The organism is Candidatus Desulfofervidus auxilii (genome assembly GCA_030262725.1).
In the GTDB taxonomy this organism is placed as follows: Bacteria; Desulfobacterota; Desulfofervidia; order Desulfofervidales; family Desulfofervidaceae; genus JAJSZS01.
The window spans coordinates 1-57671 of sequence record JAJSZS010000001.1 but is presented as its reverse complement, the minus strand read 5'-3'; the positions used below and the strand labels follow the sequence as shown (position 1 = coordinate 57671).

At 31.4% G+C, this 57671-nt stretch carries 65 protein-coding genes and 1 other RNA gene (1 of these 66 running past the window's edge); 24 read left to right on the top strand and 42 right to left on the bottom strand.

Going from position 1 to position 57671, the window contains the following annotated elements; genetic code table 11:
• From LWW95_00330 to LWW95_00305, 6 genes are all read left to right on the top strand, one after another.
• Positions 1-536 carry the 3' portion of a CTP synthase gene (locus LWW95_00330; protein MDL1955488.1) on the top strand. It extends 1117 nt beyond the left edge of the window, so the window shows 536 of its 1653 coding nt (coding positions 1118-1653); the start codon falls outside the window, past its left edge; it ends in the stop codon at positions 534-536.
• Between the two features lie 10 nt (positions 537-546).
• Positions 547-1260 carry a PilZ domain-containing protein gene (locus LWW95_00325; protein ID MDL1955487.1) on the top strand — a complete coding sequence of 238 codons (714 nt, stop codon included), beginning with the start codon at positions 547-549 and terminating at the stop codon, positions 1258-1260.
• A 232-nt stretch (positions 1261-1492) separates the two neighbouring features.
• Positions 1493-2005, top strand: a complete 513-nt coding sequence (locus LWW95_00320; GenBank protein ID MDL1955486.1) for a type 1 glutamine amidotransferase — start codon at positions 1493-1495, stop codon at positions 2003-2005.
• A 2-nt stretch (positions 2006-2007) separates the two neighbouring features.
• On the top strand, positions 2008-2751 hold the full coding sequence (gene thyX, locus LWW95_00315) for an FAD-dependent thymidylate synthase (protein ID MDL1955485.1): 744 nt from the start codon (positions 2008-2010) through the stop codon (positions 2749-2751).
• Complete coding sequence (locus LWW95_00310) at positions 2748-3401, top strand: protein-L-isoaspartate(D-aspartate) O-methyltransferase (GenBank protein MDL1955484.1); 654 nt, start codon at positions 2748-2750, stop codon at positions 3399-3401. The genes thyX and LWW95_00310 overlap by 4 nt, the downstream gene beginning before the upstream one ends.
• A complete protein-coding gene (locus LWW95_00305) occupies positions 3385-3984 on the top strand; it encodes a DedA family protein (protein MDL1955483.1) in 600 nt (199 codons plus the stop codon). Before LWW95_00310 ends, LWW95_00305 begins: the two co-directional genes overlap by 17 nt.
• Here the strand turns inward: LWW95_00305 and LWW95_00300 are convergent.
• From LWW95_00300 to LWW95_00275, 6 genes are read right to left on the bottom strand one after another with little or no spacing between them, the layout of a single operon-like run.
• Positions 3968-4615: a hypothetical protein gene (locus tag LWW95_00300; GenBank protein ID MDL1955482.1), complete on the bottom strand. Its 648-nt coding sequence runs from the start codon at positions 4613-4615 to the stop codon at positions 3968-3970. The genes LWW95_00305 and LWW95_00300 overlap by 17 nt on opposite strands.
• The gene (locus LWW95_00295; GenBank protein MDL1955481.1) at positions 4605-6266 is read right to left on the bottom strand and encodes a tetratricopeptide repeat protein; all 1662 of its coding nucleotides are present in this window, start codon (positions 6264-6266) and stop codon (positions 4605-4607) included. Before LWW95_00295 ends, LWW95_00300 begins: the two co-directional genes overlap by 11 nt.
• Positions 6267-6273: 7 nt before the next feature.
• A complete protein-coding gene (locus LWW95_00290; GenBank protein MDL1955480.1) occupies positions 6274-7200 on the bottom strand; it encodes an RNA polymerase factor sigma-32 in 927 nt (308 codons plus the stop codon).
• Between the two features lie 36 nt (positions 7201-7236).
• Positions 7237-7998 (bottom strand): ABC transporter ATP-binding protein, encoded by a 762-nt coding sequence (locus LWW95_00285; protein ID MDL1955479.1) that lies wholly within the window; start codon positions 7996-7998, stop codon positions 7237-7239.
• A complete protein-coding gene (locus LWW95_00280; GenBank protein ID MDL1955478.1) occupies positions 7982-8932 on the bottom strand; it encodes an iron ABC transporter permease in 951 nt (316 codons plus the stop codon). Before LWW95_00280 ends, LWW95_00285 begins: the two co-directional genes overlap by 17 nt.
• The gene (locus LWW95_00275; GenBank protein ID MDL1955477.1) at positions 8922-9725 is read right to left on the bottom strand and encodes a cobalamin-binding protein; all 804 of its coding nucleotides are present in this window, start codon (positions 9723-9725) and stop codon (positions 8922-8924) included. The genes LWW95_00280 and LWW95_00275 overlap by 11 nt, the downstream gene beginning before the upstream one ends.
• Positions 9726-9782: 57 nt before the next feature.
• Here LWW95_00275 and amrS point away from each other — a divergent pair, with 57 nt between their 5' ends.
• The gene (gene amrS / locus LWW95_00270) at positions 9783-10808 is read left to right on the top strand and encodes an AmmeMemoRadiSam system radical SAM enzyme (GenBank protein MDL1955476.1); all 1026 of its coding nucleotides are present in this window, start codon (positions 9783-9785) and stop codon (positions 10806-10808) included.
• A 7-nt stretch (positions 10809-10815) separates the two neighbouring features.
• Here amrS and LWW95_00265 read toward each other — a convergent pair whose 3' ends face one another.
• The 7 genes from LWW95_00265 to LWW95_00235 all read right to left on the bottom strand — a co-directional run bounded on the left by LWW95_00265 (position 10816) and on the right by LWW95_00235 (position 16300).
• Entirely contained in the window at positions 10816-12612 is a 1797-nt protein-coding gene (locus LWW95_00265; protein MDL1955475.1) for a TonB-dependent receptor, read from the bottom strand.
• A gap of 55 nt (positions 12613-12667) precedes the next feature.
• Positions 12668-13957, bottom strand: a complete 1290-nt coding sequence (gene eno / locus LWW95_00260) for a phosphopyruvate hydratase (GenBank protein MDL1955474.1) — start codon at positions 13955-13957, stop codon at positions 12668-12670.
• 16 nt (positions 13958-13973) lie between these two features.
• Positions 13974-14306 carry a hypothetical protein gene (locus LWW95_00255; protein ID MDL1955473.1) on the bottom strand — a complete coding sequence of 111 codons (333 nt, stop codon included), beginning with the start codon at positions 14304-14306 and terminating at the stop codon, positions 13974-13976.
• Positions 14299-14874 (bottom strand): hypothetical protein, encoded by a 576-nt coding sequence (locus tag LWW95_00250; GenBank protein MDL1955472.1) that lies wholly within the window; start codon positions 14872-14874, stop codon positions 14299-14301. The genes LWW95_00255 and LWW95_00250 overlap by 8 nt, the downstream gene beginning before the upstream one ends.
• Positions 14875-14958: 84 nt before the next feature.
• Complete coding sequence (locus tag LWW95_00245; GenBank protein ID MDL1955471.1) at positions 14959-15510, bottom strand: Uma2 family endonuclease; 552 nt, start codon at positions 15508-15510, stop codon at positions 14959-14961.
• A gap of 123 nt (positions 15511-15633) precedes the next feature.
• Entirely contained in the window at positions 15634-16044 is a 411-nt protein-coding gene (locus LWW95_00240; protein ID MDL1955470.1) for a type II toxin-antitoxin system VapC family toxin, read from the bottom strand.
• A gap of 1 nt (position 16045) precedes the next feature.
• Positions 16046-16300 carry a type II toxin-antitoxin system VapB family antitoxin gene (locus LWW95_00235; protein ID MDL1955469.1) on the bottom strand — a complete coding sequence of 85 codons (255 nt, stop codon included), beginning with the start codon at positions 16298-16300 and terminating at the stop codon, positions 16046-16048.
• A 144-nt stretch (positions 16301-16444) separates the two neighbouring features.
• Here LWW95_00235 and LWW95_00230 point away from each other — a divergent pair, with 144 nt between their 5' ends.
• The 5 genes from LWW95_00230 to LWW95_00210 all read left to right on the top strand — a co-directional run bounded on the left by LWW95_00230 (position 16445) and on the right by LWW95_00210 (position 19365).
• Positions 16445-16867: a hypothetical protein gene (locus tag LWW95_00230; protein MDL1955468.1), complete on the top strand. Its 423-nt coding sequence runs from the start codon at positions 16445-16447 to the stop codon at positions 16865-16867.
• A gap of 166 nt (positions 16868-17033) precedes the next feature.
• Entirely contained in the window at positions 17034-17216 is a 183-nt protein-coding gene (locus tag LWW95_00225) for a hypothetical protein (protein MDL1955467.1), read from the top strand.
• Entirely contained in the window at positions 17216-17950 is a 735-nt protein-coding gene (locus LWW95_00220) for an RNA methyltransferase (GenBank protein ID MDL1955466.1), read from the top strand. Before LWW95_00225 ends, LWW95_00220 begins: the two co-directional genes overlap by 1 nt.
• A gap of 1 nt (position 17951) precedes the next feature.
• On the top strand, positions 17952-18323 hold the full coding sequence (locus LWW95_00215; GenBank protein ID MDL1955465.1) for a response regulator: 372 nt from the start codon (positions 17952-17954) through the stop codon (positions 18321-18323).
• 22 nt (positions 18324-18345) lie between these two features.
• The gene (locus LWW95_00210; GenBank protein ID MDL1955464.1) at positions 18346-19365 is read left to right on the top strand and encodes a deoxyguanosinetriphosphate triphosphohydrolase; all 1020 of its coding nucleotides are present in this window, start codon (positions 18346-18348) and stop codon (positions 19363-19365) included.
• Here the strand turns inward: LWW95_00210 and dnaA are convergent.
• The 6 genes from dnaA to LWW95_00180 all read right to left on the bottom strand — a co-directional run bounded on the left by dnaA (position 19362) and on the right by LWW95_00180 (position 25299).
• Complete coding sequence (gene dnaA, locus LWW95_00205) at positions 19362-20684, bottom strand: chromosomal replication initiator protein DnaA (GenBank protein ID MDL1955463.1); 1323 nt, start codon at positions 20682-20684, stop codon at positions 19362-19364. The genes LWW95_00210 and dnaA overlap by 4 nt on opposite strands.
• Positions 20685-20903: 219 nt before the next feature.
• Entirely contained in the window at positions 20904-22121 is a 1218-nt protein-coding gene (gene tyrS, locus LWW95_00200) for a tyrosine--tRNA ligase (protein MDL1955462.1), read from the bottom strand.
• Positions 22111-22914: a TIGR00282 family metallophosphoesterase gene (locus LWW95_00195; protein ID MDL1955461.1), complete on the bottom strand. Its 804-nt coding sequence runs from the start codon at positions 22912-22914 to the stop codon at positions 22111-22113. Before LWW95_00195 ends, tyrS begins: the two co-directional genes overlap by 11 nt.
• A complete protein-coding gene (rny, locus tag LWW95_00190; protein ID MDL1955460.1) occupies positions 22904-24460 on the bottom strand; it encodes a ribonuclease Y in 1557 nt (518 codons plus the stop codon). Before rny ends, LWW95_00195 begins: the two co-directional genes overlap by 11 nt.
• 164 nt (positions 24461-24624) lie before the next feature.
• A non-coding RNA gene (ssrS, locus tag LWW95_00185) (6S RNA) lies at positions 24625-24809 on the bottom strand.
• 268 nt (positions 24810-25077) lie between these two features.
• On the bottom strand, positions 25078-25299 hold the full coding sequence (locus LWW95_00180) for a V-type ATPase subunit a family protein (protein ID MDL1955459.1): 222 nt from the start codon (positions 25297-25299) through the stop codon (positions 25078-25080).
• A 102-nt stretch (positions 25300-25401) separates the two neighbouring features.
• Here LWW95_00180 and trxB point away from each other — a divergent pair, with 102 nt between their 5' ends.
• Genes trxB through LWW95_00155 form a run of 5 tightly spaced genes read left to right on the top strand, consistent with a single transcriptional unit; the run spans position 25402 to position 29100 of the window.
• Positions 25402-26325: a thioredoxin-disulfide reductase gene (gene trxB, locus LWW95_00175; protein ID MDL1955458.1), complete on the top strand. Its 924-nt coding sequence runs from the start codon at positions 25402-25404 to the stop codon at positions 26323-26325.
• Entirely contained in the window at positions 26322-26855 is a 534-nt protein-coding gene (locus LWW95_00170) for a methylated-DNA--[protein]-cysteine S-methyltransferase (protein ID MDL1955457.1), read from the top strand. Before trxB ends, LWW95_00170 begins: the two co-directional genes overlap by 4 nt.
• On the top strand, positions 26848-27018 hold the full coding sequence (locus LWW95_00165) for a hypothetical protein (GenBank protein ID MDL1955456.1): 171 nt from the start codon (positions 26848-26850) through the stop codon (positions 27016-27018). The genes LWW95_00170 and LWW95_00165 overlap by 8 nt, the downstream gene beginning before the upstream one ends.
• Positions 27002-28645: an arginine--tRNA ligase gene (gene argS, locus LWW95_00160; GenBank protein ID MDL1955455.1), complete on the top strand. Its 1644-nt coding sequence runs from the start codon at positions 27002-27004 to the stop codon at positions 28643-28645. The genes LWW95_00165 and argS overlap by 17 nt, the downstream gene beginning before the upstream one ends.
• Positions 28645-29100: an SPOR domain-containing protein gene (locus tag LWW95_00155; GenBank protein MDL1955454.1), complete on the top strand. Its 456-nt coding sequence runs from the start codon at positions 28645-28647 to the stop codon at positions 29098-29100. Before argS ends, LWW95_00155 begins: the two co-directional genes overlap by 1 nt.
• Here LWW95_00155 and LWW95_00150 read toward each other — a convergent pair.
• Genes LWW95_00150 through mfd form a run of 11 tightly spaced genes read right to left on the bottom strand, consistent with a single transcriptional unit; the run spans position 29092 to position 41612 of the window.
• Positions 29092-30024, bottom strand: coding sequence for an inorganic phosphate transporter family protein (locus LWW95_00150; protein MDL1955453.1), 933 nt, complete (start codon positions 30022-30024; stop codon positions 29092-29094). The genes LWW95_00155 and LWW95_00150 overlap by 9 nt on opposite strands.
• 9 nt (positions 30025-30033) lie before the next feature.
• Positions 30034-30660 carry a TIGR00153 family protein gene (locus LWW95_00145; GenBank protein ID MDL1955452.1) on the bottom strand — a complete coding sequence of 209 codons (627 nt, stop codon included), beginning with the start codon at positions 30658-30660 and terminating at the stop codon, positions 30034-30036.
• Positions 30653-31057 (bottom strand): CBS domain-containing protein, encoded by a 405-nt coding sequence (locus LWW95_00140; GenBank protein MDL1955451.1) that lies wholly within the window; start codon positions 31055-31057, stop codon positions 30653-30655. The genes LWW95_00145 and LWW95_00140 overlap by 8 nt, the downstream gene beginning before the upstream one ends.
• 10 nt (positions 31058-31067) lie before the next feature.
• On the bottom strand, positions 31068-32060 hold the full coding sequence (gene dprA, locus LWW95_00135; GenBank protein MDL1955450.1) for a DNA-processing protein DprA: 993 nt from the start codon (positions 32058-32060) through the stop codon (positions 31068-31070).
• Between the two features lie 56 nt (positions 32061-32116).
• Positions 32117-33040, bottom strand: a complete 924-nt coding sequence (locus LWW95_00130) for a LysM peptidoglycan-binding domain-containing protein (GenBank protein MDL1955449.1) — start codon at positions 33038-33040, stop codon at positions 32117-32119.
• 3 nt (positions 33041-33043) lie between these two features.
• Positions 33044-34114: a protein translocase subunit SecF gene (gene secF, locus LWW95_00125; GenBank protein ID MDL1955448.1), complete on the bottom strand. Its 1071-nt coding sequence runs from the start codon at positions 34112-34114 to the stop codon at positions 33044-33046.
• Positions 34115-34125: 11 nt separating this feature from the next.
• Positions 34126-35724, bottom strand: coding sequence for a protein translocase subunit SecD (gene secD / locus LWW95_00120; GenBank protein ID MDL1955447.1), 1599 nt, complete (start codon positions 35722-35724; stop codon positions 34126-34128).
• An 8-nt stretch (positions 35725-35732) separates the two neighbouring features.
• On the bottom strand, positions 35733-36068 hold the full coding sequence (gene yajC / locus LWW95_00115; GenBank protein MDL1955446.1) for a preprotein translocase subunit YajC: 336 nt from the start codon (positions 36066-36068) through the stop codon (positions 35733-35735).
• Positions 36055-37209 (bottom strand): tRNA guanosine(34) transglycosylase Tgt, encoded by a 1155-nt coding sequence (gene tgt / locus LWW95_00110; protein ID MDL1955445.1) that lies wholly within the window; start codon positions 37207-37209, stop codon positions 36055-36057. Before tgt ends, yajC begins: the two co-directional genes overlap by 14 nt.
• Entirely contained in the window at positions 37190-38233 is a 1044-nt protein-coding gene (gene queA / locus LWW95_00105) for a tRNA preQ1(34) S-adenosylmethionine ribosyltransferase-isomerase QueA (protein ID MDL1955444.1), read from the bottom strand. Before queA ends, tgt begins: the two co-directional genes overlap by 20 nt.
• The gene (gene mfd / locus LWW95_00100) at positions 38226-41612 is read right to left on the bottom strand and encodes a transcription-repair coupling factor (GenBank protein ID MDL1955443.1); all 3387 of its coding nucleotides are present in this window, start codon (positions 41610-41612) and stop codon (positions 38226-38228) included. Before mfd ends, queA begins: the two co-directional genes overlap by 8 nt.
• A 96-nt stretch (positions 41613-41708) precedes the next feature.
• Between mfd and LWW95_00095 the strand changes: the two genes are divergently transcribed.
• Genes LWW95_00095 through LWW95_00085 form a run of 3 tightly spaced genes read left to right on the top strand, consistent with a single transcriptional unit; the run spans position 41709 to position 43929 of the window.
• Complete coding sequence (locus LWW95_00095; GenBank protein MDL1955442.1) at positions 41709-42278, top strand: DJ-1/PfpI family protein; 570 nt, start codon at positions 41709-41711, stop codon at positions 42276-42278.
• A 24-nt stretch (positions 42279-42302) separates the two neighbouring features.
• A complete protein-coding gene (locus LWW95_00090) occupies positions 42303-43595 on the top strand; it encodes an adenylosuccinate synthase (protein ID MDL1955441.1) in 1293 nt (430 codons plus the stop codon).
• Position 43596: 1 nt separating this feature from the next.
• The gene (locus LWW95_00085) at positions 43597-43929 is read left to right on the top strand and encodes a hypothetical protein (GenBank protein ID MDL1955440.1); all 333 of its coding nucleotides are present in this window, start codon (positions 43597-43599) and stop codon (positions 43927-43929) included.
• Here LWW95_00085 and LWW95_00080 read toward each other — a convergent pair.
• The 8 genes from LWW95_00080 to LWW95_00045 all read right to left on the bottom strand — a co-directional run bounded on the left by LWW95_00080 (position 43865) and on the right by LWW95_00045 (position 50145).
• Positions 43865-44944, bottom strand: coding sequence for a (Fe-S)-binding protein (locus tag LWW95_00080; GenBank protein MDL1955439.1), 1080 nt, complete (start codon positions 44942-44944; stop codon positions 43865-43867). The genes LWW95_00085 and LWW95_00080 overlap by 65 nt on opposite strands.
• The gene (locus tag LWW95_00075) at positions 44937-46148 is read right to left on the bottom strand and encodes a type II secretion system F family protein (GenBank protein MDL1955438.1); all 1212 of its coding nucleotides are present in this window, start codon (positions 46146-46148) and stop codon (positions 44937-44939) included. The genes LWW95_00080 and LWW95_00075 overlap by 8 nt, the downstream gene beginning before the upstream one ends.
• Positions 46149-46232: 84 nt before the next feature.
• Positions 46233-47300, bottom strand: a complete 1068-nt coding sequence (gene pheA, locus LWW95_00070; protein ID MDL1955437.1) for a prephenate dehydratase — start codon at positions 47298-47300, stop codon at positions 46233-46235.
• 27 nt (positions 47301-47327) lie between these two features.
• Positions 47328-47543 (bottom strand): hypothetical protein, encoded by a 216-nt coding sequence (locus LWW95_00065; protein ID MDL1955436.1) that lies wholly within the window; start codon positions 47541-47543, stop codon positions 47328-47330.
• Positions 47527-48069 carry a 2-oxoacid:acceptor oxidoreductase family protein gene (locus tag LWW95_00060; GenBank protein ID MDL1955435.1) on the bottom strand — a complete coding sequence of 181 codons (543 nt, stop codon included), beginning with the start codon at positions 48067-48069 and terminating at the stop codon, positions 47527-47529. Before LWW95_00060 ends, LWW95_00065 begins: the two co-directional genes overlap by 17 nt.
• Positions 48066-48812, bottom strand: coding sequence for a thiamine pyrophosphate-dependent enzyme (locus tag LWW95_00055; protein MDL1955434.1), 747 nt, complete (start codon positions 48810-48812; stop codon positions 48066-48068). Before LWW95_00055 ends, LWW95_00060 begins: the two co-directional genes overlap by 4 nt.
• Complete coding sequence (vorB, locus tag LWW95_00050) at positions 48812-49903, bottom strand: 3-methyl-2-oxobutanoate dehydrogenase subunit VorB (GenBank protein ID MDL1955433.1); 1092 nt, start codon at positions 49901-49903, stop codon at positions 48812-48814. Before vorB ends, LWW95_00055 begins: the two co-directional genes overlap by 1 nt.
• Positions 49900-50145 carry a ferredoxin family protein gene (locus LWW95_00045; GenBank protein MDL1955432.1) on the bottom strand — a complete coding sequence of 82 codons (246 nt, stop codon included), beginning with the start codon at positions 50143-50145 and terminating at the stop codon, positions 49900-49902. The genes vorB and LWW95_00045 overlap by 4 nt, the downstream gene beginning before the upstream one ends.
• A 79-nt stretch (positions 50146-50224) precedes the next feature.
• On the opposite strand from LWW95_00045, the gene LWW95_00040 reads away from it, so the two are divergent.
• Positions 50225-51580: a DUF429 domain-containing protein gene (locus LWW95_00040; GenBank protein MDL1955431.1), complete on the top strand. Its 1356-nt coding sequence runs from the start codon at positions 50225-50227 to the stop codon at positions 51578-51580.
• Positions 51581-51591: 11 nt separating this feature from the next.
• On the opposite strand, the gene LWW95_00035 is transcribed toward LWW95_00040, so the two are convergent.
• A complete protein-coding gene (locus LWW95_00035) occupies positions 51592-52380 on the bottom strand; it encodes an HDOD domain-containing protein (GenBank protein ID MDL1955430.1) in 789 nt (262 codons plus the stop codon).
• 64 nt (positions 52381-52444) lie between these two features.
• Entirely contained in the window at positions 52445-53467 is a 1023-nt protein-coding gene (locus LWW95_00030; GenBank protein MDL1955429.1) for a putative manganese transporter, read from the bottom strand.
• A gap of 152 nt (positions 53468-53619) precedes the next feature.
• Between LWW95_00030 and ccsB the strand changes: the two genes are divergently transcribed.
• Positions 53620-54414 carry a c-type cytochrome biogenesis protein CcsB gene (gene ccsB, locus LWW95_00025; GenBank protein ID MDL1955428.1) on the top strand — a complete coding sequence of 265 codons (795 nt, stop codon included), beginning with the start codon at positions 53620-53622 and terminating at the stop codon, positions 54412-54414.
• A gap of 5 nt (positions 54415-54419) precedes the next feature.
• Positions 54420-55724, top strand: coding sequence for a glutamyl-tRNA reductase (hemA, locus tag LWW95_00020; GenBank protein MDL1955427.1), 1305 nt, complete (start codon positions 54420-54422; stop codon positions 55722-55724).
• On the opposite strand, the gene LWW95_00015 is transcribed toward hemA, so the two are convergent.
• On the bottom strand, positions 55712-56269 hold the full coding sequence (locus tag LWW95_00015; GenBank protein ID MDL1955426.1) for a hypothetical protein: 558 nt from the start codon (positions 56267-56269) through the stop codon (positions 55712-55714). The genes hemA and LWW95_00015 overlap by 13 nt on opposite strands.
• A gap of 19 nt (positions 56270-56288) precedes the next feature.
• Between LWW95_00015 and LWW95_00010 the strand changes: the two genes are divergently transcribed.
• The gene (locus LWW95_00010; protein ID MDL1955425.1) at positions 56289-57365 is read left to right on the top strand and encodes a hypothetical protein; all 1077 of its coding nucleotides are present in this window, start codon (positions 56289-56291) and stop codon (positions 57363-57365) included.
• Here the strand turns inward: LWW95_00010 and LWW95_00005 are convergent.
• Positions 57351-57671 (bottom strand): sulfite exporter TauE/SafE family protein (locus LWW95_00005; protein MDL1955424.1); only part of this gene is annotated, 321 nt, incomplete at its 5' end. The genes LWW95_00010 and LWW95_00005 overlap by 15 nt on opposite strands.

The window sequence follows — 57671 nt, the reverse complement described above, 5'->3', positions numbered from 1 at the left end:
ATGCTAGAGAAAGAAAAATCCCATTTTTTGGAATCTGTTTGGGTATGCAGCTTGCTGTAATAGAATTTGCTAGAAATGTAGTTGGATTAAAAAATGCAGATAGCACTGAATTCAATCCTAATACACCCTATCCTGTAATTTATCTTATGCGAGAATGGTATGATTTTCGTCTAGGTAGTATTCAAAGAAGAGATGAACATGCTGATAAAGGTGGCACTATGCGTTTAGGTGCCTATCCCTGCCATTTAAAAAGGGATACTTTTGCTTATGCTGCTTACCAAACAGAAGAAATCTTTGAACGACATAGACACCGCTATGAATTTAATAATGAATACCGAGAGATTTTAACAAAAAAGGGAATGATTTTTAGTGGACTTTCTCCTGATGGAGAATTGGTAGAAATTATAGAATTAAAAGAGCATCCTTGGTTTGTTGGTTGCCAATTTCATCCTGAATTTAAATCAAGACCAATGTCTCCCCACCCTCTATTTAAAGCCTTCATTCAGGCTGCCTTAAAGTATAAGAATAGTAAGTAGGGAGAAGTTAATGGCTATTCCTGAAATAGAACGTGTCATCCAACCAGCCAGACATTTAGATCTAGTTTTAGCAGCCTCAGAAAAGGAATATCAAATTGAAGTAAGAAGTACTATAATTTATGAAATATTTCCTGAGAATGATTCATTTATTGCAGCTCAAACACAACCTCCTATTTTAAAATCTATGATAGGAGAAACTATTGAAGCTACATTCCTTTGGTATCCCACCCCTACATCATCACCTGAAAGATATGCATTTTATACAAAGATTTTAGAATTATTAGACTATACACTCTCTCCTGGTCATCAAACACAGGCATTACGATTAAGTTATCCCAAGTATTTTTACAAACGCAATCTTAGATTTTTTTATCGAGTAACCCCTGTAAAAGAATATCCTATTACTCTTTACATAGAAAAAGAAGTATTTCCTATTATTGATATTTCTGAAGGAGGCATTTGTTTTTCTTATCCTAAAAAGACTTATCTTGAAGAATTTAAAGTGGGAGATCGTTTTCGACTTGTATTAGAGTTTGGCAATGAAGAGAAAAAATTAAAACCATTAGTAGAAGTAGTAAGAAAATTTGAAAAGAAAGAATTCCCTAAAATTGCGTTTATGGCTGTAAAATTTATAGGCTTAAATACTTCTGAGCGTGAATTTTTGGCATCTGTGATTAAAAAAATAGAACGTATTCTTTTGAGAAAAAGAGCTGGACTTGGATAAAAACCATATTCCTACCCCTTGCTAGAAAATATTGAAAAAACTCAATTTGAATGTTAAAAAAAGTAAAATTTTTTATTAGGAGGGGGAAATGAGTGGGAAGGCAGCTATCATTACAATAATAGCTGTTTGTCTTTTAGCAGCTGTTCTTTTTGGTGCTTTTAAAAAAGATCGTGTAGTAGATTTTGAAGCAGCTTTTGCAACAAAAACTGTTCATACAGATTAAGGAGTAAATATGACTAAAAGAATAGCTATCCTTGTAGCTGATATTTATCAAGATTTAGAAGTATGGTATCCACTTTTGCGATTAAAAGAAATAGGAATAGAAGTTATAGTTGTTGGGCCAGAAAAGGGAAAAATTTATAAAGGAAAATATGGCTATCCAATTAAAAGTGAAGTGAATGCAAAAGAAGTTAAAACTGAAACATTAGATGGAATTATTATTCCCGGTGGTTATGCACCAGATATTCTTAGGAGGTATCCTGAAATAGTAGATTTAGTTAAAAAAATGTATCAAGAAGGAAAAGTAGTGGCAGCCATTTGCCATGGAGGATGGCTACTGTGTTCGGCTAAAATTTTAAATGGAAAGACTGTTACAGGCTTTTTTGCTATCAAAGATGATTTAGAAAATGCTGGAGCTAAATTTATTGATGCAGAAGTGGTGGTAGATGGCAATTTAATCACCTCTAGGCAACCAGAAGATTTGCCTATGTTTGTCTTAGAAATCATCAGAGCTCTTAAGGTTTAATTGTGCCAGAAACACAATTAAAAGTAGAACTTTTAAGCATGACTCCTAATGCTTTGGCTGTAATCTATACAGCTTGTCGGCAATGCTACAGTAGAGAAGATGCATCTGAAATTTTTAAAAAAGCTATTAAAGGAATCCCTCCTGTAGATGAACAAGAGGCATTTGTTCGAAAAATTGTTGCATCTGGTCATGAATCTGTTATAGAACATGTCTCTTTCACATTTGCTGTTTCTGGTATTTCGCGGGCATTAAGTCATCAATTGGTTAGACATCGTATTGCTTCTTATTCTCAACAAAGTCAACGATATGTAAAAATTGAAGATTTTTTTTATATTGTTCCGCCATCCATTGCTAAAGATCATGAATTAAAGAAAATTTATGAAAATACAATGAAAAATCTTCAAGAAACATATAAAATTATTGTAAATAAATTAGAAAAAATGGGTATTAAAGGCGAAAAGGCACATCAAGATGCCCGTTTTGTTTTACCCAATGCTTGTGAAACAAAGATAGTAATAACTATGAATTGCCGTAGTCTTCTTAATTTTTTTGCTTTACGTTGCTGTGAAAGGGCTCAATGGGAAATTAGAAATTTAGCAAATGCAATGTTAAATATTTGCAAAGAGAAATTGCCAGCTGTTTTTGCTGAAGCTGGAGCAAAATGTGAACGTTTGGGATATTGTCCAGAAGGAAAATTCAGTTGTGGAAAAATGCCTTTAAAAGAAAAAGTTTTAGGAAAAAAATGACAGAAGATATTTACGCACAAACACGAGAACGTATGGTTAAAGAACAGATTGAAGCACGTGGCATAAAAGATGGACGAGTATTAGCAGCTATGCGCAAAATTCCTAGACATTTATTTGTAGATGAAGCCCTTTGGTCTCAGGCTTATAATGATTATCCCCTACCTATTGGAGAAGGACAAACAATTTCACAACCTTATATTGTTGCCCTTATGACAGAGGCTTTGGAGTTAAAAGGCAATGAAAAAGTTTTAGAAATTGGCACAGGTTCTGGTTATCAAACAGCTATTTTGGCTGAGCTTGCTAAAAATGTCTTTACTATTGAACGTGTACCATCTTTGTTAGAAAAAGCAAAAGCAGTTTTAGATGGATTAGGCTATTTTAATATTGCATATAAAACAGGTGATGGTACTTTAGGCTGGCCAGAGGCAGCACCGTTTCAAGCAATTATTGTCACAGCTGCTGCTCCAGACATTCCTCCTCCTTTTTTAGAACAACTTGATGTTTTTGGGAAATTGGTTATTCCCATCGGAGATCGAGCTGCTCAAGTACTTTATAAAATTACAAAACTAGCTGATGGAAGTATTATTAGAGAAAATTTAGGTGGATGTCGCTTTGTTCCTTTAGTAGGTGTCCATGGCTGGTCAGAGTAATTTCTTAAAAAAACTTTACAAATGGGTAATTGCTTGGGCACAAACTCCTTATGCTAACAGTGCATTGTTTGGGATTGCAGTAGCTGAGTCTTCTTTTTTTCCTATCCCCCCTGATCCCTTACTTATTACTATGACAGTAGCACAACCAAAAAAAGGATTTTTCTATGCCCTCCTTTGCACAATTGGTTCAGTTTTAGGAGGCATTTTAGGTTATATTATTGGTTGGCAATTTATGGCTACCATCGGCCAAAAAATTATAAATTTTTATGGACTAACAGAAAAATATATAAAAGTACAAACTCTTTATCAAACTTATGATATTTGGGCTATTAGTATTGCTGGTTTTACTCCTTTACCTTATAAGCTTTTTACTATTTCTGCTGGTGCATTTAAAATTAATTTTTTGCCCTTTGTCATAACTTCCTTTTTTGCACGAGGAGCTAGATTTTTTTTAGTTGGAGGTATACTTTATATTTATGGTAAAAAAATACAAATATTTATTGAACATTATTTTAATTGGTTAGCAACAGGATTTACTATTATGCTCATTTTAGGATATATTTGTATTAAGGCATTTTTCTAAAGCTCTCATAAGTAATTTTAAATTTAGTACCAAACATATCAATTATATTTATCGATTTTATTTTATTTTTTTCATAATGAAAAGAAACTTTACATAAAATTTCTTCCATACTATTTTTCAATATAAATTTTTTTGTTTTTAAATTTATTTTATTTATCCATATTTCTTGTTGTCTGCCTTTTTTATCCATTAGCCAAATATGATATTCATTTTTATTTTCTTTTATGTAATAACGATTAAAAGGAATAAACCAAGATTGATTTCCTAAGATAGCAATAAATGCATCTAAATTTAAACCAGCAGGAAGCAGTTTTTTAATAATTTTTATTGACTCTTCTTCTTTATAAATTGAGCCATTTTGGTATAGAATAAGATTAGAATTATCTTTTTTAACAAAACTTAAAAGTGGAGAATAAAAGGGAGTAAAAATATCCAAACGAATTGAATCTTTTAATTTAATGACCTGAAAATTTCCAAAAAAACCATAATTACTACGTTTAATTTTAAATTTGCCCTCTATAAAAAAAGAATTATTTGTTTTTTTAAAAAATTCTTGAGGTAAAATTTTTTTCTTAAAATATGGTTGACAGGAAACTATGATAAAAAAAATTAAAAAAAAACTAATTCTCAAGGAATCTTCTCTTAAACATATATTTTAATCTTTCAATTTTATAAATAAGATTATCAATATGAGGATGCTTTAACCTCAGTGCCTGCTGATAATATTTTAATGCCTTTTGATAATTACCGTTTTTATAATAAGCATCACCTAAATGCTCAGTAATAATAGGATCATTTGGAGTGAATTTATATGCTTTTTTTAAAAGCTCAAGTGCCTTTTTATAATCACCTTTTTGATAATAAACCCAGCCTAAACTATCAATAATATAACCATCTTTTGGTTTTATTTTTAAAGCCCTTTTTATTAATCGTTCTGCTTCATCAAGATTTTCTCCCATCTCAGCATAAGTATATCCTAAATAATTTAAAGCCTCAGCATGAGAAGGATTTAAAATAATAGTATATCTCATTTCAGCGATGCATCGTTTTTTTTGTTTTAATTTGTCATATAAAACACCTAATCTAAAATGGAGTGATGCATTTTCTGGAAAAAGTTTTACTGCTTCTTTAAGCACTTTCAAAGCTCTTAAATAGTACTCATTACTCTCCCATAATTCTGAAAGAGCAATATAAAGGGTAGATTTTTTAGGATAAAATTTAATAGCCTCTTCCAATTTTCTTGCTGCTTCAAATATTTTCTTTTGTTTTTGTAAAATATATGCATAAAACACTACAGCATCTGCATAAACCGGAGAAGGAAAATTGATTTTTTCTAACAGTTTTAAAGCCTTTTTTATCTCACCCTTGTTCTCATATGCATAGGCTAAATGATATTTAAATTCATCTACTTCAGGTTGAACTTTCATTAAAAATTCAAGAATCTTTATAGCTTGATTATATTTTTTCTGTTTTAGCCAAAAAAGACTTACTTTAAATCTATCTTGATTATCTCTTGTAAAGGAAGAAAACAAATCTTCAGCCTTTTTTACCTTTTTTTGTTTTAAATAAAGCTCAGCTAAAGCAAAAATAGTTTGCCAATTATGAGGATTTTTTTCTAACATCTGCTTATAAATTTTTTCTGCTTTTTTAAAATTTTTTTCTTTTTCCTTTATTTTAGCTAAAATAAAAAAGGCATCTTCTAATAATGGATTTAATTTAATTGCTTTTTTTAAATGTTGTTCTGCTTTTTTATAATCTTTTAAGGAAAAATAAAGATTACCTAAATGATAATATACATATGCTTTAGGCTCTTTTTTAAGCAAGTTTTCAAAAACATTTATTGCCTCTTTATATTTTTTGACTTGAGCATAAAGATTACCTAAATAAAAAGCTGCTTCTTTATTAGAAGGAGAAATTTCAAGAATTTTCTTACATTCTTCTATAGCATGCTGATAATGATGTTCATTAATATAAATCCAAATTAACAAAAACCTTGCTTTAATATTTTTTGGCTTTTCAATCAAAAGTTTATTTAACCATTTTTTAGCCTCCTCAAAATCTTTTTTCTGTAAATATGCCTTTACCAACTCTAACATAACACTTGTTGCCTTGGGATCAAAGGAGATAGACCTTTCATAATAAGAGATAGCTTTATCCAAATCCCCTCTATGAAGCGCTTGTTGAGCTTGAATAAAATAATAATATGAAAGAGAATGGTCTTCTACTGCATATAAAGGAGTACATAATAAAAGTATAATATACAGCCAGAGCCATTTTTTCATTTACCTTCTACTCAACAGATAAGGCTTCTTTATAGTCTGGAAATTCTTTTTTTAAATATTCACGCAATTTCTTTAACAGACGTGCTTCAATCTGCCTAATTCTCTCTCGTGAAATACCGTGTTTTTTACCAATTTCTTTAAGGGTAAGTGGTTTATCTGATAATAAACGCAGTTCTAAAATGTCTCTTTCTTTTGGTGAAAGACTCTCTTTGATAGAATCTATTTTTTTTCTCAATAACTCTTTTATCTCAGCATTAGCCCAAGATTCTTCTGGAGTTTCTGATTGAGCAGGAATAACCTCAACAAGACTATCATCAGTATCAGCACTTAGTGGTGCATCTAAAGAAACTTCACTACTACCCATTCTTTGTTCCATTTCTATCACATCGCTCTCTCGCACTTGTAACCTTTGAGCAATCAGTTGTGGCATTGGCTCATAACCCAACTGAGCAAGTTTCTCTTTTTCTTTATAAAGGTTGTAAAATAATTTTCTTTGTGCTTGAGTTGTGCCTATTTTTACCAGACGCCAATTATCCAAAATGAATTTTAAAATATAAGCCTTAATCCAAAAAGTAGCATAATAAGAGAAACGAATGCCTTTATCTGGGTCATATTTCTTCAAAGCCATCATTAATCCAATATTACCTTCCTGAATCAAATCCATCAGATTGCTTACCCAGAAATGTTGAAATTCAAGAGCAATTTTTACTACCAGTCTTAGATTAGAAGTGATTAATTTAAATGCTGCCTCACGATCATGTTTTTCTTTATAGAGCTTTGCCAAACGAAACTCTTCTTCAGGTGTAAGGATAGGATAACGGTTAATTTCCCAAAGATAACGCTGGACAATAGCTGCACCTGAAGGAGGTACAATTGTTCCACTTTTTTCTTCCTCTGAAACAATAGTTTCAAAATCTTCTTTTTCTGTAATCATAAAATTATGATAGCACAGAGTATCTTTATTGCCAAGTTAAATAACCACATAAGGACAATTACCTTTTGAATGTATTACTTTTACCTTAACATTAAATACAGCTTCTACTACTTCAGGTTTAACAACCTCTAATGGTATTCCTTGACAATAAATCTGCCCTTTTTTGAGAAATACAACAATATCGCTAAATTTTATAGCAAGATTAAGATCATGAGAAACAAAAATGATAGTTAATTCTTTCTTTTTTTGCAATTCTTTGAGAAGAGATAAAAATTTTATTTGGTGTTTTACATCTAAATAAGTAGTAGGCTCATCTAACAGAAGAATTTCAGGTTCCTGAGCCAAAGCCCTAGCTAATAATACCTGTTGTCTTTCCCCACCACTTAAACTACTTATACTTCTTCCTTTTAAATCAGCAATTCCCACAAGTTCCATTGCCTTTTCTATAGCCAATTTATCTTTAGATTTAAATGAGCTAAATGGAGAGATGTATGGCAATCTACCTAATCGCACCACCTCTTCTACTTTAAGTGGAAAAATAAAATGATTTAATTGAGGTAAAAGAGCAATTTTTTTAGCACGTTCCTGAGGAGGAATTTTTCTTAGAGGAATTGTCTCAAACAATATTTCACCTCTTTGAGGCAATAAAATACCAGCCATTAAATATAAGAGCGTAGTTTTTCCAACTCCATTTGGGCCTAATATTCCAACAAAATGACCTTTTTTACAGATTAAATTTATCCCTTTTAAAACCCAATCCTCTTTATAACGATACCAAACATTAATTAGTCTTAACATGGCATTTTAAAAGGTAAAGGAAAAAAGGCGCTCCTAAAATGGAAGTTATTACACCTACTGGCATTTCTAAAGGAGTAAAAAGCTGTCTAGCCAAAGTATCACTTAATATAAGAAATCCACTACCACATAAAAAAGAAAAAGGAAGAACTTGCCGATGTCCACTTCCTACCCACATACGAACAACATGAGGAGTAATAAGACCAACAAAACCGATCATTCCCGTCACTGCTACTGTTGCTCCAACTAAAAGAGAAACAATTATAAGTAGCTGTCTTTTTATTTTTTCTACAGAAAAGCCTAAAGTATAAGCTATTATCTCACTTTGAGCAAAGGCATCAAGAGCATATGCATAATAAAAACAACCTAAACTACAAAAAAAGACAAAAAAAATAAGCCATCCAACTTCATTAAGACCTACTGTAGATAAGTCACCTAGAAGCCAAAAATATATGGAACGCAAAACCTCTGACTTCACTAAAGCAAATATAAAAAGGATTATTGATGAAAAAAGTGCATTTAAAACTACACCTGCTAAAAGCAAAAAATAAGTACTTATTTCTCCTTTTAAACCTATCCATCCTAATAAAAGAAAAAGAGCAAATATAGCACCAGCAAAAGCACCTAAAGTGATTCCTAAACCAAAAAGATTTATACCTAATAACAAAGCTAAAGCTCCTCCAAGAGCAGCGCCACCTGAAATGCCCAAAATATATGGTTCAGCTAAAGGGTTTAGGAAAAGAGTTTGCAACACTGCCCCTGAAATTCCTAATGCCCCACCTGCTAAACCAGCAAGAATAACTCTTGGTAAACGCAATTGCCACAAAATTATCTTTGTAGCTGATGAAAATGGCCATTCTAAGGGAAGACCCCAAAATAAAGAAAGATTAACAATAATAAAAAGAACAAAAATGCAAATATAAAACTTACGAATCAATGGCAACCTCAGGATGTAAAATTTGAATAAGAATTTTAAGAGCTTGTATTATTCTTGGAGAAGGTCTATCAAAAATATCTGAATTTACTGTATAAATCCGATTTGTTATTTGAAATTTTTGCCAAAATGTTTTTGCTACTTTATTTTCCATATTAGAAACAATAATTATATCAGGTTGTGCTTTAATCACCTCTTCTAAATTATATACAGGATAAGCAGTATTTTCCTTTACAATATTTATACCTCCAGCCAAATTGATTAATTCATGATGATATGAAGAGCGTCCACATGTAATTAAAGGACGTATACCTATTTGCCAAAAAACTTTTGGTTTTGGCAATCCTTTTACCTGTTTAGAAAGGATTTTAATTTCATTTTGCAATTTTTTTACAAGTCTTTTAGCTATTGTTTCTCTATCAAGTATCTTTCCTAATAAAAGCAAATTTTCCCAAATACTGTTTAATCCTTTATTTTTTAAAACTAATACTTTTATATTTATTTTTTTAAGACGACTTATTATATGAAAAGGTGTAGCCTTTTCTAAGGCAATAACTAAATCAGGCTCTAAATTTACAATTGCTTCAAAAGAGGGATGAATAAAAGTACCTATTTTAGGCTTTTTCTTAGCCTCTGGAGGATAATCACAGTGTTTTGTCACACCAACTAATTTATCTCCTGCGCCTAAAGCATAAACCATCTCAGTAATGCTTGGTGCTAATGAAATAATACGTTCACCTGCATGAACAAAGGAAATGAAGTATGTAATTAAAAGAAAAATAATAGCTATCCTCATCAAATAAATGATATGCCTTATCTTTATGCACTTGTCTAGATATGTTACTAAAAAATTATGGAGATTTTAAATTATCCAAATGTACGTAAAGCTATCCTTCAAGAGAAAAAAGGTGAAAAAGTAAGATGCCTTTTATGTGAAAGAAAATGTCTTATATCTGAGGGGAAAAGTGGATTTTGCAAAACAAGAAAAAACATAAATGGTGTGCTTTATACTTTAGTTTATGGAGATATTAGTGCTTTAGAGGCTAGACCTATTGAAATAAAACCTTTTTTCCATTTTTATCCTGGTTCAAGTGCACTTACCTTTTCTACTTGGTCTTGTAATCTTAGCTGTCCTTGGTGTCAAAATTGGCATCTTTCTAAGACATTACCAAAAATTGAATCTGCTCACTTTATCCCACCTGAAGTGATGATAAAAATTGCAAAGGATAAAAAAATGGATGGATTATGTATTAGTTTCCAAGAACCTACACTTTTATTTGAATACGCCATAGATGTTTTTAAATTAGCTAAAAAAGAAGGAATTTATAATACATTTGTCTCAAATGGTTATATGACACTTGATGCCTTAAAATTGCTTAAAGAAGCAGGACTTGATGCCATAAATATAGATATAAAAGGAGATGAAGAAGTTTATAAACATTATTTGGGAGGAACAAAAGAGGAAATAATTTGGCGCAATGCAAAGGCAGCAAAGGAGATGGGAATACATGTTGAGATGATCCATCTGATTGTCACTGGATTAAATGATGATTTAATAAAGATTAATAGATTGATTAAAAAACACCTAAAATATTTAGGTCCTGAAGTGCCTCTTCATTTTACTCGTTATTTTCCCGCTTATCGGTATCAATTGCCTCCTACATCTATTGAAATACTTGAAGCAGCTTATAATTTGGCTAAAAAAGAAGGAATTTTTTATCCATATATTGGAAATGTCACAGGACATAAAGGAGAAAATACATATTGTCCAAATTGTGGAAGATTGCTTATTGAAAGATTAGGATGGCGAGTGATAAAGAACAACTTAAAAAACAAAAACTGTCCTTTTTGTGGTCATTTAATTGATATAGTTGTTTGAATCCAATTTACCAAATTATTTCTGCTCCACCATAGGCAGAAATACCTGGAGTGTTATAGCCATAAGTTTCTTCATAGTCTCTATCAAAAAGGTTATTTACTCTTACATGAAAAGAGATATGGCGATTTATTTTATATCTTAAAGCAGCATGCATAACAAAGTAGCTTTTTACTTGAGTATTTAAATAATCTGAATAATGACCTACATAATTTCCATAAATTCCCAAATAACATTTATCTAACGATAAAACAGTACTAAAACCAAATCTATGATGTGGTCTTTTTAAAAGCCAACTATCATTTGTCAAATCTTTTGCATTTAACCATGTATAATGCAATCCCAATTGCCACCAAGAGAAAGGTAATATATCAAAAGAAACCTCAACCCCATGTGTATATGCCTCTTTTACATTAAAATACTTACCATCATACCATCCAGGACCGATCCAAACCCACTCAATCAAATCATCAATATCATTGTAAAAATAAGTTATATCAAAAGATAATTTTTTATTTAAAAACCATTGAGTTATACCTACATCAAATCCTTCTGAATATTCTGGTTTAAGATTAGGATTGCCATAAATAGTATCATACAACTGATAAAGTGAAGGAGCTCTAAATCCCGTGCCATAGCTTATGTGTATTTTAGTCTGTGTTGGAAATGTATATGCTCCAGCAAAACGATATGTAGTTTTATTTCCTACATCCTGAACATCTGTATAACGCACACCTAAGCTGATATAAAGATTTTTATAATTAAAAATCCCTTCACCAAACCATGCCTTTTCATCCAAATCTTTTTCTTCTATATAACTTGTATTTGCTCTTTCATAACGATAATCAAACCCTGTTATAACCTTAAAAAATTTAAATAAATTAAAATTATGCTGCCAAGAAAAATCAGTTAAGGTCCCTTCATAAAAGCTATAAGGCTCATATTTGCGATTAGTGCTTGTGTAACTAAATCTCAAATTATGTTTCCATATAGGAAATAAATCTTGTTCATAATATAATTGAGTAAAAAATAGACGATCATTTTCAAAATCATTCCAACCATCAAGTTCTTGTTCTGCATTTATGTATCTCAATGAAAAACCAAATCTTACTTTATCTGAAAATTTTAAATCTGCCCTACCTCCTAAATAATGTTCACGATATGCATCTTTATCTGGATTAAAATAAGACGATTTAGAATTTGTTTTAGAAATACCATCAGAGTCAAACCTAGTATAATTTAAAAAATAACTGATATTTTCTTCCCCTCCACTTAAGGTCAAAGATTCTCTAGAAGTATTAAAAGAACCACCTTCTGTTAATAGTTTTATTTTTGGTTTACCTATCCCCTTTTTTGTAATAATATTTATTACACCTGTCATTGCATTTGAACCATATAATATACTTTGAGGACCTCGTACAATCTCAATCCTATCAATATCTTCTATTTGAATATGAGATAAAAATGCACCTAAATCACCTTTATCAATCCCTGCTGGATCATATATGGGTACACCATCAATTAAAATAGCTGCCTGTCCATTTTTACCTCCCCTAATATATACAGAAGTTACACCACCAAAACCATTTTGTGTAATAGAGATACCTGGTATTTGATGCAATGCTTCGGTTACATTAATTATACCTTGTTTTTTTAATTCCTCTCCATCAAGAATAGTTATTGAACTTGCTGTTTCTTTTTCTTCAATACGTGAGGCAGTTACAACTACCTTTGGCAAAGTAATAGTTTGTGCTTCAATAGTAAGAGGTAATAGTAAAAAAAATAAAATTTTAAATAATTTTTTCATCATTTATTTTTTATTCATTTTTTTATTAATTGTCAAGTCTTTGGCAAGTTATTTTTTAACAATATCTTTTTGCTTTAAATCCTTTTATCCCAATAAATTCAGCTATTTCTCCTAATTCAGCCTCTATTTCTAATAGACGATTATATTTTGCCAATCTTTCACTTCGGCAAGGGGCACCTGTCTTTATTATACCTGTCCTTCTAGCTACAGCTAAATCCGCAATAGTAATGTCTGAAGTTTCACCAGAGCGATGTGAAATACAAGCAGCCATCCCTGCTTTATGAGTCAACTCAATTGCCTTCAGTGTTTCTGTAACAGTGCCAATTTGATTTAACTTGATAAGCACAGCATTAAATGCCTTTTCTTTTATACCTTTTTCAATAATAGCTGGATTTGTCACTGTGAGATCATCTGCAACAATTTGTATTTTATCACCTAATATTTCGCAAAGCTTTTTCCAACCTTCCCAATCCTCCTCTGCTAGACCATCTTCTATTGAAATAATAGGATATTTTTCTACTAAATTTGAAAGCAAATCTATCATTTCCTCTGTATTAAGCACTTTCCCTTCACCTGTTAAATAATATTTCCCATCCCTATAAAAACTACTTGCTGCTAAATCCATAGCTAAAAATACTTCCTCTCCTAGCTTATAACCTGCTTTTTCTATGGCTTCTATTAATAGTTCTAAAGGCTCCTCATTGTTTTTTAAATCAGGGGCAAATCCCCCTTCATCTCCTACAGCTGTAGATAGTCCTTTTTCTTTTAAAATCTTTTTTAAAACATGATAAATTTCTACACCTGCCTGTAATGCTTTTTTATAAGTAGAAAAACCTGCTGGTACTAGCATATATTCTTGAAAATCTACTTTGTTGTCTGCATGCACACCTCCATTTAAGACATTAAACATAGGCACAGGTAATAAAGTTGCATCTACACCACCACAATATTTATATAATGGCATATCTAAATAGATAGATGCAGCATGAAGACAGGCTAAAGAAACACCTAAAATAGCATTAGCACCAAGATTTGATTTGTTTGGTGTTCCATCTAATTCTAGCATAATATTATCAATTAAAGCTTGTTCTCTCACATCAATACCGATTAACTTAGGAGCAATCTTTTCCTTTACATTATTTATCGCTTTAAGCACACCTTTCCCATTATAACGATTTTTATCATTATCTCTTAATTCTAACGCTTCTCTTTTTCCAGTAGATGCACCTGAAGGCACTATTGCTTTACCTATAACACCACTTTCTAAAAATACATAAACAGCTATAGTAGGATTCCCACGAGAATCTAAAACTTCTAATGCATTAATCTCTGAAATAAATGGCATTTTAAACCTCCTTTGTTTATTCTAATACTATTAAACAAAGATAAAATTCTATAACCAAAACTAAAATACCAATACCTATTAAAAACCACCAATTAACAAAGGGCACATTTCCTGGAGAACCATAAGGAGCAATTAAAAAAGACCAAGCAAAAAGAAATACTAATACTCCTATATAAATAGCTAAGATACGAAACAAACGCAACATAAGTAAAACAAAAGCAATAAAAAATATTCCAATTACAAATAAAGGATTTTTTAATAAAGGTAATATGGTAAAATCAAAATTTCCAAATCTGCTTAAATAAATAGAAATTTCTTTCCAATAAGTTTTTAACCATTCTTTAATCATAAATATTATTCCGATAAATGGGGATAAGAAAAATTTTAAAAACATTAAAATTTGCCTGACCAACCAAAGAATCAGTTTTTTTTCTAAAATTACCAGATTTAGTAGAATAAAAAACAATCTCAATTTCACTATATCCTTTTTGTTTATCCATTGCCAAAATATCTACATGAGGGGTCATAATACCAGTAAAGGGAATAGGTAAAGAGGGTACTCCAAATGTCGCTTCCAATCTATCTGTTCCTATACATTTTACTAAAATGGATGCTATTAAATCAGCTTCTTTTTTATTTTCTACTATTATTGCTCCTTTTTTTAAAAACCAATGAGATAGCGCTTTCTTAAGATAAATTTCTTCTTTTGGTGCTAAAGAAGCAATATCAATATAAATTTTGATGTTTTTAACTGGAAATTCATTTATTTTTTCTATTGCCCTATCTATTGATTTAGATATAAGAAGTTGCTCAACCCCACTTCTTTCTGTTTCAGTAACATATCGAGTTATAGTACATGAGGAAAAAATAAAAATAAATATTAATATGTAAGACTTAAACATAACTATTTTTAACATACTCGTTGTTTAAAAATTGTCAATAAAAAAAGAAGGATAAAGATAATGTAGGCATCGGACTTTCGAATCATGTATTAGAATATTTTAAAAGATATCATCTAATTTTATTTTTATCCCTTTAAGGACTAAAGATTCTAAAATATCTGTTTTTTTATAAATTTTTACTGTTTCAAGACCACCTTCTTTTAAACTCATAACTTCAACTTCTTTCTTCTCAAGATCTACTAACCAATACTCCTTTACTCCATATTTGCTATAAAGCTTTCTCTTTATGACTCTATCTTTATATTCAGAAGAAGGTGAGATGATTTCAACAATAAGGTCAGGAGCACCTTGAATATTTCTCTCTGTTATAATATTTAATCTTTCTTTGGAGATAAATATAATATCTGGCTGAACTACATCTATATCTGAAAACACTACATCTAAAGGGGCAAAATAAACTTCTCCTATGCCTTTTTCCTCAACAATTTCACACAATCTTAAATATAAATTCCCTAAAACCATTTGATGGTATGGCACTGGCGATGGAACCATATAAATCTCCCCATCAATAATCTCATACCTCTTGTCCTCAGGAAAATGAAGATAATCTTCATATGTAAACTTTATTGACCTTTTTACTGCTGTATCCATTTTGGCCCCCTTATAAATCTTGAAAAACTAAAACATAAGTTATCATGAAATATTATCACTAGCAAGAATACCACAGATTTGTATTCTTTTACCTTGTACAAAGAAGCACAAGCTTTTCTTGCATTAGCTGCTGGTTTCCTGCATCCAGTTAACCTTGGGAATATCTGTCTTTGCAAAATTATCACCTTTAAAAAGAAGAGGCTCTCCTGAATAACGGGCTAAGGCATAAGAACAACAATCCCCGATATTGAGCCCTGCAGGATGCCGCCCTTTTCCATATTTTCTCCAAGCAGAGAGAGCAATTTCATACTGCTCAGCATTAAAAGGCACGATCTCTATCTTTGCCCGATGAAGGAGAAGCTCAAACTCTCTACTACCTGCTTCTCCCTTCTTGGCTTCTATTACGATTCCGCTCTCAAGAACCGAAAAAGCACTCATAAGCCTTTTGGGATCACGAACTATCGCTCTTACCAAAGCCTCTGCCTCTGGCTCTCCAAGAAGAATAGCTATCAAAGCTGAACTATCAATTACCATTTTACTTCAAAAAACCTTTTTCATTATAGCCTAGGATCTCTTCAGGAGAACGAGAATCAAAATCTGGAAGGGCACTACACCTTTTAGAAATCCTCATTATCTCTTCAAAAAGATCGCTAGCTCGTTTACTACCTTTAATTCTCTCAAGCCGTTCTTCTAAGGCATGGATTATAGCCTGAGTCAAGCTTTCCCCTGTTCTTTCAGCAACCTCCCTGGCTAACCTCTCTGCCTTTGGATTCCTGATACTAAGAGCCATTTTTCCTCCTTTGTATTGAATCATTACAATAATATATAATCTGTATATTAATGTCAACCCTCTGATAACAAAAATAAAGCAGCCTTCAGTTGATTTTTTTCTTTCTTTTAAGTATATTTTAGAAAGAGAAATTTGGAGAAAAAAATGGAGTTAAAAGAGATTATCACTAATACATTTAAGGAATTGATTTTGCCTGAATTGGGGAGGATTAAGGAGGAAAATAAGGAGATAAAAAATTATCTTGCCTTTATTAATAATCGGCTTGATGATATAAATAAAAGGCTTGATGATGTAAATATTCACTTAGCAGATCAAAGCAGGCGAATTGATGAAACAAATAAAAGGATTGATTCAGTAAGAGAGGAATTAAATGCAAGGATCGACTCAGTAAGAGAAGAGTTGAATAAAAGAATTGATGAAACAAATAAAAGGATTGATGAAACCAATAAAAGACTAGATAGACTCTATGAGGTTATAGTAAGAAGGGATGAGCATGTAAGGCTTGAAGAACGTGTTACTCGGTTAGAGTATGAGATGCAAGAAATAAAAAGAAAAATAGCAGCTTAATAAATAAAAATCCCATGCTTCTCTTATTACCAAGTTAATCAAAGACTTGACTTATATTATTTTACTTTATATGTTTTTTTAGAAGGGGTGCTGGAAACGGTATCTCTTCGCGGCCTCTGCTGAAACTAAGAACGGCCTTCTTCCGCTCTTTTCAGCAGAGGCCAAAATGGGGAAATTTATGACTCAGGATGAAGAAAAAATTTTAAAAATAACAAAAGAAATTGTAATAAAATTTATAGAAATAGGAAGACTCTCACCAACAGGATTTGCTCAATGTTTTAAAGATATCTTCTATACTATTAAGGAAGTTTTGGAAAAAAAAGATAGTAAACCTTCAAAAAGTGATTGATGTATTTTCTTCGATTATCTAAATTTCATGTTATCTTAGTAAATCCAGCTATTTCAGGAAATGTTGGTAGTGTAGCTAGAATTTTAAAAAATTTTGGTATAGATAAATTAATTCTTGTTAATCCGGTTTTTTATCTTCGTTCTGAGGCTTTAGCAAGGGCTACTAATGCAAAGGATATTCTTTATAAAGCAATCCTCTATTCATCCTTAGAGGAAGCTTTAGCATCTTTTTCTTATGTTGTAGGTACAACTGCTAGAGTAAGATATAAAAGAACTGTGTTTTCTCCTAGAGAAATTGCTCCTTTTTTAACTGCTATTTCTCAGGAAAATGATATTGCTCTTGTCTTTGGGCCTGAAAGAACAGGTCTTAAAAATACTGATTTAGACTTGTGTCAAGCTATTATTACTATACCTACATCCTCTAAGCATCCTTCCTTAAACTTAGCACTGGCAGTAGGAATTGTCCTTTATGAACTTTTCTGTCATGCTTTAGGAAATGGAATTTCTTATAAATTACCTCGCTTAGCTACATCTAAAGAAGTTGAAGCTATGTATGCTCATCTAATAAACTCTCTTAGTAAAATAGGGTTTGTTTTAGGTGGAGAGAAAGGACATACTTATCGAGTGCTTAAAAGAATATTTAGTAAAATTCCTTTAACTAGTAGTGATATAAAGGTTATAAGAGGTATTTGTCGCCAAATAGATTGGTATGTAGAAAAAACTAAAGGAGGATAAGATGGCAAAAATTTTAGTAATAGATGATGAAAAACATATTCGGATGCTCTATGAGGAGGAGTTGAAAGAAGAAGGATATGAAGTGGCAACAGCAGCTACTGGTCGTAATATTGAAGAGTTAATTGAAAAAGAAAGACCTGATTTAATCATACTAGATATTAAACTAACAGATTGTAATGGTTTAGATGTCCTTCAAAAAATCCGCAATAAACATCCTGATCTTCCAGTAATTCTTTCTACTGCTTATGAAACATATAAAAGTGATATTAAATCCTTAGCAGCAGATGCTTATGTTGTTAAGTCTTTTGATTTAACCGAACTTAAAACAAAGATCAAACAGTGCTTAGAAACAAGGGTAATAACAGGTAAATAAATTGCGGTGTATAAGAGAAATTTTGGAAGAAAAGGAAGCAAAAATTCTTTCTCCATACGCTGCTTTAAGTGCCAAATCAAAAGGAAGAATTCATCCAGAACCTGAATGTCCATTAAGAACAGCCTTTCAAAGGGATAGAGATAGGATTATTCATTCTAAAGCATTTCGAAGATTAAAACATAAAACTCAAGTCTTTCTTTCTCCTACAGGAGATCATTATCGCACACGACTCACTCATACTTTAGAAGTATCTCAAATTGCTCGCACTATTGCCCGTTGTTTAGCTTTAAATGAAGATTTAACTGAAGCCATTGCTTTAGGTCATGATTTGGGTCATACCCCATTTGGTCATGCTGGTGAAGAGGCATTAAATGAAATTGTTCCAGGTGGTTTTGCTCATAATGAACAGAGTTTACGTATTGTAGATAAAATAGAATATGGAGGTAAAGGTTTAAATCTTACTTATGAAGTAAGAGATGGAATATTAAAACACTCAAAAGGAAGAGGTGAAATTATCCCTACTTCTGAAGAAAACAAAGCTATTACTCTTGAAGGGCAAGTAGTAAGAATAGCAGATATTATTGCTTATATTAGCCATGATGTAGAAGATGCTATTAGGGCAGGTATTATTAAAGAAAATGATATACCTATTTTTTGCCAAAAAATATTAGGAAATACTCATGCCAAAAGGATAAATACTATGGTTTCAAGTCTTGTTACTGAAACTTTAAAAAAAGAAAATCAACTTACTCTTTCTGAAGATGTATTAGAAGCTATGTTAATTTTAAGAGATTTTTTATTTGAAAGAGTCTATCTTAATCCTAAGGTACGAAAAGATTTTGAAAAGGCAAAACGAGTAATAAAAGACCTTTATTTTAAATTATTGGAGGATAAAAAACTTTTTATTGAAATAGCAAAAATAAATAATTTTTTTGAAAAAAAAGAACGTATTGTTTGCGATTTTATCGCTGGTATGACTGATAGATATGCCCTTAATCTCTATAAACAACTTTTTTTACCAAAACCTTGGATGATTTTTTAATCTTCTTCAAGTTTTTGGCACAAATATTCAATTTCATGAGCAAGTTGTCCTTGTTTTTTTATCTCTTTTTCAATCGTGTGTAGGGCATTGAGGATAGTAGCATGATGACGATGAAAAATTTTACCTAATTCTGAAAGAGAGAGATTTAGATATTGTTTAGCTAAATAAATAGCTATTTTCCGTGGTAAAGCTACTTGTTTTTTGCGAGAAGAAGAAAGCAATTCTTCTAAATTTAGATGATAATACTGACAAACCAAAAACTGAATCTTTTTGATATTAATTTTTGGTTTAGTTTCTGCAAATATACCTACTACTTCTTTAGCTAAATCTAAATTAAGAGGACGTTTTTGAAGTAAAGCACGAGCGGTAAGATTACTTAAAGCACTTTCAAGTCGTCTAATATCTCCTTCTATTCTTTGGGCTAAAAAAGCCAAAATATCTTCTGGCACTGATAATGGCTGTTTTTTGGCTTTTTTCTTTAATATTTTAAATCTTGTTTCTTGATCCGGTGGATCAATAGGAACAATTAAACCACTTTCCATACGAGATTTTAATTCTTTTTTTAGAGCTGGGATCTTTTGAGGATAAGTAATGCCTGTAAATACGATTTTTTTCTTCATTTCCCATAAAACATCCAAAGTGTAAGCTAACTCTGATTGTATTTTTTCCTTACCAGCCAAAAAATGGATATTTTCTAAAATAAATACATCACATTCTTGACGATATTTTTCTTTAAATTCATTAATACTATGCTCTTTTAAAGCTTTCACCATCTGATTAGTAAAATCTTCTGCAGTGAGATAAAATACCCTTGTTTCTTTCTTTTCATTAAGAATATAATGAGCAATAGCCTGTGCAATGTGAGTCTTACCCAATCCTATATCAGAATAAAAAAAGATTGGATGATCTAAATGACCATTTACCAAATTACATGCAGTAGCATAAGCATATTGATTACATTTGCCTACTACAAATTCATCAAATGTAAATTCTTTACAGAGACGCGGACGAGGAAGCACTAGAGGAAGAGATTGAATTATAAGGGTTTTATTTTCTGTTTTTTCATTCTTTATAATTTTTAAGACTACTTCTTTACATTCAGGTAAATATTGTCGCCATGCCTCCTCTAAATGATGTAAAAAATGCGTTTTTACCCATTGTAGAAAAAATTGATTAGGACAACCTAATAATATTTTCCCCCCTTCTTTCCCTAAAAGCTGAAGAGGATTAATCCAAATTTGAAAAAGGTTAGAAGGTAAAACTTCACTTAAATGTAACTTTACTTGTTCCCAAATTTTTTTCAAACCCTTCACATACATGCCTGTTTCTTTTAACGGGTTGTGACAAAGAAGTCAAAGTAGAAAAAAATTGTTTGACACATTTCAAACTTTCTGAATAAAGCTTGTATAATTAAGCCTCCTTTCATTTTTACTTTATGGTAATGAAAAAAATTTCTATTTGTTTATAAAAAATATTGGAGACTTATGTTCAATAAGCTATTTATTTTATTGTAAAGTGATAGGGATGTTTCATTTTTTTCATTTTTCTTTTAATTTTATTTTTTTATATCTAATTTTCCCCACCTGAATAATATAGACATTTCCTGTTGAAATTGTTGTCTCTGCTGACTTTATCCTCTCACCATTAATCCTCACACCTCCTTGTTGAATCAAACGTTTGGCAGATGATGTGCTTTCTGTAAAACCTGCCAATTGAAGAAGTTTTGGAAGCCATATTTTTTCTTCAGGCCAATAAACAGTAACTTCTTCAATATCTTTTGGTAATTTTTTATATTTAAAAACCCTTTCAAATTCATTAGCTGCTTCTTCTGCTGCTTTCTGACCATGAAAACGAGCAACAATCTCTATTGCCAATTGTTTTTTTGCCTCTTTTGGGTGAAGCTCCCCTTTTTTTACTTTTTCTTGCATTTTTAAAATCTCATCCAAAGGACGATTGCTTAATAATTCATAATATCGCCACATAAGCTCATCAGAAATAGACATAATTTTCCCAAACATGGTATTAGGAGGTTCAGTAATACCAATATAATTACCCAAGCTTTTACTCATTTTTTGTATACCATCTATACCTTCTAACAATGGTACCATCATTATTACTTGTGGAATTTGACCAAAATCTTTTTGAAGTTCTCGTCCTACTAAAAGATTAAATTTTTGGTCTGTTCCTCCTAATTCCACATCTGCTTTCAAAGCGACAGAATCATATCCTTGAAGAAGCGGATAGATAAATTCATGAATACTAATAGGTTTTCCCGTATTAAATCGCTTTTGAAAATCATCCCTTTCTAACATACGAGCAACTGTATAATGAGCACAGAGTTTAATTAAGTCAATGGCAGAAAGTTTATTTAACCAAGTGCTATTAAATACAATTTTTGTCTTTTCTGGATCTAAAATTTTAAAGATCTGTTCTTTATAAGTTTCAGCATTGGCAAGCACTTGTTCTTTTGTAAGAGGAGGTCTTGTCTCTATCTTGCCTGAAGGGTCTCCAATCATACCTGTGAAATCACCAATGAGGAAATATACTTCATGTCCCAATTCTTGAAAATGTTTCAATTTTTGAATAAGAACAGTATGACCTAAATGGAGATCAGGAGCTGTTGGATCAAAGCCTGCCTTAATACGTAAAGGCCTTTTTTCTTTATAAGCTTGTTTTAATTTTTCTTCCAATTCCTTTTCAGAGATTACTTCTACTACTCCTCTTAAAAGAAATTTTATTTCTTCTTTAACTTCCATTGCTCACCTCTCTAATTCGCATTATTGCTTCTGCTTTACCAGAAACAACATTTATAGTTACTATCACTCCTTGTAAAGAAACAGGGCCTTTTGCTGGCTTAAATTTTTGAGGTAATTGTGTCAAAAAACCTCTTAAGGCATGTTCTTTTTCCATACCAATAATAGAAAAAATAGGACCTGTCATACCAACATCAGTAATATAAGCAGTGCCTTGCGGTAAAATAGTTTCATCAGCTGTTTGTACATGTGTATGTGTACCCAATACAGCGCTTACCTTACCATCTAAAAACCAACCTAAAGCCATTTTTTCTGAAGTAGCTTCTGCATGAAAATCAACTATAATAATTGAGGTTATTTTTTTCATTTCTTTCAAAATATCTTCAGCTTTACGAAAAGGACAATCTAAACTGCGCATAAAGACTCGTCCTTCTAAATTAATTACTCCCAATTTTGTCCCACAAGATAAAGTAAGTACAGTCCAACCTCTGCCTGGTACTTGTGGTGGATAATTAGCAGGTCTTAAAAGTCTATCTGTTTGATCAAGATAAGGAAAAATCTCTTTTTTTCTCCAAATATGATTACCAGAAGTAATAACTGCTATACCATTTTTAAATAATTCATTAGCTACAGCTGGTGTGAGACCTAAACCACCAGCTGCATTTTCTCCATTAACAATAACACAATCAAGCTTATATTTTTCATATAATTGAGGCAATTTCTGATAAACTATCTTTCGACCAGGACGGCCAATAATGTCTCCAATAAGAAGCACATTGACTATCTCATTTGGCATAAGCAATTGCCCTCTTTTCGCGAATAACAGAAACCTTAATCTGACCTGGATAAGTCATTTCCTTTTCTATCCGCTTAGCTACATCATGGGCAAGCAATGTAATATCTTCATCGCTTAAGAGATCACTCTCTACAATAATACGCAGCTCTCTTCCTGCTTGAATAGCATATGCCTTGCATACTCCTTTAAAACTCTGAGCAATCTTTTCTAGATTTTCTAATCTTTTGATATAAGATTCAAATGTTTCTTTCCTCACACCTGGTCTAGCACCAGAAAGTGTATCTGCCGCAGAGACAAGAATAGCAAGGACACTTTCAGGTGGAATATCTTCATGATGGGCTGCAATTGCATGGATAATCTCTTCTTGTTCTCCATATTTCCTTGCCAAATCAGCACCAATTAAAGCATGTGGCCCTTCTATCTCATGATCAACAGCTTTACCAATATCATGTAAAAGACCTGCTCTTTTAGCCAATTTTGGGTCAAGACCTAATTCTGAAGCCATAATACCACATAGAAAAGCTACTTCTATTGAATGTTGAAGAACATTCTGGGCATAGCTTGTACGATATTTAAGTTTTCCTAAAAGCTTTACAAGCTCTGGATGAAGACCGTGAACCCCTACATCAAAACATGCTTGTTCTCCAGCTTCACGAATTGCCATCTCCACCTCTTGTGTAACTTTTTGCACTACTTCTTCTATTCGAGCTGGATGAATACGACCATCAGCAATCAAGCGTTCTAAAGAAAGTCTGGCAATTTCTCGACGAATAGGATTAAATGCAGAAAGGATAACAACTTCTGGTGTATCATCAATAATTACATCCACACCTGTAGCTGCCTCTATTGCCCTAATATTTCTACCTTCCCGACCAATAATACGCCCTTTCATTTCTTCATTAGGCAATGGTACTACAGAAACTGTTTTCTCTGCTACAAATTCTCCTGCATAACGATTAATAGCTAAAGCCAAAATTTCTTTAGCTTTTTTATTTGCCTTTTCCTTTGCTTCTTCTTCAATCTGGCGTATCAATCTTGCTGCCTCATGGCGAGTTTCCTCTTCTACTTCTTTTAAAAGAGCTTGTTTAGCTTCTTCTGCTGTCATATGAGCCACTTCTTCTAATTTTTTTCGAACATCTTGCAGCAAAGATTCATAATTTGCCTTTTTTTCTTCTAAAATTCTTTCTTGCTCCCTTAATTCTCTCTCTCTAAAAGCAAGTGTTTCCTCCTTTTTCTCTAAAGTTGCTAACTTCTTGTCCACTTGCTCTTCCTTATGTAAAAGCCGATTCTCTAATCGCTGTAGATCTTTTCTTTTCTCTTTTATCTCTCGATCAAAATCAGATCTCATCTGATATAGAATCTCTTTAGCATGACTAGAAGCATCTCGCTTAATTTGCCTAGCTTCTTGTTTCGCCTCCTCTATAATACGTTCAGCCTCTTTTTTCGCTGAGACTAAATGTTTTTTATAAAGAAAATGTTGAACAAACCAAAAAACACCAATACCTAACAAAGCACCAATTAATCCTGAAAGAAGGTGTTCTACCATTTTTTTACCCCTAAAACGCCAAGTAGGGCTTAAAGTAAACCCAAGGAAGGAAAAAAGAAAACAAATCTTGAAATAATTATATATCAAGCCCTTATGGGCCTTTTTTAAATCCTATTAATAAATGATTATTATATATCAATTTACCTTTGCCCCACTTGGACAAAAATTAACCCGCGGTGCCGTGTTAGCAGAATCTTTTGAACCTCTTTTATACAAGTGGGCACTCCATAGTTCCTTCTGACTCTTTGCCCAAAAAGGGCAAATATGCCATCCAGAACCAGAGGGAGTTCCCAAGAAAAAAGATGTCGGCCCAAAATCATCTGCTCAATCACGCACACCGCAGGTATCCTTTTCTAAAAAATTATCAATTAATCTTACTAAATAAGCTACTCTCCCGTTTATATTTTGATATTTTTCCTTCATTTCTTCATATTCAAGTGCTATATTTAAAAGGGCTAACAAATTAATAGATACCCTATCCCTAAAAAGCTTTTGTTTTTTAATATGTTCTAAATATTCATTTACAAAATTAACTATTTTTTCAATCTTTTCTGGAGGTTCTTCTGTTTTTATAGTTAATTCTCGATCAAAAAGTCTAACTGTAATAAAATTTTGTTTCATAATTCTTCAATTTGTTCAAGTTTCTCAATCACATCTTGAATTTTCCCAGCAATGAAATCCCTTTCTTCTCTTAACTGTTTTAATTCTTCTTCTAAAGAATTTATCTTTCCCTTCGCTTCTTCTAATTGGCGTGATATCTGTGCATAATTTTCCTTTAGTGCCTTAAACCGCTCTAATAATAATTTAACCTTTTCCTCTAAAATATCCAACGCCTCCATCTTCACCTCCTTTTTCATATTAACCTGTTAATCTAAAAAAAGTCAAGCTAATCTAGACCAAACCACCAGAAAGGGTTATAATTTGTTTAAAAAGGAGGAAGTATGTCTTATGAGGTAATTGTTATTGGTGCTGGTCCTGCAGGACTTACTGCAGGTATTTACTTGGCACGTGCAAAACTTAAAGCAATCATACTAGAAAAACTTGCACCTGGTGGTCAAGTAATCATTACTACCAAAGTAGAAAACTATCCAGGTTTTCCTAAAGGAATAAATGGGCCAGAGCTTATGCTTTTATTTGAACAGCAGGTGAGAAATTTGGGAATAGAAATTAGGACAGCATTTGCGGTAAACGAAATTCGATTGGAAGGAGAAAAAAAATTAGTTGTAGGAGAAGGAGAAACACTAGAAACAAAGGCTATTATTTTAGCTACTGGAGCTCGTTTTAAAAAACTGGGTGTTCCAGGTGAAGAAAGATTGACTGGAAGAGGTGTCTCATATTGTGCTACTTGTGATGCCCCATTTTTTCAGGGAATGGATGTAGCTGTTATTGGGGGAGGAAATACTGCCATTGTAGAAGCACTTCATTTAACAAAATTTGCTAAAAAAGTATTTATCATCCATCGGAGGGATGAACTAAGGGCAGCAAAAGCCCTTCAAGAAGAAGCCTTTAAAAATGAAAAAATTGAATTCATTTGGAATACAATAGTCAAAGAAATTAAAGGGGAAAATAAAGTAGAAGGATTAGTTTTAGAAAATGTAAAAACAGGAGAAAAAGAGGAATTAAAAGTAAATGGGTGTTTCATTTTTATTGGATTTCAACCAAATTCAGAATTAGTAAAGGATTTAGTCAGTTTAGATGAAAATGGATATATTATTACTGATAATTTTTGCCAAACTTCTATTCCAGGTATATTTGCTGCTGGTGATGTGAGAAATGGCCCTTTAAAGCAGATTGCTACAGCAGTAGGTGATGGAGCAATAGCAGCAGTAGGAGCTGAAAAGTATTTATCTGGTTGGAAAAAATGAGAAACATTTTAATTTATAACTATTTTATTTGTGAACAAGGAGAATTTATTTTATTAGCATTTGATAATCAATTATGTGGTATGATTTTACCTGATTTTAAAACAAAAAAAGCACCTTTAATAAAAGAAACCCCTACTTTTAAACATTTAAAGCGCCATTTGGGAAATATAAAATTGGAGAAAAAAAGAGAATCAATCTTTAAAAAAGCAGAAAAAGCTTTAATTAACTATTTTTCTTCAAAATTTTATTTTCATCTTCCTATTCTTTTTATTGGTACATTATTCCAAAAAATGGTTTGGCAAAATATCTTAAAAGTACCTTATGGACAAACTATTACTTATCAAGATTTAGCTATTAAATCAGGTTTCCCAAAAGGAATAAGAGCAGTAGCCCAAGCATGTCGTGCAAATCCTTTACCTATTTTTATTCCTTGCCACCGTATTGTAGGAAAAAACGGAATCAGTGGTTATTCTGCTGGACTTGATTGGAAAATTTTTTTATTAAAACATGAGGGAGGATATAATGGTTGAAGAACAAATAAAATTATGTGCAGTTTGTGCTTGGCGAGAATTTTGTCAAAAAAAATTTACCATCCAACAAGAAGCAGGTAGTTTTCGTTGTCCGGATTTTGTAAGAGATGTTTCTATAAAATCAGAAGAGGAAGAAGAAAAGAAAAATGAAGAAAAAGATTAGGGAGATTCTTCTTTTTGCTTCAAAAAAAGCATTTTCTGATTTAGAAATTTCTAATTTTAATGTAGAAGTCCCAAAAATAGAAAGCTATGGAGATTTTGCTACAAATATTGCCTTTTTACTAGCAGAACACCTCAAACAACCACCTCGTCGTATAGCAGAATTAATTGTTTCTCATTTACCTACTTGTGAATGGTTAGAAAAAGTAGAAGTAGCTGGTCCTGGTTTTATTAATTTTTTTTTAAAACCGAAAGCATGGCAGAAAGTACTCAAAGAAATAATTACTAAAGCAGAAAGTTATGGACGAAGTTCAAAAAAGGGAATAAAAGTAATTTTAGAATTTGTCAGTGCTAATCCTACAGGTCCTTTACACATAGGTCATGGAAGAGGCGCTGCTGTTGGTGATACATTAGCCAATATCCTTGATTTTGCTGGATATGAAGTTTTTCGTGAATATTATATTAATGATGTAGGAAATCAAATGTATATTTTAGGAAAATCTGTATATTTGCGTTATTTAGAATTGTTAGGAGAAAAAAATGAATTTCCTCAGGATTGTTACAAAGGAGAATATATTAAAGAAATAGCTAGGGAAATTTATGAAAAAGATGGTTTGAAGTATAAAGAAATGGAAGAAAAAAAAGCAATAGCTGATTTAGCAGAATTTGCTAGCAAAAAAATCTTAAAAGAAATAAAAAAAGATTTAAATAATTTTGGTGTTTCTTTTGATTGTTGGTTTAGTGAAAAACAACTTGTTAATACAGGAAAAATAAGCAAACTTTTGCAATGGTTTAAAGAAAAAAAACTTGTTTATAGTAAAGATGGTGCTTTATGGTTTGTTTCTTCTAAATATGGAGATGAAAAGGATCGAGTATTAGTAAAAGCTAATGGAAATACAACTTATTTTGCTTCTGATTTAGCTTATCATAAAGATAAATTGGAACGTGGTTTTGATTTAATTGTAAATATTTGGGGAGCTGATCACCATGGATATGTACCCAGGATTAAAGCAGGTATTCAAGCTATGGGTTATGATCCAACAATCTTAAAAATCCTATTAGTACAATTAGTACATTTAAAAAGAGGTGGAAAACCAGTAGCTATGTCTACTAGAGCTGGAGAATTTATTACTTTAAGAGAAGTTTTAGAAGAGGTTGGAAAGGATGCCGCTCGTTTTATCTTTCTTACTCGTTCTTGTGATAGCCATCTTGAATTTGATTTAGAAGTAGCAAAACAGCAAACAATGGAAAATCCAGTATTCTATGTCCAATATGCTCATGCACGGGTATGTAGTATTGAAGAGATGGCAAAGGAAAAAGGTATTGTTTTCCCACCTTTAGATCAAATTGACTTAACACCTCTTGAAACTCAAGATGAGATTAATTTAATTAAACTTTTGGCTAAATTTCCTGAAGTAATAGAAGATGCAGCTAGAACTTTAGAGCCTCATCAAATTCCATATTATTTAACAGAATTAGCTGGGGAATTTCACCGTTATTATAATCATTATCGTATCTTAGGAACACCAAAAGAAATCTGTGAAGCTCGTTTTGCATTAGCACAAGCAGTAAAAAAAGTAATTAAAACAGGTCTTAATCTTTTAGGTGTCTCTGCTCCAGAAAAAATGTAATGGCTGAAAAGAAAAAGGTTTATATTATAAAATTAAGTCGTACAGGAATTTTTTGGGGAATTATTTTTGTTATTTTTTCTCTGTTATGGATGTTTATATTAGGTATATTTGTAGGTCAGGAATTAATTTATTTCCCTCCTTTATTTCATATTAAAAGCTCTGAAAATTTCCCACCTTCTCCTAAACAAATAGTTAAGGAAATAAAGGCAAAAAAAATCTCTCAACAGACATATGGCATCCAAGTGGGCTCTTTTAGAAAAAAAGAAAATGCATTAACATTTGAGGAAAAATTAAAAAAACAAGGTTATAAAACATTTCTTAAGACAGTAAAAATAAATAATGTAACTTATTATCGCGTCTATGTTGGACCTTATTCATTAAAACAAATTTTATCTATCCATACCAACCTTATTTCTCAGAAATACTCTCCTACTAAACCTATTCCATTACCTTAAAATTTTTATAATTAAAAAACAAATTAAAAATGCCAAAATAGGAGTTAAAATTAAACTTAAGATTATCTTTTTAATTAATTCAATTTTTACTGTTTCTATCCCTTTTAATATCCCAACTCCTATAATTCCTCCAATAATACAATAAGTTGTAGAAATAGGCATTCCAAAAGATGTAAAAAGCAATAAACAGCTCCCTGCACCAAATTGAGCAGCAAATCCAGAATAAGGATCTAAAGCAGTTATTTTTTTTCCTACAGTCTCAATTACTCGATGACTTAAAAAAAATGCTCCTAATAAAACAAAAAAAGAGCCAAGTAATGATGCTTGTATCTTTTTGATTAAATCTATATAAACAACCCCTCCCAAAACAGTAGCAAGCTCATTAGCTCCGGTATTATAAGCAATAAGTAAGCTACTCATAAGTAATAAGATTTTAAGTACTCTTTCAATATAAAATAAAGGCAATTTAGAAATTGTCTTTTCCATTATTCTATACAATATCATAGCCAGTAAAAATGCGCCTAAAGGAGATATAACCCATGAAATAGCAATCTTTAAAAAAGAAAAAAAGTTAACATCTATATCAAAAGCAACACCAGAACCTACTAAGCTACCAATTATCACTTGATGAGTAGAAAGTGGTAGTTTTTTCCAATTAAAAATGACAATCAAAAAGGCAGACACAAATAAAGATACGGTTAAAATAAAAAAATTTATTTCTAAAATATCTCGACCAACTGTCTTCATTACTTTTTGTCCTTGTAATAAAATGCCAATTAAAACAAAGCACCCAAACCAAAAAATAGCTTTTTTAAAATTTATTATTCCACATCCTATACATATGCTAAGCGCATTTGATGTATCATTTGAACCAATACCAAAGGCAATAAAACAACAGGCAATAATTGGGAAAATTTCTTTCATAAAAATATGTTATCTCATACTTACATTTATTATTTGAAGATAATCACTAGCATCTTCAATAATATCACTAACATTTGCTAGATATGTTATAAAATCTGAAATTATTTTACCTTCCCAAAAATTTTTTATATCTTTTTCTCTCAATTTTCTCATCAAATCATGCTTTATCTCATCAATTTTCTTTTCATAAATTCTTATTACCAAATTTTTTTCTCTTAAATCCTTACCAGTAAGCAATGTTTCAAAAGCAATTGAGAGTATTTCACACATCTTAAAATTTATATTTGCAATTTTTATACAATCACTTCTGATCTCCCCATCTAATTCCAAATCCAAATATTCAAATGCTGCATCTTCTACTGCATCAAGTGCATTATCTACTATCTCAACAAATTTACATATATTTGGACGTAAAAATGGCAAAAAAGCACCTATAAAAATATCTGAAACAATCTCTCTCCTAACTATATCTCCTTCTCTTTCCAATTCAAAAACATTAGATATTAAATTTTTATCTTGCTTTTCAAGTGCTATTCTAAAAGTTTCACAGGCAGAACAAAGTATTTCTATGTGTTTTTTTATCTTTTCAATAACTTTTTGTTCTATTTTACCACCAAAAAATAGTTTCTTAAGCAATACATCCCCCTCTTACTCTTTTAATTAATGAGCCAGACATCACATCTAATAGAGCAACTACTCCTAAAAGGTTTCCTTTCTCACATACAAAAACCCTTGCAATATTAAATTTTTCCATCAATTTTATTACATGCTCTATATCTATATCTTTATCAACACATACTAGAGGTTTTGATGCAATTTCTTCTATTTTTACTTTATTTGGATCAAGATTTTTATTTAAAACTCTAAAAACTATGTCTCTTACTGTTATCACTCCATAAACATCATTTTCATCTCTAGGCTTCACAACCAAAGATCTGATCCTTTTATCAACCATTTTTTCTATAGCATCATATACAGTAGCATTGGCCTCTATAAATTCTATCTTTGTATTCATTATTTCTTCTACTTTCATATTTCACCCCTTAAATTTTTATATATTGCTTTCCTGGCAATTGTTTTATTAATCCTTGAACCTCAAGCAAAGTCAAAGTAGCAGAAAGATTAGTAATATTTTCATTTAAAATAATGGCTATTTCTTCTAAAGTCTTAGGTGTATCTAAAAGAGAAAGGATTTTTTCTTGTAAAGGATCTAAATTTAAAGTAACTGTTTTTGAATAAAAATGAAATTCCTCTAAGATATCTGAGACATCCTCTACTAGTTTTGCTCCTTGTTTAAGCAAATTATGAGTCCCTTTACGGGATTCATCTATTGGGCCTGGTACAGCAAATACTTCTTTCCCTTGTTCTAACGCAAGATTAGCAGTAATCAAAGAACCACTTTTTAAAGCAGCTTCTACAACAACCACTCCTAATGAAAGACCACTTATAATCCGATTACGTATAGGGAAATTATGTGCTAAAGGTGGTGTGCCTGGCAAAAATTCAGAAATAAGAGCTCCTTTTTCAGCAATTTCATTAAAGAGTTTTTCATTTTCTTTTGGATAAATTACATCTAAGCCACAACCTAAAACAGCTATAGTTTTCCCTTTGGCTTGAAGAGCTCCTTTATGAGCAGCTGCATCAATTCCACGGGCAAGACCACTAACAACTGTTATACCAGATTCAGCCAAGCCAATAGCCAATTTTGTAGCCATTTTTATCCCATAAAAACTAGCTCTCCTTGTACCAACAATTGCTATACAAGTAGTATTTAATAAATCTTTATTCCCTTTAATATATAATATAAGAGGTGGATCAAAAATTTCTTTCAATAATTTTGGATATTTATCATCATTATAAGTAATAATTTCTAATCCCAAATTTTTTATTTTTTTAAAAAGAGCTTCAGCTTTTTTCTTCCATTGTCCAGAGATAATGATTTTAATTGTCTCCTCATGTAATCCAAAAAATTTAAGTTCTTTAGCAGGAACAGAAAAGATCTCCTTTGGAGAGCCAAAGTGGTTTAATAATTTCATCCAAGTCTGATTTCCTATCCTTGGCAGAAATGGTAATGCCAGCCAATAAAGATCCATTATTTTAAGGCTGTTACTAAGTCACCACTGTGAAATGGATATTTTGATTTTAGTATAATAGCAGTGGCTGTTTTTGGAGTAACATGGATAATAAGAACTTGGCCAAGAGGTAAAGGAGGAAAATTTTTCTTTTCACGAAAGATATCTAAAATTTGACCTGGCTTTAATCCCTGTTCTTCTCCCGCATCAATATAAACTACTTCAGGCCAACCAATTTCAGTAATTTTTGCTCTACTTGCTACAATATAAGCCTTAATATTTTTAGGCTTTTCATTGGAAATGGAAAATAGCTTAAAAGCTTCATAAGGTTTTAAATAATCTCCAACATAAATAACATCATAAGAACGAACAATTTGTGCTTTTACCATATCTTGATAAATATGAGTCAATTTAACCGTGCCAAGTATTTCATGAATATAACCAACATTTTTTCCAGTAACAGGATGCTTTATTACTGGTGAAATGCGAAATATAGTCCAAATAGTACCTAATTTTGGCTTAACATTTTCTTTAAATCTTATAAATACTTTATCTCCTTGACCTAAAATAACTTTGTCCTCACCCACTGCCTTTATAATTTCACCCATTGATTTTTCCTTATAAGGTAATAAATAACCTACTGCTTCTAAATAACGCCAATCAAAAGAAATTTCTTTTTTCTTTTGCCCTTCTATCTTTTTAGTTGCTTCAATAAGTGCTTCTGGTGTTTCTTTAAGACATAAAACATCACCTGGATAAATCCAATGAGGATTCGTTATTTGAGGATTAATTTGCCAGAGTTTTGGCCATAAAAATGGATCTTGATAATACTTCTCACATATATCCCACAGTGTATCTCCCCTCTTAACAACATAAAGCTCATCTGCTGATAAAGAGAAAACAAAACATCCTAAAAAAATAAAAAAAATAATAAACTTTCTCATAGCTTACCTCGCTTTTTTAGTTTTTAATAAAAATAATTGTCTTCCCTCCAATAAACTAAGAACAGGGCTAGCAATAAATATAGAAGAATATGTACCTGCTATAACACCGATTAAAAGAGCAAAAGCAAAATTATGAATTACACCACCACCAAAAAGATATAAAGCAAGTAAAGCCATTAAAGTGGTACCTGAAGTAAGAACTGTACGGCTAAGCGTTTCATTAATACTACGGTTGATTATTGAAGTAAACCTTTCCTTTGTTGCTTTTCGCATATTTTCACGAATACGATCAAAAACAACAATAGTATCATTTAAAGAATAACCAATAATGGTAAGAAATGCAGCTACAATTAAAAGGTCTATTTCTTTATTTAAAAGGGAAAATATACCTAATGTAATAAGAACATCATGAACAAGTGCCAAAATGGCACCTAAAGCAAAACGCAAATTAAGCAGAGCATAGAGGAAAAGCGTAGTAATAAAAGCAATAAGAACCAAAAATGAAAGAGGTGCTTTTAGAAGCAAAAATATATAAACAACACCAAATAAAGCTGCTGCCATAATAAGGCTTGTCCCCCATTTCATTTCAAATCGACCTGAAATATATATACCAATGATTAAAACAGCATAAAAAAGGGCTAAAAGTGCCTTTCTTCTTAAATCTTTCCCAACTTTTGGGCCTACCATTTCAACCCGTCTTATTTCAACACTATTTTTACCAAGTTTTTCTTCTAAAACTTCTTTAAGAGATTCAGAAATCCGTTTTAAGCTATCAATAGCTAAAGGCATACGAATAAGATATTCATTTTCTTCTATTTTACCAAAACGTTGTACTGTTACATCTTTAATTTTAAGTCCTTTTAATACCTCTCGAATCATATCTATCTTAACAGGTTTAAAAAATTTAATCTGAATCAACGTTCCTCCAGCAAAATCAATACCATATTTAGGGCCACCTCTTAGTATGAGAGAGATTAATCCAACAAATATAATAAAAAGTGAAAGACTTATAGCCCAGTTGCGCCAACGGAGGAAATCAATATTAATATCAGATTTAATTAATGTTAATCCCATATTTTTTATCCCTAAATACTCAATTTTCTCATATTAAACCGATAAATTAAATAATCAAAAATTACTTTGGACATAAAAACAGCTGTAAACATATTAGCCAAAATACCTAAACTTAAAGTAACAGCAAAACCTTTTACTGGACCTGTACCAAATTGAAAAAGAATTAAAGCTGTTAGTAAAGTAGTAGTATTAGCATCAAAAATAGTCCAAAAAGCTTTACGATATCCAGCCTCTATAGCTGAACGAATTGTACGTCCTAAACGCAATTCTTCTCGAATACGTTCAAAAATAAGCACATTAGCATCCACCGCCATCCCAATAGTTAAAGCAATACCTGCAATACCTGGTAAAGTAAGGGTTGCTTGAAACATAGCTAGACCTGCCAAAAGCAAAATAAGATTAACCATTAAAGCTATATCAGCAATAATACCAGAAAAACCATAATAAATTATCATAAAAATTATTACCAATGATCCAGCAATAATTGAAGCTTTTACACCTTTACGAATAGAATCTTGACCTAAAGAAGGCCCTACTGTGCGCTCTTCTAAAATTCTTATAGGGGCAGGTAGTGCTCCAGCTCTTAGAACTACTGCTAAATCTCTAGCCTCTTCTAAAGTAAATGCACCAGTAATCCTCGCTTCACCATGTGGAATTTTTTCCCTAATTACTGGAGCAGAATGCACTCTATTATCTAAAATGATTGCTAATCTTTTACCTACATTAGCTTCAGTTATTCTAGCAAAAATCCTCGCCCCTTGTTTATTAAACGTAATAGCAACATATGGCTCATTCAATTCTGGATCAATCAGAACACGTGCATCTGCAATATAATCTCCAGTAAGAAGGGTACGTTTTTTCACAAGGTAAGGAATTTTAATCTTTTTATGTGTTAGTGGGTCTTCTTTAATACCATAAAGAATTTCACAACCAGGTGGAATATTACCTTTTAAAGCCTCCTCTATACTAGCTTCTTCTGCCAATAACTTAAATTCAAGTCTAGCTGTACGACTAATGATATTTATTGCCCTTTGTGGGTCTTTTATCCCTGGCAACTGAACTAAAATCCTTTCCCTACCTTGAAGACGTATATCAGGCTCTGCTACACCAAATTGATCTATTCTATTTCTGATAGTCTCTAATACCTGAACAATAGCCATTCTTTTTATCTCACCTTCTCTCTCAGATTTTAAACTTAACTTCACTATCTCTAGTCTATCTTTTCTTTCGGCACCTTTACAAAGAAGGTCTGGTATTTTTTCTTCAATAATCTTTTTAAAATGTTCCACATCTTCTTTTCTTACAAGTATAACTTTAATATCCTTTAAGCCTTCTCTTTTTACTTCTAAATAGGGTAATTTTTCTTCTCTTAAATTTGTCTCTATCTCATCAGCCAAATTATCTACACTTGTTTTAACTGCCTCTTCTGCCTTTACTCCAAGTACTAAATGAATACCACCTTTTAGATCAAGACCTAATTGAATTTTATTTTGTGGTAAAAATTCCTTCCACCATGAAGGCAATTCACTTACAAAAGTAGGGATTAAATAAATTATTGCCAAAATCAAAACACATATTACTATTAAACCACGCCACTTAAGCCTCTTCATCTTAATTTTTATTCGCTTTCTGGCTTAAGCAATCCCATTACATAATTCTTAGTGATTTTTACCTTTACATTATCTGGTGGAAGCTCAAGTGTTACTACTGTATCTGTCACATTTATTACTCGGCCACGCAATCCACCAGCAGTCACTACCCAATCACCTTTTTTCAAATTCTGTAAAAGCTCTCTGTGTTTTTTAGCTTGTTTCTGTTGAGGACGAATGAGCAAAAAATAAAAAATGGCAAATATAATAAGAAGAGGTAAAAAGGCAGCCAAAATACTTCCCCCGTCTTGAGGACTACCCTGTTGGGGTGAAGCCATTGCCCAAGCCAAATTAAAAAATTCCATTAGTCATTTCCTCCTTATTTTGATTTCGTCTTTCATAAAATGTTTTTTTAAATTCCGCAAGACATCCTTTTAAAATTGCCTCTCTTATTTCTTTCATAAGATTAATAAAATAATAAATATTATGATAACTATTTAAACGATATGCTAATATTTCTTTATTTAAAAAAAGATGTCTAAGATAAGCCCGACTATAATGTCTACAGACATAACAATTGCAATTTTCATCAATAGGACGTTCATCTTTAGCATAACAGGCATGTCGAATAACAAGACGACCAAAAGAAGTAAAAAGTGTACCAGTGCGAGCATGGCGAGTAGGCACTACACAGTCAAACATATCTACTCCTCTCCACACACTTTCAACTATATCCTCAGGCAATCCAATCCCCATAGCATAACGAGGCTGATTGAATGGCAAAACCTCATCCATTGTTTCTATTACTTCCCACATCCTTTCCTTTGGTTCTCCTACACTTAATCCACCTATAGCATAACCATCAAAGCCCATCTCTATTAATCTTTCTGCCCCTTCACGACGAAGATCTAAAAAAACCCCACCCTGTACAATACCAAAAAGAGCCTGTTCCTTATGATGAGCTATTTTACAACGTTTTGCCCAACGTAAAGTAAGCTCCAAAGATTTTTTTGCATAATCATAATCTATTGGATAAGGCATACATTCATCAAAACATGTAATAATATCTGCTCCAAATGTTTCCTGAATAGCTATTACTTTTTCTGGTGTAAGAAAATGTAAAGAGCCATCTATATGAGAGCGGAAAAATACACCTTCTTCTGTGATTTTTCTTTTAGCTGCAAGACTATAAATTTGGAAACCACCACTATCAGTTAAAATTGGTCTATCCCAGTGCATAAATTGATGCAGTCCATTAAATTGTGCAATCAATTCTATACCAGGACGAAGATAAAGATGATAAGTATTACCTAAAATAATTTCCACTCCGATTTCTTTTAAATCTTCTGGAGTAAGCGCTTTAACACTAGCGAGTGTACCAACAGGCATAAAAACAGGTGTATGAATAATACCATGAGGTGTTTCTAAAATACCTGCTCTTGCCTGTCCATCTCTTGCTTCAACATAAAATGTTAAAGAATTACCTTTAAATGATAAACATGGCATCACCATAACTATAAAATCGATATTGCCTTTTAATTGCTTCATGATAGGCTTTAAAAATTAAATCACGACCAGCAAATGCAGAAACAAGCATAATTAAAGTAGATTTTGGCAAATGAAAGTTTGTAATCATAGCTTTAACAATTTTAAATTTATATCCAGGATAGATAAACAAATCACAAATACCCTTTTCTGGCTTAATTTCACCATATTTTGTCATTTGATATTCTAAAAGTCTTGTGCTAGTTGTACCAACTGCAATAATCCTTTTTTTTAATTTTAAAGCATGATTTAAAGCATTGGCTGCCTCTTCTGAAATTTCATAAGTTTCTCCATGCATTTTATGCTTCCTTATATCATCTACTTTTACTGGCAAAAAAGTACCATAGCCTACATGAAGAGTAAGACGGACAATCTCTATTCCTTTAGCAGAAATAGCATTTAATAATTCTTTAGTAAAATGAAGACCTGCAGTAGGTGCTGCTACAGAACCATTTTTAGCAGCATAAACTGTTTGATAATTTTTTCTATCCTCTGGTCTATCTTCTCTTTTAATATAAGGAGGAAGAGGAATTCGACCAATCTTATTTAATATCTCATAAAATGGACAATCTGCAATAAAACGCAAGATTACCTTTCCTTTATCATAACTCAAAACTTCTGCCTTTAATCCATTTTCAAAATAAATGTATTGTCCAGGTTTAGGAGCACGAGATGCTTTTAAAAGTGCTTCAGTAGTAAAGACTTTATCTTTTACTTTTATAGGATCAAAAGAAAGTAATAATATTTCTACTTTACCACCTGTAATCTTCCTTCCAATAAGACGAGCAGGAATAACCCTTGTATCATTTATAACGAGCACATCATTTTTATTTAAAAAATCTATAATTTGGGAAAATTTTGTATGTATTATTTCACCAGTTTTTTTATTTAAAATTAAAAGCCTTGCTTTTTCTCTTCTTTCTGGAGGTTCTTGAGCGATTAATTCTTTTGGTAAAAAATAATCATAATCAGAAAGTCTATACATTTATCACTTCCTTAAGAGCTACTAACACCTTTTTTGCCTTTTTTAATATATCTTCATGCCTTAAAGGTATCTCCAATTCCCCTTTAGGATTAAAACGATAGCTAGGACGCTCAGAAAGAAATTTTACCATTTTTTCAGAAGAAATAGGAGTCTCTTTTTCAAACACAATTTTTAACCATCCATTTTTTGTATAAAGACGACTGATTCTAAATTGCCGACAGAAAAGCTTCAAGTGTAAAAGTTGAAAAAGATTTTCTACTACTTTAGGCAGTTGACCATATCTATCTATCATTTCTTTTTCTAATTCCTTTAATTCCTCTTCATCTTTTACTTGACTTAAACGGCGATAAAAAATAATGCGTTGATTTTCATCAGGCACATAAGACTCTGGAATATATGCCATAATAGGTAATTTTAACTCTGGTTCAATTTCCTCTTTTAAACTTTCTCCTTTTAAGGCTTTAACTGCTTTTTGTAAAAGTTCTAAATACATCTCATAACCTACAGCAGCAATATGGCCAGACTGAGCTGTGCCTAATATTTGCCCAGCTCCTCGTAGTTTTAAATCATAAAGAGCAAGCTTATAACCAGAAGAAAGCTCTGTATAAGTAAGGAGGGCTCTTAAACGCTTTTGTGCTTCTTTAGTAATAAGCTTTTTCCCTGGCACCAATAGATATGCATATGCTTGACGATGACTTCTACCTACCCGTCCTCTTAAATGGTAAAGTTGAGCTAATCCAAACAAATCAGCACGATTGATAATGATTGTATTAGCATTTGGAATATCTAATCCAGATTCAATAATATTTGTACACAAAAGTACATCTATTTCATGCTTAAGAAATTTAAGCATTTCATTTTCTAACTTTCTTTCTGACATCTGTCCATGAGCAATGCCAAGACGTATTTCTGGCAAAAGCTTTTTTAAAAATCTTGCCAAGCCAGGAATCCCTTTTACTCTTGGATGAACAAAAAACACCTGACCACCTCTTTCAACCTCTCTTTTTATGACATCCTTGATAAGAAGCGGATTAAATTTAGCTAAATAAGTCATTATCGGCCTTCTACCAGGAGGTGGTGTCTCAATAATACTTAAATCTCTTATACCAAGCAAAGAAAGATAAAGGGTTCTGGGAATAGGAGTAGCACTTAAACTAAGGACATCTACATTAGATTTTAATGTTTTTAAATGCTCTTTTTGTCTTACACCAAATCGATGTTCCTCATCTATAATTAAAAGACCTAAGTCTTTAAATATTACATCTTTTTGTAAAATGCGATGAGTCCCAATAATAATATCAATCTCTCCTTTTTTTAATCTTTGCAAAATATCTTTTTGTTCTTTAGAAGAACGAAAACGACTAAGACAAGCAATATTGACAGGAAAATCCTTTAAACGCTCTTTAAAGGTAAGATAGTGTTGTTCGGCTAAAATAGTTGTTGGTACCAATACTGCTACTTGTTTTCCATCAAGAACAGCTTTAAATGCTGCCCTTATAGCTACCTCTGTTTTTCCAAAGCCAACATCACCACATAATAATCTTTCCATAGGTCGAGGACACATCATATCTTCTAATATTTCATTAATACTTCTTTGTTGATCAGGGGTTTCAGGATAAGGGAAACTTTCAACAAATTGATAAAATAAGCTATCTGGAGGTGAAAAGGCATAACCAGGTTGGGCAAGACGTTTTGCATAGAGTTCAAGGAGTTCTTTTGCAACCTTTTCTACAGCCTTTTTAACCTGCTGTTTTGTTCTATTCCAAGTGCGTCCACCAAGTCTATCTAAGGGAGGTATTTTATCTTCTATCCCTCTATATTTATGTACAAGATGTAATCTATCTACAGGTAAATATAATTTATCTCCTCCCTGATATTCAATTACTAGAAAATCACCAGTAATACCTCCACTGGTAATGGTTTTTAATCCTATATATCGTCCAATACCATGTTCTACATGAACAAGCAAATCACCTTCTTTTAAATCTTCAAAACTGCTAACAGGCAAAAAATCCTCTTTATTTTTCTCTATAACAATCCTTTCCTTTGTCCTCCAATCATTTTCTCCCAAAAACACAACTTTTTCTTCGGGAAATTCAAAACCTTCTGACAAATTGCCACAATAAATATTTATTCCAGGTGCTGATTCAAGAGGTGATGTTTTTAAAGAAAAAGAAAAACCCCAACTTTCTATTAAGCTAGTTAACTGTTTTTTACTATACTTATCACTAGCAATAAGATTTATAGAATAACCTTCTTTTAGCCAATTTTCTAAATAAGAACGAAAATAAAGATATTTTTCTTTTGGCAAAATATGAGAAAAAGGCATTTTTGACTTAAATTCTACTGTAGGCAATTTTTTCAAAATAGGTAAAGAATAAATCAAAATCTGTTTTTTAAATTTAATTTCATTTTTTATTGTCTTAAAAGAAATTGCGGTTAATTCAAAAGGTAAATATGGTCTTTTTTCATGAGAAAGTTCTTCAAGATGAATTTTTAATTTTTTTTCAAACTCTTCTGCCCTTTTTTCAATATTTTCTGGTTCCAATAGACAAAAAATAGTCTCTTTAGGAAGATAATCAAATAGAGTATTAGTTTTTTCATAAAAAAGTGGGAAAAAATCTTCTATTCCAGGTTGATGTAATGGTGCTTCTAAAATAGGGATTTTAAAGCGTTTATAAGCTTTTTTAAAAGCATCTTCTTGATATGGAATAGGATTTGCTGGAATTAAAATAAATTCATTTAAATGATATTCAGAGCGTTGAGTAACAGGATTAAACAGACGTATGGATTCTAAAATATCACCAAAAAATTCTAATCTCAGTGGAAGAAAATAAAGCGGACAAAAAATATCAATAATATTACCCCTAACACTAAACTCACCTGGACTTTCCACAATAGATAAATGTTCATAACCCAATGTTTGTAAAAAATTAATAAATTTTTCCCTTTCTAATTCTTCTCCTTTTTCATAAATTTGTGTTCTTTCTTTAAATACATCAATAGGCATAAAAAAAGACATAAGCATTCTTGGAGTGGTAATTACTATGGGATTTTCTATATTAAGCAAACCAAAAAGGGCATTAAATTGTTTAGCAATAATTTCTGGTCTTGGACTTATTCCAGTATAAGGCAATAATAATTCTTCGGGCAAAAGAAACACTTTTTGTTCAAGCGGAGAAAAAATTTTAGAAGATAGAAAAAAATTTAAAGCTTCACTTAATTTTTGTGCCTTATCTATATCTGGAGAAATGATTAAAAAAGGTCTTTTAAAAACATTTTGTAATTTAGCTAAAATATAAGCCAATGCGCTGCCTTCTAAACCGCAAAGACAGATCTTAGAGTAATTTGAAAGATGTTTAATAAGTAAGTTTATCATATATTAAATATTATCATATTGGCAGGAAAAAGTTAGCTGTATTATCCTTGACAGCCTTTTGGCACTAAGGTAATTAGAAAAAAAGGAGGTAAAAAAATGAAGAAAATAATTTTAATGGTTTTATTTTTATTTGTATGGAGCAATGTTTTTAGTAATGATGTTAAAATAGTTATGATTATTGCTGAAAATAATTTTAGAGATGAAGAACTTTTTGTTACAAAAGAAGTTTTAGAAGAAAAAGGAGCAAAAGTTATTGTAGCCTCTACTTCTCTTACACCAGCAAAAGGGATGTTGGGAGGAGTTTATAAACCAGATATATTACTTAAGGATATTAAAATAGATGATTATGATGCAATTATCTTTGTTGGTGGTATAGGAGCAACACAATATTGGAATGATAAAACTGCACATAAGTTAATAAAAGAAGCTCTGGAAAAAGATAAAGTTATAGCAGCTATTTGTATTGCTCCAGTAACATTGGCAAATGCAGGTATATTAAAAGGTAAAAAGGCAACAGTTTGGTCTTCTGAAGCAAGAGCTTTAGAAAGGGCAGGAGCTATTTATACAGGCAAATCTGTTGAAAAAGATGGAAAAATCATTACTGCCAATGGCCCTCATGCAGCTAAAGCTTTTGGTGAAACTATTGCTGCAACTCTAGGCTTATAAAATTAAAATTCTTTGGAGATAATCATGCCTAATGTAGTAGTTATTGGATTACAATGGGGAGATGAAGGTAAAGGGAAAATAATTGATCTTTTAACAGAAAAGGCTGATATAATTGTTCGATTTCAAGGAGGGAATAATGCTGGTCATACTATTGTTGTAAAAGGAGAACAATATATTGTTCACCTTATCCCTTCTGGCATTTTACACCCTGATAAAATATGTTGTATTGGTAATGGTGTAGTAATTGATCCAGGTGTTTTGCTTGAAGAAATAGAAGAATTAAAAAAAAGAGGAATTGAAATTACACCTGAACGTTTATTAATTAGTGAAAAAGCACATATTATTATGCCTTATCATAAGGCTATTGATCTTGCTAGAGAAGCAAAAAAAGGGGGGAAAAAGATTGGCACAACAGGACGTGGCATTGGCCCTTGTTATGAAGATAAAGCTGCCCGTACTGGCATAAGAATGATTGACCTTATGGATGAAGAAGTATTTTTGGAAAAATTAAAAATAAAAATTGAAGAAAAAAATTTTTATCTTACTCATTATTTAAATGCTAAAGAAGTTAATTTTGAAGAAGTTGCTAAAACTTATCTCAATTATGCGGAAAAATTACGTGCTTTTGTAAAAAATGTTGCTCATTTTTTATGGAAGGCAAATGATGAGGGTAAAAATATTTTATTTGAAGGGGCACAGGGAACGCATTTAGATATAGACCATGGCACTTATCCTTATGTAACTTCTTCTAATACTGTAGCTAGTAGTGTTTGTGCTGGAGCAGGTTTTCCAATCACTGCTATTGATACAATTATAGGTGTCTGTAAAGCTTATACTACAAGAGTAGGAGGTGGCCCATTTCCTACAGAATTAAAAGACTCTTTGGGAGATTATTTAAGGAAAAAAGGTAATGAATATGGCGCTACTACAGGCAGACCACGCCGTTGTGGTTGGTTAGATTTAGTGGTGGTAAAGGAATCAATTCGATTAAGTGGAGTAAAAAAACTTGCTTTAACTAAACTGGATGTCCTTACAGGACTTGATGAAATTAAAGTATGTATTGGATATGAATATAATGGGGAAATTATAGATTATATTCCTGCTTCTTTAAAGACTATTTCTCAATGTAAACCAATTTATCGTGTATTTTCTGGTTGGCAAGAAAGCCTTAAAGGAAAAACATTTGAAAATCTACCAAAAGCTACTCAAAAATATCTTAATTTTATTTCTGAATTTTTAGGTATCTCTATAAGTATTATTTCTACTGGTGCAGAAAGAGAAAAAGCAATCTTTACACAAGAGATTTTTGAAAATTGATATGATAAGAACATACTTATTTTTTTGTTTATTTTGTCTTATAAGTGTTAATGCATGGGCTAATACTGAGGCAAAATTTTCTGAATTATTAAAGGATATACATCAGCAGATTGAAAAATGGGATAAAAAATTAGAAGAGATGGAAAATGACCCATCACTTCCTTTAGTGAAAAAAAGTGTTATTAAAACATTACGTAATTTATTAGAAAATATAAATAAATTGCTTGAAAAATGGCTACCAAAAGAGCCAAAAGTAAAAAAGACCTATTTTAAGCAATTAGTTCCAAAATATGTTTTACTTTCTCTTTTCCTAAACCAGTCTTTAATTGGATAAGACAACCCATACAATTAGTAACAACAATATCAGCTTTTGTTTTTTTAATAAAATTTATTCTTTTTTCAAGCATTTTCTTAGATAATTCAGGAAAATTAATAGAAAAACTACCTCCTTGTCCACAACACATACCATTTGGGCTAGATTCAACAAAAATACCTATTTTTTTAAGCAATTCCCTTGGTTCTTCCCAAATATTATGGTGATAATAAAGATGGCAGGGATCATGCCAAGTTAATTTTTGATTAAGAAAAATAAAAGGAATTTTATTATTGAACAAAAATCTATTAAGCTCCATTACTTTCTTTGATAAGCCTGTTTCCTGATAAAGAGAGAAAGTAGTTAAATGATGATAGCAAGAAGCACAAGGAGTAAGAATAAAATCTATTTTTTTATTTTTAAAAGCATCAATATTTTTTTGAGCCAATGTAAAAGCTATTTCTCTATCTCCTAAATTATAAGCCATAAGCCCACAACAAACTTGTTCATTTGGAATAAATATTTCATAGTTTAAATATTTTAATAATTTTAAAAGCTTATAACCTAAATGAGGATAAATAAAATTAGTTATACATCCAACAAAAATACCTACTGTTTTTTTACCTGAAGATTTAATATTTTGTGGTAAAAATGGTTTTTGAGCAAAAGAAAAAGGTAAGGGTGAAAATTGTTTAAACATAGCTAATAAACGCCAAAGAATACCTCTTGATGCCAAAATATTGCTTATTAACCAAGCACGATAAAATTGAATTTTTTGATGAGACCAAAGTTTTTCTCGCAATTGATGAATAATTTCTTTAATAGGAAGATTTAAAACACATCTTTCTTCGCATTGTCCACATGAAATACAGGCACTAATTGTTTCTATAAATAAAGGAGAAGGATGAAGAATACCTTCTTGATAAAGTTCTATAAGATTTAATTTTCCTCTAGGAGAAAGTCTTTCATGTCCACTTATTTTATAAATTGGGCAGACAGAAAGACATCTTCCACACTTAACACAATTCTTAAGCACCCACCACTGCACCCAGTTTAAATATAGGAAGATAGAGAGCCACTACTAAACCACCAATAATTCCACCAAGAAAAACAATCATCATTGGTTCTAACATGGAAGTTAATGCTTCAACAGCAGCATCTACTTCTTCTTCGTAAAAATCTGCTACTTTTGAAAGCATTTTCTCTAATTCTCCTGTCTCTTCTCCTACAGCTACCATTTGTACTACTAATGGAGGAAAAATCCTCATCTCGCCCATAGAACTTGCTAATGTTTGACCACGACTTACTTCTAATTTTACTTTTTGTAAATCAATTTCTATAACTTTATTACCAGATGTTTTAGCTACAATATCCAAACTCTGCAAAATAGGAACACCACTCTGTAACATTGTTGATAGTGTGCGAGAAAAACGGGCAATAGCTGTTTTTTGTAATAAAGTTCCTATCAAAGGTATGGTAAGAAGAAGTTTATCAAAAATTTTTTTCCCACTTTCTGTCCTTTGCCAAAGGCGAACTCCAATAATAACTCCAAAAATTATCATAAAAAGTTGAAGAAAATACTTTCTAAACCACATACTTAAATTAATAACAAACTGTGTAGGTGCAGGTAAACTTGTGCCAAAATCAGCAAATATTTTTTGAAAAGAAGGGATTACATAAACAAGAATAACAGCCACAACTGCTATTGCTACCATTAATGTAATAATTGGATAAACCATAGCTCCTTTTACTTTTCTTTTAAGAGCTAAAGCCTTTTCTTTATAAATTGTTAATCTTTCCAAAGCTTGATCTAAAGCACCACCAGTTTCACCTGCTGCCACCATATTAACAAAAAGTTCATCAAATATATGAGGGTATTTCTTAAAAGCATCAGCTAGTGTAGAACCACCTTCTACTTCTGTTTTAACCTCTTGAAGCACTTTTTTAAAAAGTTTATTTTTTTGCTGAATAGAAAGCACATCCAATGCTCTAACTACTGGCACACCAGAATTTAACATTGTTCCTAGTTGTCGAGTAAATATAACTAGATCCTTTTCTTTGACTTTACCTTTTAAAAAAGGAAGATAATCTTCAAGTTTTTTAGTTTTAGGTACAACTTTTATTGGTGTAATACCTTGATGCCTTAATCTATGACGAACAACACTAACATTAGAGGCTTCAAATTCTCCTCTGATTGTCTTCCCTTCAGCAGTTTTACCTTCCCATACAAAAACAGGCATAGCTTACTCCTTTTTGCATCTTATCATGTTCACTATTTTATGACAAGAAAAAATCTTTTATTATAATAATCGGTTTTTTAAAAACTAAAGGTCAATTGTTTGTGCCCGAGGATACGAACCTAAGAGTTTAAGATAAGCACAAATTTCTTTTAATTCATTTATTGCTTCCTTAATGATTTTATCATTATAATGTCCTTCTAAATCTACAAAAAAAAGATAATGCCAAGGAAGACTTTTCATAGGCCGTGATTCAAGTTTTGTTAAATTGATTTTTCTTTCTGCAAAAGGTCTTAATGCTTCGTAAAGAGCTCCAGGTCTGTGAGGTGTAGCAAAAATCAAAGAGGTTTTATCATGGCCTGTAGGTTTTGGCAATTGATGTCCTATTATCCAAAAACGTGTAGTATTATGAGCAAAGTCCTCTATGTGTTCTTCAAGAATATAAAGACCATATTTTTCTGCTGCCAATTTAGTAGTAATAGCTGCTGCTTTTGGATCTTCTTTCGCTTTTTGAGCTGCTAAAGCTGTACTAACTACTTCTTCAATAGGTATATTAGGTAAGTTAGATGCTAACCATTCTCGACATTGAGCAGCAGCTTGTGGATGAGCATAAATTTTCTCAATATCTTTTTTTTCTCTTGTAATTGAAGCTAGATAATGATTTACTTTTAAATAAATCTCGCCACAAACGTTTAAATTAAATTGCATAAACATATCTAATGTAAAAGCTACTACACCTTCAATTGAGTTCTCTACTGGTACTACACCATAATCATAATGTCCTTTTTCTACTTCATGAAAAACATCTTTAATTGTTGCTACTGGATAAAAAAGTGCAGCTTTGCCAAAATGTTTAATAGCAGCCATATGACTAAATGTAGCTTCGGGACCAAGAAATGTAACTTTCGTAGGACATTGTAATTCCCTTGTGGCTGTAATGATTTCATGAAAAATATTAAAAATAGCTTTATCAGAAAGAGGACCTTTATTAAGCAATTTTAAACGATTAAATATCTCTTTTTCCCGTTGAGGATCCCAAAAATGGAGATTATTTTTAATTTTAATATTACCAATTTTTAAAGCAATTTCAGCCCTTTGATTAAGTAACTCTAAAATTTTTTCATCTAAAATATCAATTTCACTTCTTAATTTCAAAATTTCCTCAGTTTTCATCTTATCAACTTAAAGTTTTTCTTTTAAGGCTCTCATCCTATTTCTCATACGTTGGATTAATTCTTTGAGAGCATTTTGCAATGTAGTTATATCACGATGGCGAGCATAAATTTTATTAATTTCTTCTAACCAGTATTGAATTGTTTCTAATTCTCTTTTATCAAGTTCTTCTTCAAGCTTAGCTTTAATCTTTTTTACTAAAATAGGATCAAGTTGTTGCCACATCTTTAATCTCCTTAATAAATTGCATACCTTTTTCAATAGCTTCTTTATTTAAAGGAAAAAATTTTTCTTTTCCCCCTTTAAGTTTTTCTTTTAATACCTGAAATACTGTTTCAAGCTTTATATAATTAGTCACAACTAAAAAAGCACCCATCATTACCATATTACCCATTTTGCTCAGTTGAAATGCAGGAACACCAAACATTTTCACATCTTCTCTGATTGTAGGTTTCTTAATAAGAAAATTATCATAAAATAATATTCCTTTTGTTTTTAAATAAGGAAGAAATTTATAAAAAGAAGGGGTATTAAAAACAATAAGAATATCTGGATGAGAAATAGCAGGTGAACCAATTGGTTGATCAGCCAATATTACTTGACAATTACAAGTACCTCCACGTGATTCTGGGCCATAAGAAGGTACCCAAGTAACATATTTCCCTTCTTTCACAGCAGAATGAGCAATTAAATCTCCTAAAAATAATACTCCCTGCCCACCAAATCCAGCAATAATAATCTGTATCTTCATTTATCTCTAAATACTCCTAATGGAAAAATTTTTACCATTTCATTTTTAACAAATTCCCAAGATTCTTCTGGGCTCATTTTCCAATTTGTTGGACAATTTGATAATACCTCCACTAAAGAAAAACCTCTTTTTTCTATTTGCTTTAAAAGGGCTTTTTTAATAGCTGCTTTAGTTTGTAAAATATGTTCTACATCATGAAGACTTACTCGTTCTAAATAAACTGGGGCTTCAAGTGTATTAAGCAGTTCGCAAATTCTTAAAGGATAACCAGTATATTCTACTTTTCTGCCTGTTGGTGTAGTAGTACTCTTTTGACCTATAAGGGTAGTAGGAGCCATTTGTCCTCCAGTCATACCATAAACAGCATTATTAATAAATATAACAGTAAAAAGCTCACCTCGATTAGCCGCATGCAATATTTCATTAGTACCAATAGCAGCTAGATCCCCATCCCCTTGATAAGTAATAACAATATTTTCTGGCCTAAGTCTTTTTACAGCAGTGGCAATAGCTGGTGCACGTCCATGAGGTCCTTGAATCCCATCTACTTTTAAATAATTAAGAGCTAAAACAGAACAACCTATTGGTTCAATCAAAATTACTTTTTTCCTAATACCTAATTCATCAATAACTTCACCTAAAATTTTATGTAAAATGCCATGTCCACAACCAGGACAATAATGTGTACGACCTAAATATGTTTCAGGTTCTGGATACTTTGGAATTAAAGCTGAAACACGCATCAAGCTATCTCCTTTATTTTTTCCCAAATATCCTCCTCTGTAGGCACAATTCCTCCATAACAAGCATAGAGTTTTACTTCTGCCCTGCCTTCTACTCCTAAACGCACATCTTCTACAAATTGACCAAATGACATTTCTATTACCAACACTCGATCAATTTGATAATTAGTAAGTTCAGCATAAATTTTATAAGGAAATGGCCATAGTGTAATAGGACGAAGTAAACCTACTTTTACTCCTTTTTCCCTAGCCAAATCAACAGCTGCCTTTGCTACTCTAGAACAAGTACCATAAGCTGTAATCAAGATTTTAGCATCATCTATTTTATAAGTTTCATATCTTATTTCATTTTTCTCTATTTCCTTATATTTCTTTAATAATCTTTTTTTTGCCTCTATCATAGGCTCAGGAACAAGATAAAGAAATTCAATGACATTTTGTTTTTCTCTTTCTCCTATTCCAGTTACAGCCCATGGTTTTTCATATTCCTCTATTGGTATTTTTGGTATTTCCATGGATTCTTTCATTTGACCAAGATAACCATCAGCTAAAAGCATACCAGGATTTCGATATTTATCTGTAAGATTAAAAAGCAACATAGTATGTTCAGCCATCTCTTGAACAGAATTTGGTGCAAAAACAATCAATTTATAATCTCCATGCCCACCGCCTTTTACTGCCTGAAAATAATCTCCTTGTTCTGGTTGAATGCTTCCTAAACCTGGACCACCTCTCATAATATTTACAATCACACATGGGAGCTCACAAGCAGCAAGATAAGAAATACCTTCCATTTTTAAACTAATCCCAGGGCTAGATGAACTTGTCATCACCCTAAAACCAGCAGCAGCTCCTCCCATAACTGCACTAATTGAGGCAATCTCACTTTCCATTTGCATAAAAACTTTAAATTTTGGATAAAGTGGTCTTTCTCCTCTTTTTTCTCTTTCTCTATCAGCAAAAAATTTTTCAGCAAATGCTTCTATAATTTCACTTGCTGGAGTAATAGGATAACTAAAAAAGGCATTTAAACCTGCTCTTAAAGCACCTTCAACAATAGCTTCATTTCCTTTTAGATATAACCTACTCATTCTTTTACCTCAGCATAAATTCTAATAGCTTGCTCAGGACAAATATGATAACAAAGACCACAACCAATACAGCCCATATCTTTCCATTCTACAACAAAATAACCTTTTTCATTTGTATGAGAAGAAAGTTTTAGTAAATGCTTAGGACAGACATATACACATAATTGGCAACCTTTACATTGATCTTCTAAAATTTTTATTTGATAGGAAAGAAATCTAATTAAATGAAGTCTTCGATACATTGTCAGTGTTAAGCTTTTTAAAACGGCGTTTCTTTTTTGTCAAGTTGACAAATCAATATCAAATTGTTAGTGATTTTTGATGCTATTTCTAGGTATAGATATTGCTGGAGCTAAAAATTCTTGGGTATGTGAACTGTCTTGGGATAAAAAGAAGTTATTTTTAGAAATACCACCATATCAAATAGCTGCTTTAGATGAAATATTAAATCTTGTTCAAAAAAAAGTTTTTCTTGGCTGTGCTATTGATGCACCATTAACTTATTCTTCTAGTACAAGAAAATGGAGGATTTCAGATATTGCATTACGTTGTCTTTTAAAAGAAAATAAGAATTGGGTACAATCGCCAAACTCAATGCAGGCAGTACCTTTAAGAGCGCAGCAATTAGTCTCTTTTATCTCTCCTTATGTAGGCTCAATTATTGAAACTCATCCTAGGGCTTCATTATTTTTTATGCTTGAAAAAGAACCTCTTTTAAAAAAATACAAAACTTCTCCTAATGCATTAAAAATGTTAATAGAAAAAACTTTAGCTATCTTACCAAAAGTTTTAAATGTAGAAATAAAAATTTTACCTGAAAATATTGTAAGTGATGGAGCACTTGATGCCTTTATTTGCGCTATAATAGCATTTCTTTATTTTTATATGCCAGATAAACTTTATCGATTACCTTTAGAAAACAATTTAAGAGGGATAGGCCCTTTTTATATTTTTAAACCATCTTGTTTAGAAGAACCTTTAGAAATTAAATATACTCCAGGCAATTATGGAGATGTTTTAAAACAAAGCTGGCTTATTGCCATTGTCAATTGGTTACTTAAATATACAAAGCATTTTCATTACGCTGATACTTTTTGTGGTTTTCCTATTTATAAAACAAGACCAGAAATTATACTTTCTTTTGAAGAAAGATGGTCTTATCTACCACTTTATCATTTACAAAAATCATACCTTAAAAATTGCCAGTATGCTGGTAGTGCATGGCTTGTAAAAGAAATCTGTGAAAAAAAGAAAAAGGATTATTGTATTGATTTTTATGATAAAAATAAAAAAGCTATTTTGGCTTATGAAAGATTATTAAATAAGCCTGCTCTTAAAATAAATAATGGTTATGATATTTTAATACAAAAGCAATCATATGACCTTATTTTCCTTGACCCTTATGCAGATTTTTGGCACATTTGGCAAGAAGTAATTGAAAAAATTTTATATAAACAAAATAATTCTTCAATACTTCTTTTCATCCCTTGGAAACCTGAAGAAAAAAATTATTTTAAATTATGTCATTTTTTAGAAAAGAAAAAAACAACTTATATACATCAAAGCCTTACTTCATTAACTTGTTTACAAGAAACTGGCTACTTTTTTAGTATATTTTTTTTCCCAAAATCTTCTTTATCTAAAAAAGAAATCAAAACCATCCCTTCAATTAGTTAATAAAAATTTAATCATCTGCCAAACTCTACTTTCCAAATAATCTCTTCTTTTTTTGCTTCTGATATCCCTAATATTTCTAATGCTTCTGATTGTGGTTCTATTTTGTTTGCTATAGCATCTACAAAATGAATAAAGGCTATTTCTTTAACAAAATTTTCTGTTTGATTTACACGATGATGAAAAGAGAGAGGGTATTTGATAAAATTCGATAAAGACCATTTTTCACAAAGTAAAAAATTTACTTCTTCATGAGAAAATCCCAATATTTCTTTTTCAGCTTCAATGCTATTCATATTCCTCTCTTTTTTTAACTTTTCTATTTCTAATGTTTTTTCTGGGAAATTTAATGCTATAATAGCTTTTCCTATATCATGTAAAAGTGCAGCAGTTATAATATCTGATTTGTTTTTAAAATTAAGTGATATAGCCACTTCTTTTGCAATATAAGCAGATCTAGTTAAATGTTGCCAGAGATTTACAATAGTTTTTTTGACTTTTTTGCTATATTCTTTTTCTAATAAGGCAAGAGTTACTAATATCCCTTTTAAAGCATTTAGACCAAGAATCATAATTGCTTGTGGAAGGGAAGTAATTTTATGAGAAAATCCATAAAAAGCTGAATTAGCTACACCTAGAATTTTTGCTGAAAGACCAGGATCCCTAGCTACATTTGCTGCTATTATATTGGCATTAGCATGAGGATTTTCTAAAACATTTAATACCTTTTGAATTACAACTGGTATTGCAGGAATTTCAATATTAAGTACTTTATTTTCTGTTTGTACTTCTGCATCTTGCATAATTAACCTCCTTTAAAACTTAAAGTCATATAAAATATCGGCAATTTTTTTATAAAGTTCTGAATTAATAACCTAAAAGATAAAAAATTCCACCTATGATTATTCCAAAACAAAGATTAAATATTTTTGTCCATATACTAGCTTTTAAACTAGCTGAAAAGAGAGGAAGCATACCATGACCATCTTGAACAATAGATGAAGTTAATAATACTGAAAAAGGAATAATTTTTTGATCATAAAGAAAAACAAAAATAAGATGAGGGCCAGATTCAGGAATAATTCCAACAAGGGCACTTAAAAGCAGTACCCAGGTAAGATGCTCTTTAATAAAGTTTTCTAAATTAAAATACATTAAACCAATTTTAATAAACATTAAGGCACCTAAAGTCCAGAAAAATATACGCCAAAGATGGTTTTGAATAAGGTGTTGCCAAATGTGGCTTTCTAGATAATGTTCAGAAGCAAATATACAAATAATTAGACTTATAGATAAGAGTCCTGTAAATGTTATTTTTACCCAATTCCATTTTTCAGGTCCAATACGTCCACTGAGAAATAAAAAAAGTGTAAAAATCAATAATAATATTAAAAGAAAACGATGAAAAGAAAGTTGCTTAAAATTTTTCTTTAAACTATCTAAAGTAAAGGCAGGTTCTGCATATTCTGCATGAAAGCTTTTTTCAGGACAACAAATGTTAAAAGAAGCAGGAAGAAATTTTATCAAATTATCAGCTAGCCAGGCAGCTGTTAATCCTATAAAAAATAACAAAAAAGTAAGTAATAAGGCAGTTTGAGGAATTTTAGCTATCATTACAAAAGATTCATCACCAGAAGTAGCAATCATACAACCAATAACAGCTCCAAGGCTTAATTGTCCATGAATATATAAACTCACTACCATAAATGCTCCTAAACAACCAGGAGTAGCTCCTAAAAAAGCAGCAAGAAAATATTGTCGCCAGCGTCCTCCTTTTAAAAAGATTGTCAATTTTTGCTCAGTAAAAGCATCTATAAAATCTACGACCATCATAATAATGAAAACAAAGACAGTAACTGTTAATGCCTCTCTAAAAATATCACTCCACATAAATGCCTCTTTGAATAAAAATTATATCAAATATGTCAAGGTCTTTGGACAAAAATAATTAAATAGCCGATTTTAAAAAAAATTATAGTTATTTGTTGCCAATGGGATTATTTTTATAGTATAAAATTTACATGGACAATTTTTTTTACCAAATGAGCCTATTTGGCTATACAGTAAGTATGATATGTTTTCTTATCAATCTTTTTACTATACATCGTACACTTCTAAGAATAGCTACATTTATCCTTTTTTTAACTTTTTGGTTACATACAGCAGCAATAGGTTTTAGTTGGATGCGTTATGGATTTTTTCCATTACTTTCAATGGAAGGTTCTCTTTCTTTTGTAGCTTGGTCACTTTCTCTAACTTATCTTATACTTTTTTACCGATTTAATGTAGGCATTTTAGGAGCATTTTTTACCCCACTAATTGTCTCTTTACTTTTCCTTTCACGTCTTGTCCCTGGAATTGCTACTCCTCCACGTCCCTCATTTCGGGAATTATGGCTCAATTTACATATTGGTTTAAGTCTTATTGGTGATGCACTTTTAGCTGTGGCTTTTTGTGCAGGTATTGTTTATCTTTTACAAGAAAGCCAAATTAAACAAAAGAAAACAAGAGGTATTTTTCGCCGTCTTCCTGCTTTATCCTTTCTTGACACTTTAAATTATCATGCCCTCATTGTAGGATTTGTTATGCTTACTTTAGGATTAGTAAGTGGTTCTATTTATGCACAATGGGTCAGAGGACAATTTTTTAGTTGGGATCCAAAAGAAATTTGGTCAGTATTAACATGGCTTGTATATGCTGTTTTATTATATCAAAGAATAACTAAAGGCATGAGAGGAAGGAGAGCTGCCTGGTTATCCATTATAGGCTTTGCTTGCTTGCTATTTACATTTCTTGGAGTTAATTATCTTCTTAAAGGTTATCACAGCTTTAGGTGAAAAATATGAATGCTCATAATATATTGCTTTTAGGTCTTAACTATCGGACAGCTCCTATAGAAATAAGAGAAAAACTTTCTGCTGCTCAACATACAGATGAAATACTTTCACAGCTTATACGCCTTTCTGGCATGAAAGAAGTATTTTTCCTTTCTACCTGTAATCGAGTAGAAATTCTATTTGTTACAAAAAATGCCCCTGAAGTTGCAGTTAAAATAGTAAAAAATTTTCTTTCAGATTATGGAAAAATACCTTTATCTCAGCTTGAAAAGTTTCTTTATGTATATTCTCATATAAATGCTGTCAAACACCTTTTTCGTGTAGCTTCTTCTTTAGATTCTATGGTATTAGGAGAGCCTCAAATACTTGGTCAAATAAAAGATGCCTATCGTCTTGCTTTAAAGCATCGTACAGCTGGACCAATTTTAAATCGCCTTTTGCATAAAGCATTTTCAGTAGCTAAACGCATCCGTACTGAAACAAAATTAGCTCATCATGCTGTTTCTGTTAGTTATGCAGCAGTAGAGATGGCAAAGAAAATATTTGGTCATTTAGAAGGAAAACGCATTATGCTTATTGGTGCAGGAGAAATGGCAGAATTAGCTGCTCAACATCTTTTAAACAATGGTGCTAAAAGTTTAATTGTTGCTAACCGTACTTTAGAAAGAGCAATTGAATTAGCAGAAAGATTTCATGGTCAAGCTATCTCTATGGAAGAAATAAAAGATGCCTTAAAGGAAGTAGATATTATTATAAGCTCTACAGGAGCACCTCATTTCATTATTCATTATGAGGACATAAAACAGATTATGCGAGAAAGGCGTCATCGCCCTATTTTCTTTATTGATATTGCTGTACCAAGAGATATAGATCCAAAGATCAATAAGTTAGATAATGCTTATGTTTATGATATAGATGATTTGCAAAGTGTGGTGGAAGAAAATAGATTGAAACGCCAAAAGGAAGCAATTAAAGCTGAGCGTATTGTAGAAGAAGAAACTATTAAATTTCAACGTTGGCTAGAGACATTGGAAGTAGTGCCCACAATTATTGCCCTTAAATATAAACTTGAAACTATAAGATTAAAAGAATTAAATAAAACATTCAATCGTTTAAAACACCTTTCTGAAGAAGATAAAAAAGCTATCTCCATTATGACAGAGGCAATGATAAAAAAGATTCTACATGACCCTATAACCTTTTTAAAACAAAAGGAAAACAGAGATAAAATTGATTTTTATTTGGATATTACACGTCAATTATTTAATTTAGATAATATAGAAGAAAAACATGAATATCATAAAACATAATAAAGCACTAAAGCAGAGCATAAAGGAATAGAAATAGCATCATCAATAGGAGAAAAAAGTTCAACCAAAGTAGCCGTAATAGCACCTATGATAGCAACAAAGGGGGAGAAAAAATAAAAACCAATGTTTAAACAGACAATAAAGTTGGCTAAAGTACCACCTAAACTTTTTTCTTGCCAAATACGAAAAAGAGGAAAATAATGGCCGACAATAGCTGCTATAGGGTCTCCCAAAGTAAGATAAAGAATAGCACAAGTAGCTATAGTTTTTGGGAAAAAGAAAAGAGTAATGCTGATGGCAAAAAGATAATAAGTACTTCCTGTAATACTTTTTTTCTCTTTCTCTTTGACGAGAAAGCCAAAATAGTTTAAAAACCATTTATTTAAAGGAGGATAAAATAAACGGAGTACATCACCAATAAAGACAAAGATAAATATGACAAAAACTATAAGTGCTGCTTTTTTAGGTGATAATGGAGAAAAAAAATAAATAAGGGGAATTATAGTGCCTATTAAATGCCAAATTTTTCGTAATAAAAATCCCATAAAAAAAATTTACCAAATAATGCTCATTTTAACAATTACAATTAATATTCTTTTTGCCTGTCGACCAAGAAGTTTTTCTTTAAAAACAGGCATTTCAAGCACTATACATCATATAGAAGTAGGTATGGTTTTACTAGAAAAGAATAAACTTAAAAAAGCAGAAAAAGAATTTTTATTAGCTTTAGAATCCAATCCTAAATTAGTTAAAGCCTATATTGGCTTAGCCTTGATAGCAGCAAAACAAGGTAAAGAAAAAAAGGCATGGGAAAAATTAGAAAAAGCTGAAACCTTTGTAAAAAATAATGAAGAAAAAGCAGAAGTATTAATAGGAAAAATTCGATTAATATATCTGCTTTTTACAAAAAAATCCTTATCTATAGCTGAAGAGGCTTTCAAACAAATAATGCAATTAAAACCCGCTCATCCAATAGCAACATATTACATGGCTTGTCTTTATGAAAAGGCATTTTTGTTTGATAAAGCAAAGATATTATTTGAACGAGTATTAAAAACAGAAAATCCATTTGTACTTCAGGCTTATAATGAGATTGAAAAGATTAAAAAGATTGAAAAAGCTCAACCAAAAAGCAATATTGGTAGAGAAATTGGCTTAAAAGATACTCTCACTAAAGCAGATATAGCAGCCCTACTTGTACATGAACTCCATCTACCTCAAATATTAGAAGTAACATCAAAATCTCAAATAATAGTAAGAGATATAGGTAAGGAAAGATTTGCTAAAGAAATTGAAGCTATTGTACCTTTAAAAATAAAAGAACTTTCTGCTACAATAGATGGATATTTTTCTCCTCAACAAAAAATTACACGAGCTTCATTCTGCGAAATTTTACAAGATATTCTGATAAGACTTACTGGAAATAAATATTTAAGTTTTCGTTTTAAAAAAGTAAGATCACCTTATAAAGATTTAAATCCAAAAGCAAGTTATTATAATGCATGTATTCTTGCTTTAGTAAAAGGATTTATTACACCTTATGACCGTCCAAATAGATTATTTGCTCCTATGAAACCATTAAGTGGTGCTGATGCCCTTATTGCTTTAAAACGCCTATGTGAAGAGTTAAAAATAATCTAAAATATATTTTAGTGCAGGAATAAAAATGAGAAAGGCAAGTATGATTTTTATTACTCTTTCAGGAATATATTTTTGTGTTCTTGCCCCAGTATACATACCTAGCATACCCCCTATACCAAACAAAATAGCAATTTTCCAATTGGGTGGATAATCTAGCAAGTAGTAAAAACATACACCCATTATAGAAGTAGTAAATGTGCCTGTAAGGGTGGAACTAGCGATAGCATGAGGTGGTAACATAAATACCGAAATAAGGATAGGGGCTAATAATGCCCCACCCCCAATTCCATAAGCTCCAGAGATAGT

Coding starts and splice junctions, on each gene's coding strand:
- LWW95_00255 (MDL1955473.1), bottom strand. CDS start 14,306: ATGATTAAAGAATGGTTAAAAACTTATTGGAAAGAAATTTCTATTTAT.
- LWW95_00165 (MDL1955456.1), top strand. CDS start 26,848: ATGGTTGAAGAACAAATAAAATTATGTGCAGTTTGTGCTTGGCGAGAA.
- LWW95_00010 (MDL1955425.1), top strand. CDS start 56,289: ATGCTCATTTTAACAATTACAATTAATATTCTTTTTGCCTGTCGACCA.
- LWW95_00265 (MDL1955475.1), bottom strand. CDS start 12,612: ATGAAAAAATTATTTAAAATTTTATTTTTTTTACTATTACCTCTTACT.
- eno (MDL1955474.1), bottom strand. CDS start 13,957: ATGCCATTTATTTCAGAGATTAATGCATTAGAAGTTTTAGATTCTCGT.
- tyrS (MDL1955462.1), bottom strand. CDS start 22,121: ATGGAAGTTAAAGAAGAAATAAAATTTCTTTTAAGAGGAGTAGTAGAA.
- LWW95_00325 (MDL1955487.1), top strand. CDS start 547: ATGGCTATTCCTGAAATAGAACGTGTCATCCAACCAGCCAGACATTTA.
- dnaA (MDL1955463.1), bottom strand. CDS start 20,684: ATGTATGTGAAGGGTTTGAAAAAAATTTGGGAACAAGTAAAGTTACAT.
- LWW95_00055 (MDL1955434.1), bottom strand. CDS start 48,812: ATGCGTGTTTCAGCTTTAATTCCAAAGTATCCAGAACCTGAAACATAT.
- vorB (MDL1955433.1), bottom strand. CDS start 49,903: ATGAGTAGGTTATATCTAAAAGGAAATGAAGCTATTGTTGAAGGTGCT.
- LWW95_00060 (MDL1955435.1), bottom strand. CDS start 48,069: ATGAAGATACAGATTATTATTGCTGGATTTGGTGGGCAGGGAGTATTA.
- dprA (MDL1955450.1), bottom strand. CDS start 32,060: ATGAAATTATTAAACCACTTTGGCTCTCCAAAGGAGATCTTTTCTGTT.
- LWW95_00245 (MDL1955471.1), bottom strand. CDS start 15,510: ATGGATACAGCAGTAAAAAGGTCAATAAAGTTTACATATGAAGATTAT.
- LWW95_00030 (MDL1955429.1), bottom strand. CDS start 53,467: ATGTGGAGTGATATTTTTAGAGAGGCATTAACAGTTACTGTCTTTGTT.
- LWW95_00310 (MDL1955484.1), top strand. CDS start 2,748: ATGACAGAAGATATTTACGCACAAACACGAGAACGTATGGTTAAAGAA.
- LWW95_00155 (MDL1955454.1), top strand. CDS start 28,645: ATGGCTGAAAAGAAAAAGGTTTATATTATAAAATTAAGTCGTACAGGA.
- tgt (MDL1955445.1), bottom strand. CDS start 37,209: ATGCCATGTTTATCATTTAAAGGTAATTCTTTAACATTTTATGTTGAA.
- yajC (MDL1955446.1), bottom strand. CDS start 36,068: ATGGAATTTTTTAATTTGGCTTGGGCAATGGCTTCACCCCAACAGGGT.
- LWW95_00235 (MDL1955469.1), bottom strand. CDS start 16,300: ATGGCTCTTAGTATCAGGAATCCAAAGGCAGAGAGGTTAGCCAGGGAG.
- LWW95_00320 (MDL1955486.1), top strand. CDS start 1,493: ATGACTAAAAGAATAGCTATCCTTGTAGCTGATATTTATCAAGATTTA.
- LWW95_00195 (MDL1955461.1), bottom strand. CDS start 22,914: ATGCCAAATGAGATAGTCAATGTGCTTCTTATTGGAGACATTATTGGC.
- LWW95_00075 (MDL1955438.1), bottom strand. CDS start 46,148: ATGCCTGTTTTTGTATGGGAAGGTAAAACTGCTGAAGGGAAGACAATC.
- LWW95_00095 (MDL1955442.1), top strand. CDS start 41,709: ATGAAGAAAATAATTTTAATGGTTTTATTTTTATTTGTATGGAGCAAT.
- LWW95_00085 (MDL1955440.1), top strand. CDS start 43,597: ATGATAAGAACATACTTATTTTTTTGTTTATTTTGTCTTATAAGTGTT.
- LWW95_00140 (MDL1955451.1), bottom strand. CDS start 31,057: ATGAAAGTAGAAGAAATAATGAATACAAAGATAGAATTTATAGAGGCC.
- rny (MDL1955460.1), bottom strand. CDS start 24,460: ATGGTAGAACACCTTCTTTCAGGATTAATTGGTGCTTTGTTAGGTATT.
- LWW95_00290 (MDL1955480.1), bottom strand. CDS start 7,200: ATGATTACAGAAAAAGAAGATTTTGAAACTATTGTTTCAGAGGAAGAA.
- secF (MDL1955448.1), bottom strand. CDS start 34,114: ATGGGATTAACATTAATTAAATCTGATATTAATATTGATTTCCTCCGT.
- LWW95_00250 (MDL1955472.1), bottom strand. CDS start 14,874: ATGTTAAAAATAGTTATGTTTAAGTCTTACATATTAATATTTATTTTT.
- hemA (MDL1955427.1), top strand. CDS start 54,420: ATGAATGCTCATAATATATTGCTTTTAGGTCTTAACTATCGGACAGCT.
- LWW95_00040 (MDL1955431.1), top strand. CDS start 50,225: ATGCTATTTCTAGGTATAGATATTGCTGGAGCTAAAAATTCTTGGGTA.
- LWW95_00045 (MDL1955432.1), bottom strand. CDS start 50,145: ATGTATCGAAGACTTCATTTAATTAGATTTCTTTCCTATCAAATAAAA.
- queA (MDL1955444.1), bottom strand. CDS start 38,233: ATGTATAGACTTTCTGATTATGATTATTTTTTACCAAAAGAATTAATC.
- trxB (MDL1955458.1), top strand. CDS start 25,402: ATGTCTTATGAGGTAATTGTTATTGGTGCTGGTCCTGCAGGACTTACT.
- LWW95_00215 (MDL1955465.1), top strand. CDS start 17,952: ATGGCAAAAATTTTAGTAATAGATGATGAAAAACATATTCGGATGCTC.
- LWW95_00170 (MDL1955457.1), top strand. CDS start 26,322: ATGAGAAACATTTTAATTTATAACTATTTTATTTGTGAACAAGGAGAA.
- LWW95_00295 (MDL1955481.1), bottom strand. CDS start 6,266: ATGAAAAAATGGCTCTGGCTGTATATTATACTTTTATTATGTACTCCT.
- amrS (MDL1955476.1), top strand. CDS start 9,783: ATGGAGATTTTAAATTATCCAAATGTACGTAAAGCTATCCTTCAAGAG.
- LWW95_00180 (MDL1955459.1), bottom strand. CDS start 25,299: ATGGAGGCGTTGGATATTTTAGAGGAAAAGGTTAAATTATTATTAGAG.
- LWW95_00220 (MDL1955466.1), top strand. CDS start 17,216: ATGTATTTTCTTCGATTATCTAAATTTCATGTTATCTTAGTAAATCCA.
- LWW95_00150 (MDL1955453.1), bottom strand. CDS start 30,024: ATGAAAGAAATTTTCCCAATTATTGCCTGTTGTTTTATTGCCTTTGGT.
- LWW95_00230 (MDL1955468.1), top strand. CDS start 16,445: ATGGAGTTAAAAGAGATTATCACTAATACATTTAAGGAATTGATTTTG.
- argS (MDL1955455.1), top strand. CDS start 27,002: ATGAAGAAAAAGATTAGGGAGATTCTTCTTTTTGCTTCAAAAAAAGCA.
- mfd (MDL1955443.1), bottom strand. CDS start 41,612: ATGATAAACTTACTTATTAAACATCTTTCAAATTACTCTAAGATCTGT.
- LWW95_00090 (MDL1955441.1), top strand. CDS start 42,303: ATGCCTAATGTAGTAGTTATTGGATTACAATGGGGAGATGAAGGTAAA.
- LWW95_00285 (MDL1955479.1), bottom strand. CDS start 7,998: ATGTTAAGACTAATTAATGTTTGGTATCGTTATAAAGAGGATTGGGTT.
- ccsB (MDL1955428.1), top strand. CDS start 53,620: ATGAGCCTATTTGGCTATACAGTAAGTATGATATGTTTTCTTATCAAT.
- secD (MDL1955447.1), bottom strand. CDS start 35,724: ATGAAGAGGCTTAAGTGGCGTGGTTTAATAGTAATATGTGTTTTGATT.
- LWW95_00305 (MDL1955483.1), top strand. CDS start 3,385: ATGGCTGGTCAGAGTAATTTCTTAAAAAAACTTTACAAATGGGTAATT.
- LWW95_00225 (MDL1955467.1), top strand. CDS start 17,034: ATGGGGAAATTTATGACTCAGGATGAAGAAAAAATTTTAAAAATAACA.
- LWW95_00275 (MDL1955477.1), bottom strand. CDS start 9,725: ATGAGGATAGCTATTATTTTTCTTTTAATTACATACTTCATTTCCTTT.
- LWW95_00130 (MDL1955449.1), bottom strand. CDS start 33,040: ATGAGAAAGTTTATTATTTTTTTTATTTTTTTAGGATGTTTTGTTTTC.
- LWW95_00065 (MDL1955436.1), bottom strand. CDS start 47,543: ATGTGGCAACAACTTGATCCTATTTTAGTAAAAAAGATTAAAGCTAAG.
- LWW95_00240 (MDL1955470.1), bottom strand. CDS start 16,044: ATGGTAATTGATAGTTCAGCTTTGATAGCTATTCTTCTTGGAGAGCCA.
- LWW95_00035 (MDL1955430.1), bottom strand. CDS start 52,380: ATGCAAGATGCAGAAGTACAAACAGAAAATAAAGTACTTAATATTGAA.
- LWW95_00015 (MDL1955426.1), bottom strand. CDS start 56,269: ATGGGATTTTTATTACGAAAAATTTGGCATTTAATAGGCACTATAATT.